This is a genomic window from Kitasatospora sp. NPDC002543 (assembly GCF_053594915.1).
This window is the reverse complement of sequence record NZ_JBSFWR010000018.1, coordinates 1-56,593: the sequence shown is the minus strand read 5'-3', so window position 1 is coordinate 56,593 and position 56,593 is coordinate 1. Positions and strand designations below refer to the sequence as shown.

Annotated in this window: 45 protein-coding genes, 1 tRNA gene, 1 other RNA gene, 1 pseudogene and 1 riboswitch (1 of these 49 cut by a window edge); of the genes and pseudogenes, 12 read left to right on the top strand and 36 right to left on the bottom strand. The window is 73.7% G+C overall.

Annotation, left to right across the window (positions count from 1 at the left end; translation table 11 throughout):
* On the bottom strand, window positions 1–523 hold the 5' portion of the coding sequence (locus tag ACWD4P_RS10980; RefSeq protein WP_449779378.1) for a DinB family protein. The gene continues 92 nt to the left of window position 1, outside the view; only the first 523 of its 615 coding nucleotides appear in the window; it begins with the start codon at window positions 521–523; its stop codon lies beyond the left edge, outside the window.
* 206 nt (window positions 524–729) lie between these two features.
* Here ACWD4P_RS10980 and ACWD4P_RS10975 point away from each other — a divergent pair, with 206 nt between their 5' ends.
* Window positions 730–1,302 carry a GNAT family N-acetyltransferase gene (locus ACWD4P_RS10975; protein WP_449779377.1) on the top strand — a complete coding sequence of 191 codons (573 nt, stop codon included), beginning with the start codon at window positions 730–732 and terminating at the stop codon, window positions 1,300–1,302.
* On the opposite strand, the gene mycP is transcribed toward ACWD4P_RS10975, so the two are convergent.
* The 4 genes from mycP to ACWD4P_RS10955 form a co-directional block, all read right to left on the bottom strand.
* Window positions 1,296–2,426, bottom strand: a complete 1,131-nt coding sequence (mycP, locus tag ACWD4P_RS10970; protein ID WP_449779376.1) for a type VII secretion-associated serine protease mycosin — start codon at window positions 2,424–2,426, stop codon at window positions 1,296–1,298. The genes ACWD4P_RS10975 and mycP overlap by 7 nt on opposite strands.
* Window positions 2,427–2,586: 160 nt before the next feature.
* Entirely contained in the window at window positions 2,587–3,990 is a 1,404-nt protein-coding gene (locus ACWD4P_RS10965; protein WP_449779375.1) for a hypothetical protein, read from the bottom strand.
* A gap of 38 nt (window positions 3,991–4,028) precedes the next feature.
* Window positions 4,029–4,415, bottom strand: a complete 387-nt coding sequence (locus tag ACWD4P_RS10960) for a hypothetical protein (RefSeq protein ID WP_359829568.1) — start codon at window positions 4,413–4,415, stop codon at window positions 4,029–4,031.
* A 158-nt stretch (window positions 4,416–4,573) separates the two neighbouring features.
* Window positions 4,574–5,302 (bottom strand): endonuclease V, encoded by a 729-nt coding sequence (locus ACWD4P_RS10955; protein WP_449779374.1) that lies wholly within the window; start codon window positions 5,300–5,302, stop codon window positions 4,574–4,576.
* Window positions 5,303–5,534: 232 nt separating this feature from the next.
* On the opposite strand from ACWD4P_RS10955, the gene ACWD4P_RS10950 reads away from it, so the two are divergent.
* A complete protein-coding gene (locus tag ACWD4P_RS10950) occupies window positions 5,535–5,861 on the top strand; it encodes a hypothetical protein (RefSeq protein WP_449779373.1) in 327 nt (108 codons plus the stop codon).
* Between the two features lie 40 nt (window positions 5,862–5,901).
* On the opposite strand, the gene ACWD4P_RS10945 is transcribed toward ACWD4P_RS10950, so the two are convergent.
* Both ACWD4P_RS10945 and ACWD4P_RS10940 read right to left on the bottom strand, forming a co-directional pair.
* Complete coding sequence (locus ACWD4P_RS10945; protein ID WP_449779372.1) at window positions 5,902–6,630, bottom strand: RDD family protein; 729 nt, start codon at window positions 6,628–6,630, stop codon at window positions 5,902–5,904.
* A 73-nt stretch (window positions 6,631–6,703) separates the two neighbouring features.
* Window positions 6,704–8,536 carry an RDD family protein gene (locus ACWD4P_RS10940; RefSeq protein ID WP_449779371.1) on the bottom strand — a complete coding sequence of 611 codons (1,833 nt, stop codon included), beginning with the start codon at window positions 8,534–8,536 and terminating at the stop codon, window positions 6,704–6,706.
* Window positions 8,537–8,938: 402 nt separating this feature from the next.
* Here ACWD4P_RS10940 and ACWD4P_RS10935 point away from each other — a divergent pair, with 402 nt between their 5' ends.
* Complete coding sequence (locus ACWD4P_RS10935; RefSeq protein ID WP_097237712.1) at window positions 8,939–9,355, top strand: SsgA family sporulation/cell division regulator; 417 nt, start codon at window positions 8,939–8,941, stop codon at window positions 9,353–9,355.
* A gap of 255 nt (window positions 9,356–9,610) precedes the next feature.
* On the opposite strand, the gene ACWD4P_RS10930 is transcribed toward ACWD4P_RS10935, so the two are convergent.
* The 3 genes from ACWD4P_RS10930 to ACWD4P_RS10920 all read right to left on the bottom strand — a co-directional run bounded on the left by ACWD4P_RS10930 (window position 9,611) and on the right by ACWD4P_RS10920 (window position 13,370).
* A complete protein-coding gene (locus tag ACWD4P_RS10930) occupies window positions 9,611–11,011 on the bottom strand; it encodes a glycosyltransferase 87 family protein (RefSeq protein ID WP_449779370.1) in 1,401 nt (466 codons plus the stop codon).
* Between the two features lie 110 nt (window positions 11,012–11,121).
* Window positions 11,122–12,669: a sensor histidine kinase gene (locus tag ACWD4P_RS10925; RefSeq protein ID WP_449779369.1), complete on the bottom strand. Its 1,548-nt coding sequence runs from the start codon at window positions 12,667–12,669 to the stop codon at window positions 11,122–11,124.
* A complete protein-coding gene (locus tag ACWD4P_RS10920; protein ID WP_359826239.1) occupies window positions 12,666–13,370 on the bottom strand; it encodes a response regulator transcription factor in 705 nt (234 codons plus the stop codon). The genes ACWD4P_RS10925 and ACWD4P_RS10920 overlap by 4 nt, the downstream gene beginning before the upstream one ends.
* Window positions 13,371–13,504: 134 nt before the next feature.
* On the opposite strand from ACWD4P_RS10920, the gene ACWD4P_RS10915 reads away from it, so the two are divergent.
* The gene (locus ACWD4P_RS10915; RefSeq protein ID WP_449779368.1) at window positions 13,505–14,107 is read left to right on the top strand and encodes a hypothetical protein; all 603 of its coding nucleotides are present in this window, start codon (window positions 13,505–13,507) and stop codon (window positions 14,105–14,107) included.
* A 62-nt stretch (window positions 14,108–14,169) separates the two neighbouring features.
* Here the strand turns inward: ACWD4P_RS10915 and ACWD4P_RS10910 are convergent, their stop codons facing one another.
* A complete protein-coding gene (locus ACWD4P_RS10910; protein ID WP_449779367.1) occupies window positions 14,170–14,712 on the bottom strand; it encodes a VOC family protein in 543 nt (180 codons plus the stop codon).
* Window positions 14,713–14,916: 204 nt separating this feature from the next.
* Between ACWD4P_RS10910 and ACWD4P_RS10905 the strand changes: the two genes are divergently transcribed.
* Entirely contained in the window at window positions 14,917–15,483 is a 567-nt protein-coding gene (locus tag ACWD4P_RS10905; protein ID WP_359826231.1) for an Lrp/AsnC family transcriptional regulator, read from the top strand.
* A 152-nt stretch (window positions 15,484–15,635) separates the two neighbouring features.
* Window positions 15,636–16,406 (top strand): helix-turn-helix domain-containing protein, encoded by a 771-nt coding sequence (locus tag ACWD4P_RS10900; RefSeq protein ID WP_359826228.1) that lies wholly within the window; start codon window positions 15,636–15,638, stop codon window positions 16,404–16,406.
* 115 nt (window positions 16,407–16,521) lie between these two features.
* Here the strand turns inward: ACWD4P_RS10900 and ACWD4P_RS10895 are convergent, their stop codons facing one another.
* From ACWD4P_RS10895 to ACWD4P_RS10885, 3 genes are all read right to left on the bottom strand, one after another.
* The gene (locus ACWD4P_RS10895; RefSeq protein ID WP_359826224.1) at window positions 16,522–17,328 is read right to left on the bottom strand and encodes a S16 family serine protease; all 807 of its coding nucleotides are present in this window, start codon (window positions 17,326–17,328) and stop codon (window positions 16,522–16,524) included.
* Window positions 17,329–17,366: 38 nt separating this feature from the next.
* A complete protein-coding gene (locus ACWD4P_RS10890; RefSeq protein WP_049654777.1) occupies window positions 17,367–18,017 on the bottom strand; it encodes an IclR family transcriptional regulator in 651 nt (216 codons plus the stop codon).
* A gap of 391 nt (window positions 18,018–18,408) precedes the next feature.
* Window positions 18,409–20,241, bottom strand: coding sequence for a DEAD/DEAH box helicase (locus ACWD4P_RS10885; RefSeq protein WP_449779399.1), 1,833 nt, complete (start codon window positions 20,239–20,241; stop codon window positions 18,409–18,411).
* Between the two features lie 309 nt (window positions 20,242–20,550).
* On the opposite strand from ACWD4P_RS10885, the gene ACWD4P_RS10880 reads away from it, so the two are divergent.
* Entirely contained in the window at window positions 20,551–20,976 is a 426-nt protein-coding gene (locus ACWD4P_RS10880; protein WP_359826217.1) for an SsgA family sporulation/cell division regulator, read from the top strand.
* A gap of 138 nt (window positions 20,977–21,114) precedes the next feature.
* Here ACWD4P_RS10880 and ACWD4P_RS10875 read toward each other — a convergent pair whose 3' ends face one another.
* From ACWD4P_RS10875 to ACWD4P_RS10865, 3 genes are read right to left on the bottom strand one after another with little or no spacing between them, the layout of a single operon-like run.
* Window positions 21,115–23,688, bottom strand: a complete 2,574-nt coding sequence (locus tag ACWD4P_RS10875; RefSeq protein WP_449779366.1) for a phosphatidylglycerol lysyltransferase domain-containing protein — start codon at window positions 23,686–23,688, stop codon at window positions 21,115–21,117.
* Window positions 23,685–25,007, bottom strand: a complete 1,323-nt coding sequence (locus ACWD4P_RS10870) for an alpha/beta hydrolase (protein ID WP_359826211.1) — start codon at window positions 25,005–25,007, stop codon at window positions 23,685–23,687. The genes ACWD4P_RS10875 and ACWD4P_RS10870 overlap by 4 nt, the downstream gene beginning before the upstream one ends.
* On the bottom strand, window positions 25,004–25,645 hold the full coding sequence (locus ACWD4P_RS10865) for a class F sortase (protein WP_359826208.1): 642 nt from the start codon (window positions 25,643–25,645) through the stop codon (window positions 25,004–25,006). Before ACWD4P_RS10865 ends, ACWD4P_RS10870 begins: the two co-directional genes overlap by 4 nt.
* 404 nt (window positions 25,646–26,049) lie before the next feature.
* Between ACWD4P_RS10865 and ACWD4P_RS10860 the strand changes: the two genes are divergently transcribed.
* Window positions 26,050–27,345: a hypothetical protein gene (locus ACWD4P_RS10860; protein ID WP_449779365.1), complete on the top strand. Its 1,296-nt coding sequence runs from the start codon at window positions 26,050–26,052 to the stop codon at window positions 27,343–27,345.
* 3 nt (window positions 27,346–27,348) lie between these two features.
* On the opposite strand, the gene ACWD4P_RS10855 is transcribed toward ACWD4P_RS10860, so the two are convergent.
* Both ACWD4P_RS10855 and ACWD4P_RS10850 read right to left on the bottom strand, forming a co-directional pair.
* Window positions 27,349–28,788 (bottom strand): MFS transporter, encoded by a 1,440-nt coding sequence (locus ACWD4P_RS10855; RefSeq protein ID WP_359826203.1) that lies wholly within the window; start codon window positions 28,786–28,788, stop codon window positions 27,349–27,351.
* 94 nt (window positions 28,789–28,882) lie between these two features.
* Entirely contained in the window at window positions 28,883–29,197 is a 315-nt protein-coding gene (locus ACWD4P_RS10850) for a DMT family transporter (protein ID WP_449779364.1), read from the bottom strand.
* A 44-nt stretch (window positions 29,198–29,241) separates the two neighbouring features.
* Window positions 29,242–29,307, bottom strand: a riboswitch (guanidine-III (ykkC-III) riboswitch).
* A gap of 84 nt (window positions 29,308–29,391) precedes the next feature.
* Between ACWD4P_RS10850 and ACWD4P_RS10845 the strand changes: the two genes are divergently transcribed.
* A tRNA-Cys gene (locus tag ACWD4P_RS10845) sits at window positions 29,392–29,463 on the top strand.
* 78 nt (window positions 29,464–29,541) lie between these two features.
* Here ACWD4P_RS10845 and ACWD4P_RS10840 read toward each other — a convergent pair.
* The 6 genes and pseudogenes from ACWD4P_RS10840 to ACWD4P_RS10815 form a co-directional block, all read right to left on the bottom strand.
* A complete protein-coding gene (locus tag ACWD4P_RS10840; protein ID WP_449779363.1) occupies window positions 29,542–31,869 on the bottom strand; it encodes a xanthine dehydrogenase family protein molybdopterin-binding subunit in 2,328 nt (775 codons plus the stop codon).
* Between the two features lie 626 nt (window positions 31,870–32,495).
* Window positions 32,496–33,098: pseudogene (locus ACWD4P_RS10835) on the bottom strand ((2Fe-2S)-binding protein); the annotation flags it as partial.
* Window positions 33,099–33,169: 71 nt separating this feature from the next.
* On the bottom strand, window positions 33,170–34,036 hold the full coding sequence (locus tag ACWD4P_RS10830) for an FAD binding domain-containing protein (RefSeq protein WP_359825737.1): 867 nt from the start codon (window positions 34,034–34,036) through the stop codon (window positions 33,170–33,172).
* Between the two features lie 302 nt (window positions 34,037–34,338).
* Window positions 34,339–35,949 (bottom strand): beta-N-acetylhexosaminidase, encoded by a 1,611-nt coding sequence (locus tag ACWD4P_RS10825; protein WP_359825732.1) that lies wholly within the window; start codon window positions 35,947–35,949, stop codon window positions 34,339–34,341.
* A 92-nt stretch (window positions 35,950–36,041) separates the two neighbouring features.
* Window positions 36,042–36,320, bottom strand: a complete 279-nt coding sequence (locus tag ACWD4P_RS10820) for a DUF3039 domain-containing protein (protein ID WP_359825729.1) — start codon at window positions 36,318–36,320, stop codon at window positions 36,042–36,044.
* 64 nt (window positions 36,321–36,384) lie between these two features.
* Complete coding sequence (locus ACWD4P_RS10815) at window positions 36,385–36,969, bottom strand: YqgE/AlgH family protein (RefSeq protein WP_359825727.1); 585 nt, start codon at window positions 36,967–36,969, stop codon at window positions 36,385–36,387.
* A gap of 305 nt (window positions 36,970–37,274) precedes the next feature.
* Between ACWD4P_RS10815 and murA the strand changes: the two genes are divergently transcribed.
* Window positions 37,275–38,615: a UDP-N-acetylglucosamine 1-carboxyvinyltransferase gene (gene murA / locus ACWD4P_RS10810; protein WP_359825725.1), complete on the top strand. Its 1,341-nt coding sequence runs from the start codon at window positions 37,275–37,277 to the stop codon at window positions 38,613–38,615.
* Window positions 38,616–38,691: 76 nt separating this feature from the next.
* Here the strand turns inward: murA and ACWD4P_RS10805 are convergent, their stop codons facing one another.
* The 8 genes from ACWD4P_RS10805 to ftsE all read right to left on the bottom strand — a co-directional run bounded on the left by ACWD4P_RS10805 (window position 38,692) and on the right by ftsE (window position 47,679).
* Entirely contained in the window at window positions 38,692–38,976 is a 285-nt protein-coding gene (locus ACWD4P_RS10805; RefSeq protein WP_030242980.1) for an HU family DNA-binding protein, read from the bottom strand.
* 508 nt (window positions 38,977–39,484) lie between these two features.
* A complete protein-coding gene (locus ACWD4P_RS10800) occupies window positions 39,485–40,957 on the bottom strand; it encodes an NAD-dependent malic enzyme (RefSeq protein ID WP_359825722.1) in 1,473 nt (490 codons plus the stop codon).
* Window positions 40,958–41,304: 347 nt separating this feature from the next.
* On the bottom strand, window positions 41,305–43,608 hold the full coding sequence (locus ACWD4P_RS10795) for a HelD family protein (protein WP_359825720.1): 2,304 nt from the start codon (window positions 43,606–43,608) through the stop codon (window positions 41,305–41,307).
* Window positions 43,609–43,760: 152 nt separating this feature from the next.
* Window positions 43,761–44,142, bottom strand: a transfer-messenger RNA (tmRNA) gene (gene ssrA / locus ACWD4P_RS10790).
* An 86-nt stretch (window positions 44,143–44,228) separates the two neighbouring features.
* Window positions 44,229–44,705, bottom strand: a complete 477-nt coding sequence (smpB, locus tag ACWD4P_RS10785; RefSeq protein ID WP_449779362.1) for an SsrA-binding protein SmpB — start codon at window positions 44,703–44,705, stop codon at window positions 44,229–44,231.
* A 44-nt stretch (window positions 44,706–44,749) separates the two neighbouring features.
* Window positions 44,750–45,886, bottom strand: coding sequence for a S41 family peptidase (locus tag ACWD4P_RS10780; RefSeq protein ID WP_449779361.1), 1,137 nt, complete (start codon window positions 45,884–45,886; stop codon window positions 44,750–44,752).
* A gap of 113 nt (window positions 45,887–45,999) precedes the next feature.
* On the bottom strand, window positions 46,000–46,911 hold the full coding sequence (gene ftsX, locus ACWD4P_RS10775) for a permease-like cell division protein FtsX (RefSeq protein ID WP_359825716.1): 912 nt from the start codon (window positions 46,909–46,911) through the stop codon (window positions 46,000–46,002).
* Between the two features lie 78 nt (window positions 46,912–46,989).
* Window positions 46,990–47,679, bottom strand: coding sequence for a cell division ATP-binding protein FtsE (gene ftsE, locus ACWD4P_RS10770; RefSeq protein ID WP_030059730.1), 690 nt, complete (start codon window positions 47,677–47,679; stop codon window positions 46,990–46,992).
* Between the two features lie 347 nt (window positions 47,680–48,026).
* Here ftsE and ACWD4P_RS10765 point away from each other — a divergent pair, with 347 nt between their 5' ends.
* Window positions 48,027–48,221 (top strand): hypothetical protein, encoded by a 195-nt coding sequence (locus tag ACWD4P_RS10765; RefSeq protein ID WP_049653432.1) that lies wholly within the window; start codon window positions 48,027–48,029, stop codon window positions 48,219–48,221.
* 153 nt (window positions 48,222–48,374) lie between these two features.
* Here the strand turns inward: ACWD4P_RS10765 and prfB are convergent, their stop codons facing one another.
* The 3 genes from prfB to ACWD4P_RS10750 all read right to left on the bottom strand — a co-directional run bounded on the left by prfB (window position 48,375) and on the right by ACWD4P_RS10750 (window position 53,096).
* A complete protein-coding gene (gene prfB, locus ACWD4P_RS10760) occupies window positions 48,375–49,487 on the bottom strand; it encodes a peptide chain release factor 2 (protein WP_359825713.1) in 1,113 nt (370 codons plus the stop codon).
* Window positions 49,488–49,591: 104 nt separating this feature from the next.
* Entirely contained in the window at window positions 49,592–50,845 is a 1,254-nt protein-coding gene (locus tag ACWD4P_RS10755) for a serine/threonine-protein kinase (protein ID WP_359825710.1), read from the bottom strand.
* 310 nt (window positions 50,846–51,155) lie between these two features.
* On the bottom strand, window positions 51,156–53,096 hold the full coding sequence (locus ACWD4P_RS10750; RefSeq protein WP_449779360.1) for a protein kinase domain-containing protein: 1,941 nt from the start codon (window positions 53,094–53,096) through the stop codon (window positions 51,156–51,158).
* A 380-nt stretch (window positions 53,097–53,476) separates the two neighbouring features.
* Here ACWD4P_RS10750 and ACWD4P_RS10745 point away from each other — a divergent pair, with 380 nt between their 5' ends.
* Complete coding sequence (locus ACWD4P_RS10745; RefSeq protein WP_359829117.1) at window positions 53,477–56,302, top strand: FtsK/SpoIIIE domain-containing protein; 2,826 nt, start codon at window positions 53,477–53,479, stop codon at window positions 56,300–56,302.
* Window positions 56,303–56,593: the final 291 nt, after the last annotated feature.

The window sequence follows — 56,593 nt, the reverse complement described above, 5'->3', positions numbered from 1 at the left end:
CACTGCGGTTCCCGGTCCGACCCCACTGCGCGCCGGCCACCCGCTCGAAGGCCACGGCGAGCCTCTCCGCGGCCTCCGCCAACTCCCCGGCCACCACCGGGTCCTGCTCCCCGTAGCGCTCGGCGACAGCCGTCCCGTCCTGGTCCCAGTTGGGGAACAGCGGGTCCTCCCGGTCGAGCATCAGGCCCAACCGGACGTCGAACAGCCGGAAGACGTCCCGGACGTGGCACGCGTACTCCAGGTCCGACCACACCCCCGGCGCCGGCCGCCGACGCAGCCCGTCCACGTCCCCCGCCAGCACCGCCAGCCAGCCCTCCGCGTTCGCCCGGACCATCCCGGCGACCTCCTCCCGCACCACCCCCGGGGTGTCCAACCCGCAGTCCGGGCAAGGGCGTTCCAGCACCCAGGTCCAGTCCTTGGTGTCGGGGACGATCCCGCCGTCGGTGGCGGCGGGAGTAGCGGCGGCCGCGGTGGCGGTGCCGATCGGCGCGTTCTCGGCCCGGGTGCTCTCAGGAGTGCTCATGGGCCCAGCATCCCCGCCACCCGGGAAGCCCCACCAGCGGCAATGACGCCATCGGCCGCCGAAATGCCGCCACCCCGGCCACCTCGGTCACCTCGCCGACCCAGCGCATCATCCGGCGCACGCCGCCAACACACGCCCCCGCCCGCCGGTGCACCCCAGGACAAATGCGTGGACGAACCGGAAACCGGCCGACCATCCTGAACACCATGGCCACCGACCACCCCGACCTCGCCGCCCTCGCCGTCAAACCCACCCTGCACGGCCCCACCATCCGCCTCGTCCCCCTCGACGAACGGCACACCCACCCCATGTGGGAACTCTGCACCGACGCAACGACCAACCGGCTCACCGGCACCCGCACCGCCTTCACCCACCACCAGATCCACCAGTGGTGCGCCACCCGCGCCGCCCAGCCCGACCGCCTCGACCTCGCCGTCGAAGACCCCGCCACCGGCCGCTTCCTCGGCGAAACCGCCCTCACCGACGTCGACCCCGACAACTCCTCCGCCAGCTACCGCATCGCCCTCACCCCGGACAGCACCGGCCGCGGCATCGGCACCGAAACCACCATCCTGGTCCTGCGCCACGCCTTCACGACCATCCGCCTCAACCGCGTCCACCTCGAAGTCTTCGAGTACAACGAACGCGCCGCCCACGCCTACCGCAAGTCCGGCTTCACCCTCGAAGGCCGCTCCCGCCAAGCCCACCACTGGGACGACCGCTACTGGGACGTCCTCCAGATGGCCGCCCTACGCGACGAATGGCTCGCCACTCACTGATACGACCCCCGCCCCCGCCGCCGCACCACCAACGCCACGACCACACCGACGACCAACACCAACCCGCCGACCCCCGCCCCCAACACCGACCAGACCCCGCTGTCACTGCTGCCCCTGTCCCCCTCGGGGACCATGGGCTCCACGGCGGGGTCGTCGGTCTCCTCGTCCACCGGCGGAGGAGTGCCCTTCGCTTCCATCCGCCCGACCAGCGGATTCTCCCGAGGCCCGTTGTCCACGACGGGATTCGCTTCCAGAGCCTTCGCCGGCGCGACGAGACCGTAGCCGTACTGGTTGTTGGGCACCACCGTCCCGTTGGCCGGCGGGGTGGCCGACTTGATCATGCGGTTGATCACCTGTCCGGCCGACAGGTCGGGATACTTGGACCGGATGAGCGCCGCGGTGGCGGATACGTAGGCGGTGGAGTCAGAGGTGCCGTTCGCGGTCACATAGCTTGTCGGTGACTTCGCCGAGGCGTGGTAGATCCCGACACCAGGCGCAGTGAGGGTGGTCTCGGGCCCTGAGGTGGAATCGCCCCACACGGTTCCATTGGAGTCTGTCGCCCCCACGGCCACCACGCCCGGGAAGGCGGCCGGATACTCCACGCCGCTACTGGATCCGTCGTTGCCCGTCCCCGCGACCAGCACGACGTCCTTCGACACCCCGTACGCGACTGCCTTGCGTGTCTGCGAGTCGAATCGCGAATTCCCGGCAAGCGAAATGTTGATGACCTTCGCGCCCTTGTCCACTGCAAAGCGGATAGCCGCAGCCAGGTCGTTCTGCTCCGGGATGGGACCGTTTTCGTCCGTCCTCACCTTTACCGGAAGAATCCTCGTCTTCGGAGCAAGACCCATCACGCCGGCCTTGGTCCCGTGCCCGTGCCCTGCGATAAGACTCGCCATCCCGGTGCCGTGGCCGTCCGTGTCGACTCGACCGTCGGATTGCGTGCCGGAGAAATCAGCCCCGGGAAGAACCTGCCCGGTCAGATCCTGATGGTCCGCGTTTACTCCGGTGTCGATCACTGCGACGATGACGCCATCGCCCTGACTGACCGGCCAGACCTTCGTCTCGGCCTCGAAGGTCTGCAGCGCCCACTGCTGGTCCCTGATCTGATCGGCCGATGCCACCGGTACGACAACACCGCAGATCACTGTCCCGACAGCCAGGACTGCCGTACCACGCGCCAACCGGCGGCTCGTCAAATCCGGTCACCCCAATCAAGAGGCATCCCGCAGGTCACCGACCTGCGGGATGCGATCAGATCACCCGTCCGGCTACGGACCAGCCTCATTCCACCACGTTCGGGTTGGTCGGCTTGTCCGACGCCCAGGTCTCCTCGTCCTCGACGAGGTAGTCCGGCCTCCTGCCGCCCTTCGTGCGCTCCTTCTTGCGCCCTTGAGGCCCGGTCAGCGGAACACCAGGAGACATGCCGTTCGCACCTACGGCTCCCGCCTCACTCCTGAGGCGATTCCGCGCCCCCAGCCCGGACCCGCCTTCCGTGAATGCCTGCTTGTTGTGCGCTCCGGCATCGGGGGGCATGGTCCCCCGACCCGCACCTGTCCGGCCCTGCGGCGCACCGGATTGCTTGGCCCCTGGCACTTCACGGCCTCCGGCTCCGGTGCCGGGACTCACCTCGGCGCCACCACCTGTGACAGCTCGCTCCATCGGCCTGTCACTGCCAGGGAATCCGCTGCCTCCGAATCCGCTCTTGACCTGCCCGAATCCGGGCAAGGTCGCTGAATTCTGCGCGGCCGGGCCAGTGGGGCCGACAACCGTCTGTCCGCCCCCGGGCATGGCCAGTCCGGTGGCAGGGCTCATGCCCGGTACACCGCTCAGGCCAGAAGTCTGGGTACCGGAGGTGGGGGTAATCGGCACGTTACCGCTTGGACGCGATACCGGAGTACCGGAAATGCCCGCTTCGGGGCCACGGCTCGCCGTGCTCGGCGGCTTCGACAGGGCTTGCGCCGTACCTCCCTTGATTCCGGAATCGGTCGGGGCAGCCGCGCCCTTGGATGTGGACCCGGCCACCATCGGCTGTTGGGAAGACTTCGGGCGCTGCACCGCAGGGGATGATGCCGTCCGTGCCGTTCCCCCGGCCCCGATCGAGGTTCCCGACATGACAGCCGCTGCAACCGCCACCGCGTTGCCGGGATCGTCCTGCGATTCCGTATCACCGGGCTTGTCGGCACGCGTCTTCGGCAACGGCGGGGGCTTCAGGGCTGGGGTGGCGACGCGGTAGTGCATGGCGAGGGTCTGCATGATGGCGGCTGCTTCGGCCTTCTTGCGGTCGGCGATGGGGAGGTGTTCGTCCTCGTCGCCGAAGAGGGCGTCGCCGACGGTGTCCTTGACCTTGTCCCAGTTGCCGGGTTCCTCGGGCATGTCGCGTTTGGCCTTGGCCATGGCCTCGGAGGTGTTGTGGAGGGTGTTGGCCGCGTCGTTGGCGTAGGCGGCGGCGTTGTTGATGCTGGCGGCCAGGGTGAGCATGCGGGTGTGGAAGGCGTCGCTGGTGGTGCCTTCCCAGGAGGTGGCGGCTTCGGTGCTGGCCTTGGTGAGGGTCTGGCGGATCTGTTTGAGGGTGTCGGCGGCCTTGCGCCAGGGGTCGCCGGCGGCCATGACCGCGCCGGGGTCGAGGGCCTGTGCCATGGTGCGGAGTTGGGCGTGGCTGTACTTGGTGAAGTCGGTGTAGACCACGGGCGGTCGGCCTCCGTTCGGGTCCGGGCGGGCGGCGGTCAGGCGGTGGCGTTGCCTCGGGTGGCGGGGGTGCGGTTCTGCTGGGCGGTGGTCAGGCTGCTCGGGGAGGGCTGGGCGACGGACCAGCCGTCGTCGCCGAGTTTGAGCCCGGTGGCGGTGTGCCGGTCCTGTTCCTCGTAGTTGGCGGCGGTGAGGTCGGCTTTCTGCTGGGCCTCGTCCACGGCTTCCTGGAGTTGGTTGAGGACGTCGCGCAGTGCGTCGCGCATGGTGCCGTAGCGGCCGTGGATCTCGGTGGCTTCGGCGAAGGTCCCGAAGGCGTTCTTGCCGATGGCGCTGCGGCCGTGGGTGTCGGTGCCGTCGGCGTGTTTCTGGAAGTCGGCGAGCAGGAGCCGTACTTGGCCGGCGAAGGTGCGGAGTTGTTCCACTTCGACGCGGTAGCCCTGTCCGGCTCCGCCAGTCGATCCGGTACCGGTGGTCCCTGATCCCATTTCGGCGCCCCCCGTGCGTCCGTCCCTGGCGGTCGGGGCCGGGCCCCGGTGTCTCATGTCTAACACACCGGGCCCGAACCCCGCCCTGGCCGTGGTCAGTTCGCGTTCGTCCGGGCGTGCTGGGCGTCGGCGAGGGCGCGGCGGCAGAGCGAGTCGGCGTGCCGGGTGGTTTCGGGGAGGCGGTAGTGGCGGGCGAGGTGGAGGGTGGTGCGGACGGCGGTGTCGAGGCCGGTGCGGTGGCCGACGGAGACGAAGACGGGTTTGACGCCGGCCCTGGTGCGTACGGCGCGGCCGACCTCTTCGCCGGTGGCGGGGTCGGTGAGGGGGGTCCAGGAGCCGCGGGGTGCGTCGGGTTGGTGGTGGTCGAAGGTGAAGGGGGTCTTGGCGACGCCGAGGGTGCGCAGTCCGGTGAGGACGCCGAGGTGGCTGGCGAGGCCGAGGCGGCGGGGGTGGGCGAGGCCGTAGCCGTCGCAGACGACGGTGTCGGGGGTGCGGGTGAGGGCGGCCAGCGCGTCGAGGACGGCGGGGAGTTCGCGGAAGGCGAGGAGTCCGGGGACGTACGGGAAGGCGATCCGGCCGACGGCGGTGGCTTGTTCGACCACGTCCAGGGTGTCCCGGTCGAGCAGGACGGCGGCGGCGGCGACGAGGTCGTGGTCGTCGTCGTAGGCGACGTCGACGCCGGCGATGAGCGTGCCGGGGCCGGCGGGGTCGCGGTCCGGGTCGTCGTGGTCCGGGTCGTCGTGGGCCTGGACGAGCGGGCGCAGCCGCTCCTGTTCGGCGAGTGCCTGGGCCTCGGTGGTGGGCCAGTCGGCGGGGATGGGCATGGTCGGTTCCCCCGGGTGTGGTGGTGCGCGGTGTCGATGGTTCCGGTTCACCGTACCGACCGGGTGCGGGCCGTCGGCCGGGCCGGACGACCCCGGGGTGAGTCCGTGCGCCCCCTGTGCTCCCGCCTCCGGGGACTAGCCTGGACGTGCCCCTCTCCCCCGCGGGGTAGGACCACGGGACCGGCTCCACTCCCGCCCGCCCGTTTCCCCCGACGTGCGAAGGATTCCCGCCATGCCGCGTCCCTCCGTCGCCCAGGCCTGCCTCGGCTCGTTCACCGTCGTCGCCACCACGGTGGCACTGCTGGCCGTCTCGGGCGCCTCGGGCGTGCCGGCGGTCGTGGTGCTGGTGGGGTTCGCGCTGGTGCTCGGCACCGTGGTGACGGTGCTGTCGATGTCCGCCGCCGCGGCCAGGGCCGTCGCCCCGGCACCGGGCTCGGCGGGTCCGGCGGGCTCGGCGGGTCCGGCGGGTCCGGCGGGTCCGGCGGGCTCCGCCGACGCGGCGGGAGCGCCCCGCCCCACCGCGGCCGCCGCCGGACACGGGTACGCCCGGCAGCGCTGAATCCGCCGCCGGGCGCGGGGCGTGTGCCGCGTCGCCGTGGTCAGATCTCCGTGGTGACCACCACGGTCTTCGCGGCCTTGTCGTGCAGGCACTGCCGGTAGGGCCGGTCGAAGACGCCGAAGATCCCGTCGACGACCCACCAGAGCGCGGCGCAGCAGATGACGGCCGGGAGGATGAAGACGGCGGCACGGGTCCAGGCCGCGGACGGGGTGGGCTTGTTGCCGTCGACGAGCATCGCGACGCGGATCTTCATCGCCTTCTTGCCGAGGGTCTGGCCGTCCCGGCCGAGCATCAGGGCTTCGTAGACGAGGTAGAGGGCGCAGCCGAGCCAGAACGCCTCGGTGGAGCCGTTGCGCGTGCTGAGGTCGGTGAAGGGCCCCACGACGATCACACCGATGACCTGCATCAGGATGTAGTCGATCAGGCGGGCGAGGATCCGCTTGGGCCAGGTGCCGATCGGCGGCATGCCGGGGACGGGGCCGGCGCCGGGGGTGCCGTGGGCGCCGGGGCCGTAGCCGGTGCCGTGGCCGGGTGGCGGCTGGCCGTACGGGCTCTCGCCGTACGGGTTCTGACCGGGTGTCGGCTCGCCGTAGGGGCTCCCGCCGTAGGTGCCCTGGTAGGCGCCGGGGCCGTCGGACGGTTCGTGGGACGGGGTCGGGCCCGACGGCTCGCCTTCCGGCGTGCCGCCGCCCGGCTGCGGGGGCTGCTTGTCGAAGGAGGGCTTGCCGCCCCCCTCCGGCTGGGGGCCTGAGGGGTCGTGGGTGCTCATGACCCCGAGTAGAACATCGCACATTCTCGATGTTCGGGACATTTTGTCCGTTTTGCACGGGCCCGGTCGGGCCTCAGTCGCGCACCACCCGGGTACGGGCCGCGCGGTCCTGCCAGCCCCGCCGCGCCGCACGGTCGAACACCGGCCAGACCAGGCCGAGCAGCAGCAGCGCGCCCAGCTGCCGCACGGCCCACCGGAGCAGCGAACGGCCGAGGCTCAGCCTGGTCCGGGCGGCCGGGGCCGCGGCGTCGACCACCCGGATCCGGGCGAGCCGCTTGCCGAAGGTCTGGCCGGTGCGGGCGACCGGCAGCACCTCGTAGAGCAGGCTGACGAACAGCAGGATGCCGATCAGCACGGCGATCTTGCCCAGCACCACGTCGTCCACCAGCCAGACCTGGACCTGGCGCCGGGCGAGGACGCTGGCCATCCGGGCCTGGTCGACCTTCTGCCGGAGGTGGTCGGAGACCGAGTTGCCGAGCGGGATCCCGGCGGCGACCGCGACCACCAGGAGCACCCCGGTGTCCACCGCCCGCGCGGCGAGCCGGCGTCCGAGGCCGGCCGGCCCGGCGGCGATCCGGGTCGTCCGGGCGGTGCGGGCCGCCCGGGCGGGCACGGGGACGGTGGCGGCGGACGGGCGGGGCTGGACCGCGGTCTGCCGGACCGTCCGCACGGCGGGCAGCGGCGCGGCGTGGACGGCGGCGGGAGCGGAGGCGGTCGCCGCGGCCACGGGCTTCGAGGCGGCGGCGGCCCCGGCCGGGATCTGCGCCACTCCCTCGCCGACCACGGGCACCGGCCCCGAGGCCAGGACGGCCGGCACCGGCACCTCCCGCACGGCCGCCGCCACGGCCGCGACCATGGCGGGAGCGCCGACAGGGGCACCGGCGGGAGCGGCAAGGGGAACAGCAACCGGGGCAGCGCCGGCGGCCGGGCCTGCGGCAATCGGAGCGCGCTCGGGCTCCGCACGCCCCTGTTCTGCATCGGACGCCTCCGGGAGCACCCCCCAGGAGACCCACCGCGGTGCGTCACCCGTCTCCATCAGGCCCCGCTGGGTCCGCGGATCGGCCTGCCACCCGGACTCCTCGGCCGACGGGTCCGGAGCCTCGGCCGGAGCCGCGACCACAGCCGGGTCCGGCGCCCGGACCGCGCCCCGGACCACCCCGGGCAGCGAGCCGGCGGCCCCCGGCGGCCCGGCAGCGGCGAAGCCCGACACCGGCCCCGCCGAGACCCCCGCAGCCGTCCCCGGCCCGTCGACCGTCCGGAACACCGGCCCGCCGATCACCTCCGCCACCCTCGGCCCGAGCACGAAGGACGCGCCTCCCGAGGTCTGGTCGAAGTACACCGGCCCGGTGTCACCCCCGCCCGCCGGCAGCCCGACCCGCCCCTCCGCCACCGGGGCCGAGGAGACCGGCGCCGAGGACACCGGGGCCGAGGGCACCGGGGCCGAGGACACCGACTGCGCGAAGACCGGCTGCGAGAGCATCGGCCCCGAGGCCGCCGGATCCGGGCAGACAGCCTCCGGACACACCGGCTCCGGGTACATCGCGTCCGGGTACATCGTCTCCGCACGCACCGCCCCGGGACGCACCGGTTCCACGGCCCCCGGCCGCGCGTGAACCGGCTCCGCGGCCACCGGCACCGGAGCCCCCGCATCCGGCCCCGCCGCCTCCGGCGGCACCGCGGGCGGCGGCACCGCCGACGCCGCCGCGCCGTCCGGGGCGGGCCGCCGGGTCGCGTACCGGGGCGGCTCCAGCACCTCGCCCTCGACGGGTGCGTGCCGGCTGGTACCGGGCACCCAGGCCGAGCCGCCCCAGTACCGGACGAAGCCGGGGATGGAGGGGTCCGGGTAGTAACCGGGCTCGGGCGAGACGGCCGGGTCGCCGGCGGCGGCGAAGGGGCGGTCCGTCATGGGGGTCTTCTTTCCTGGCAGGTCCTGACGAGGACGGCCGGCCCGACCGGGCCCGACCGCCGCAGAGGCGGCCACCCGCGCGCACGACCCGGCGCACGCCCGGAACTCGGCGCGTGTGGGGGCATCGCCGGTGGGCGGACAGTCGCCGGGCAGTCACAAAGGGTAGTACCTCACCGGGACCACCAGGGAAAGTTCGCGATTCTCCGGACAACGGGGGGTCGCTCAAGGTAGAGAACCGGCGCGTGGCGGTGATCACGCGCCGTCCGCTCACTGTTCACCACTCCTCACCGAACTTCCCGAAGAAATCCCGGAAACGTGTGTAAGAGCCGGTGCGGACCGCCCTCTCAAAGGTCAAAGGCGCCCGGAACCGGGCACCGCCCGAGGCAGAGAGGAAAGACGATCATGGAGCGTCCCGTCAGCGTCGTCGAACACGAGCTGGAGCTCAACCTGGTGCTCTCCCCGGAGCACAGCGTCCCGGTCCCGGCCCGGCTGTCCTACGGCAGCCACGACCCGTACGCGGTGTACATCACCTTCCACCTGGACACCGGTTCCCCGGTGACCTGGGTGTTCGCCCGCGAGCTGCTGGTCGAGGGCACCTTCCGCCCGTGCGGCCAGGGCGACGTGCGGATCTGGCCGACCCGCTCGGGCCGGCGCAGCGTGCTCTGTCTGGCACTGAGCTCGCCCGCCGGGGACGCTCTGCTGGAGGCCCCGCTGCCCGCCGTCGCGGCCTGGCTGGAGCGCGCGCACCGGCTGGTCCCGCCGGGCAGCGAGCTGGCCGCGCTCGACATGGACGGCTCGCTCGCCGAGCTGCTCGCCTAGGGCGTGCGCCGCAGCGTGCACTGGCACGTACATCAGCACGGGCACGTACACCAGCACGGGCTCGAACATCCGCGGGAACGCGGAGCGGAGGACGAGCAGCGGGCACGGCGGGAGCGGGCCCGGTCGGGAGAACCCCTGCCGGAAGAACCCCTGCCGGAAGGACCCGGACCGGAGGAGTCCCGGCCGGAGCCCCGGAGGAGAGGACCCCGCGGGAAGAAGCGGGGACGAGGGAACGGGAGCGGCGCCCCCGCCGGCTCAGCGGGCCGCGGGGGCCTGCTGACGGCCGCGGGCGGCGTCCGGGCCACCGGCGTCCCGCTGTCCGGGCAGCCGGACCAGCGGCGCGCCGGCCGAGAGCCGTCGGGCCCTTATCCGGACGGCGGCGGCGAGCAGGAAGCAGAGGCCGACCCACGGATAGACCGAGGTCGGCAGCTGTCGCCACGGCGCCATGTCGAGGACGGCCAGGCCGACCGGCTTCGCCGCCCACATCGCGAAGGACAGGAAGGCGACCAGCGTGGCCCAGAAGACGGCCCGCCAGCGCAGCCGGCGGACGCCGACCGGGCGGGCGTGCTCGACCGAGGCCTCGGCGGCGAGCAGGACCAGCATCGGCACGCACCAGACCCAGTGGTGGGTCCAGCTGATCGGTGAGATCAGTACGGCGGTGACGGCCGCGCAGCAGACGCCCCAGGCCTCGGCCCGCGGCAGCCAGCGGCCGCTGCGCGCGGCCCAGGCGGCGACGCCGAGCCCGGCCAGCGCGACCAGACCGGCGCCCGCGGTGGCGGCGATGCCGGGGTCGGCGGTGTGCAGCAGGCGGGCGAAGGCGCCGCGCAGCGACTGGTTGTCGACGATCCAGGTCTTGCCGACCCGGGAGGAGTCGTAGAGGTACTCGGTCCAGAAGCCCCGGGTGGCGTCGGGCAGGACCAGGGCGCCGAGCAGGAAGGTGCCGACGAAGGTGAGGCCCGCCACGAAGGCGGCCCGGATCCGGCCGGTGATCAGCAGGTAGACCGCGAACAGGCCGGGGGTGAGCTTGATGCCGGCCGCGATGCCGATCGCCACGCCCTTGCTCCGCCGCCCGTCCGCGCGGGTGAGGTCCCAGAGGACCAGGCAGGCCAGCGCGAGGTTGATCTGGCCGTAGCGCAGCGTGGTGAACACCGGTTCGAGCCAGACCCCGAGGCCGGTCACCAGGACCACGCCGATCGGCCGCAGCTCGCGGCGCGGCCAGCCGGCCAGCTTGAAGGACAGGTGGGTCAGCAGGGCGAGCAGCCCGAGGTTGCCGAGAGTGATCGCCACCCGGAGGAAGGGGATCGGGAACCAGGTGGTCGGGACGAACAGCATCGCCGCGAACGGCGGGTACGTCGCGGGCAGGTTCCACTCGGTGACGCGCAGCGCGTACAGGTCGGTGCCGTTGGCCACGGCGGCGCCCTCGGCCCGGTAGACGATCATGTCCACCATCGAGGTGTGGACGAAGTGGCGGACCACCGCGTACACCAGCAGGGAGAACAGCGCCACGGCCGAGGCCGCCAGCAGCGGACGGCGGGGGGCCTCGCGCAGGGCCCGGACGGGGGCGCCGACGGCCCGGCGGAGCCGGTCCGACAGGGGGGCGGGCGAGGGGGCGGGTGCGGTCCGCACCGGGCTGCGCTCGTCTTGCACCGCTGTCACTGTCCACTCCGTCCACGGCTCGGCCAACCAGCGACGATACCGGATGCCGTCCGGGCGGGACCGGACACGATCGACTACACGGTGTGACGGAGGGCGGTCCGGGGCCGCTCTCACTTCTGGAAGAGCGCGCCCCGCGTCCGCCGTCGCCCGGTCCGGGCGGGCGCCGCCTCCTGCGGTCCGGTGCGCAGCCGCAGCCGGGTCTCGGCGCCACCGAGCACCGCGGAGCGGCCGAGCGCGAGGTCCCCGCCGGTGGACTCGGCAAGCTTGCGGACGATGTCCAGGCCGAGGCCGGTGGAGCCCTCGCCGCCGTGCCCCTCGCCGCGCTTGAGGGCGGCGGCCGGGTCGCTGTAGCCCGGTCCGGCGTCGCCGATCAGCACGATCACGGAGCTGCCGGTGGCCAGGACGTCCACCGAGAAGGCGGTGCCGACGGCGGTGTGCCGGAAGACGTTGCCGAGCAGCGCGTCGACGGCGGCGGCCAGGTCCCCGCGCTGGACGGGCACCGGCGCCGGCCGTTCGGCGCCGGCCAGCTGCCAGCGGCGCCCCTCGTCCTCGGCCAGTGCCGACCAGAAGGCGACGCGCTCCCGGATCACCTCGGCGGCGTCGCAGCCGACCGCGACGGCGGGGGCGTCCTCGGGGGCGCGGCGGGCCGAGCGGATGATCTGGTCGACCTCGCGCTCCAGCTGGGCGACCGCGTGCCGGGTGGCGTCGGCCGCGTCGCCCTCGCCGAGGGAGGCGGCGTTGAGCCGCAGCACGGTCAGCGGGGTGCGCAGCCGGTGCGACAGGTCGGCGGCCATCTCCCGTTCGGCGGCGAGGAGTTGGACCACCCGGTCGGCCATGGTGTTGAACGCCTGGCCGGCCTCGCGCAGTTCCTCGGGGCTGCCCTCGACCTCCTTGCCCTCGGTCGGGACGCGCACCGAGAGGTTCCCGGCGCCGAGCGAGCGGGCGGCGGCGGCGAGCTTCCGGGCGGAGCGGACGATGCGGCTGCCCATCCGGTCGGCGACCAGCACCGAGATGGCGACCAGGCCGAGCGCCACGGCGGAGAGCACCTGCCAGGCCGTGGCGACGCCCCGGGTGAGGTCGCTCTCGGCGACGAAGACCTCGACCACCGCGGTCCGCCCGGTGTCCACCGCGACGGGCTGGAGCAGGGCGTAGCCGCCGGCCACCTTCACCGTGAAGGAGCGGCCCTGCCCGCCGGCCGTGGCCACGTCGGCCACGGCGGCGCGGCCCTCTCCCAGCAGCGGGCCCCCGGGCTCGCCGCCCGAGCCCGGACCGACGCCCGGACCGACGCCCGATCCGACGCCGACGCCGGCACCCGGACCGGCACCGGCGGCCGCCCCCGCCCCCTCCCCCGCATCAGCACCGGCACCAGCACCGGCCCCGGCGGGCTGCCCGGCCGCCGGAAGGTGCACCGCCATGCGCCCCTGCCCGCCGGCGTCCGTACTCGCCAGGGCCCGGTTGATCGCGTCCTCGTCGGTGGTGATCGCCAGGGCCGGTCCGAGCGCCGCGGCCTGCCGTTCGGCGGCGGTGAAGGCCCGGTCCCGCGCGGTCTGTTGGACCATCATCCCGAGCGGGATCAGGAACGCCAGCGCGACCATGGTGGTCCCGGCCACGGCGGCCTTGATCAGGGCCCAGCGCAGTGAACGTCCGAACCGCCTCATGTCCGGTGCTCCGCCAGGCCTCCGGCGGCCTCCAGCCGGACCCCGACGCCCCGGACGGTGTGCAGGTAGCGGGGGTTGGAGGCGGTCTCGCCGAGCTTGCGGCGCAGCCAGGAGAGGTGGACGTCGATGGTCTGGTCGCCGCCGTAGGTCTGCTGCCAGACCTCGGCGAGGATCTCCTTGCGCGGCACCACCACGCCGGGGCGGGCGGCCAGGAAGGCGAGCAGGTCGAACTCACGGCGGGTCAGGTCGAGCAGCCGCCCGTCGAGCGCGGCCTCCCGCCGCTGGAGGTCGATGGCCAGTCCGCCGACCCGCAGCACCTGGGCGACGGGGGCCGCGCCGCCGCCGAACCGGCGCAGCACGGCGGTCATCCGGGCGCTCAGGTGCTCCCCGGAGAAAGGTTTCACCAGGTAGTCGTCGGCGCCGTCGTTGAGCAGCCGGATGATCTCGGCCTCGTCGTCCCGGGCGGTGGAGATGATCACCGGAACGTTCGTCAGGCCCCGGATCATCTTGAGCGCCTCACTGCCGTCCAGGTCGGGCAGGCCGAGGTCGAGGATCACCAGGTCGCAGCCGACCTGGGCGACCTCCCGCAGCGCCTCCAGGGCCGTGCCCACGCTGCGGACCGCGTGACCGGTGTCGGTCAGGTGGCGGATGAGGGCGGAACGTACGAAGGGGTCGTCCTCGACCACGAGCACTGTTGCCATGGGCCTGCACGGTACGCCATCGCCGTTCAATGGTCTGTACCTCGGGGGTGGGTCCGGACATTGTGCAACTCCCCTGCTGAATACCGGGGGTGCCGGTCTCCTTCCGTATGGAAATACGGCAGGATGTGCGGACGATGCGGAACGGACTGGTACAGCTCGGCGCCTGGGCGGCGGCCACCGGGGCGGCGGTGGCGCTGTCCTGGCTCGGCGTGCACGCGGTGCTGACCGGCGCCGCGTTCGAGCAGCCCACGGCGCTGCCGCTGCCCTCCCCGAAGGCCGACGGCACGCCGCACTCCCCGTCCGCCACCCCGGAGCAGCCGCGCTCCACGCCACCGACCGGGCCCCCTTCCCCGGCGGCCTCCCCGACCACCGGCACCGCCACCGGCACCTCCGGCACCTCCGGCTCCTCCTCCGCCACCGCCGCCACGGCCCCGCACGGCCAGGCGCCCACCGCCGCCACCGGTGCCGCCGCACCGCCGCCCACCCGCCGGCCCGCCCCCACCTCCACCGCGACGTCCACGGTGAAGAGCTACCCGATCCCGGGCGGCAAGGTCGCGCTGGACCTGAAGCCGGACCGGGCCACCCTGGTCTCCGCCACCCCGGACCCGGGCTGGCAGATGCAGGTGTGGACCGACGGCCAGTGGCTGCGGGTCGACTTCACCCGGGGCGACGAGGCCAACTCGGTCTTCGCCTCCTGGAACGGCCACCCGCCGATCGTGGAGACGGCGATCCGCTGAGACGCTCCGGCCGGACGGCCCGCCCCGGCGCGGGAGCGGACGCCGCGTCAGCCGCCGGCCCGTCAGAAGCCCTCGCACGGCACGTACCCCGGCAGGTACGGCCCCACGTACCCCGCCCGGTCCACCAGCGTGTGCCTGGTCCCGCCCGGCACCCCGATGGTGGCCAGCACCACCGCACCGTAGTCGTCCCGCGCCTCGTAGGGCTCGGCCAGCGACAGCGCGCCCCGGTCCACCGCGTAGTCGTAGGCGTAGTACACGTCCGCGACGCTCACCGCGAGGTCCAGCACCCCGTCCCCGTGCCGGTCCAGGTACGCCGCCAGCTCCCGGCCGCGCGGGCCGGTGTCCCGCACCGGGGAGGTGAGCACGATCCGCGTCCCCGGCGCGGTGAGCACGTACGAGAGCGTCTCCGGCTCGCCGGTCTCCGGCCCCGCGTACGCGGTACAGCGCAGGCCGAGCGCGGCGCAGTAGCGGCGGGCCGCCCGCTCGGCGTCGGCGACCGCGAAGACCACCGCGTCGGCGCGGCCCGCCGGCAGCGGCCCCGCCTCGGCCGGGTCCGGGGGGAGGCCGGCCCCGAACAGTGCGAGTTCGGCGGCGGTGTCGGTCATGACTGCCCTCCCGGTAGGCGTACGGACCATCGTGGCCGTCCCCCGGCACCGGGGCGGGGCCCTGCGCACGGGGGTGTGGCTGGAGGGTGGCGCCGGTCCGACCTGCGCGCAACTGTTCCGTTTCCTCCTGGTCAAGCTGCGCCCCGGAGCGGGAGAATCGGCCGCGCCGCTGTACAGAATGCCCACCACAGGACGGTGCCGCGAATGCCCCCCGCCCACGCCCCGAGCTCCCCCGGCTCTCCCGGATCGCCCAACTCCGCTTCCCCGCAAGGCGCTTCCGCCGCTCCGACGGCCGGCACCAACGACTCCATCGACGCGCTGGACGGCCGGTTGATCCGGCTGCTCGCCGAGGAGCCCCGGATCGGGGTGCTGGAGTGCTCGCGCCGGCTGCAGGTCGCCCGGGGCACCGTGCAGGCCCGGCTGGACCGGCTGCAGGCCAAGGGCGTGATCGGCGGCTTCGGCCCGGAGGTGGACCCGGCGGCGATCGGCTACCCGGTGACGGCCTTCGCCACCCTGGAGATCTCCCAGGGCCAGGGCGCGGACGTGCGGGCGCACCTGGCGAGCGTGCCGGAGGTGCTGGAGCTGCACACCATCACGGGGATCGGCGACATGCTGGTGCGGATCGTGGCCCGGTCCAACGCCGATCTGCAGCGGGTGATCGACCGGGTGCTGGGCTTCGACGGGATCGTCCGTTCGTCCACCGCGATCGTGCTGGAGAACCCGGTACCGTACCGGATCCTGCCGCTGGTCGACCAGGCCGCCGCCGAGTAGGAGGAACCGGACGCCCGGACGCGCCGATTTGGCGTATTCATGAGGCGTCGACGGCCGCAAGATCTATATATGAACGTTCTACCAACCCTCGCGCCGCCCTCGGATCCGCCGGTACCCCCGGCGGCCGCGCCCTCCCCCGGGTCGGCCCCGGCATGACGAACGCGGTCGCGGCCAACGGCTCCGCCCCCACCCTCATCGCCTCCGCCCAGCGAGCCCTGCGCCTGCTGGAGGCGGCCGCCCGCTACCCCAAGGGCGCCACGGCCAAGCAGCTCGCCCGGGACACCGACCTCGCCCTGGGCACCGCCTACCACCTGCTGCGCACCCTGGTGCACGACCAGTACCTGGAACGCCGCAGCGGCCTCTACCTCACCGGGCCGGCGGTCGCCGGGCTGATCAGGTACGACGTCCCCGCGACCGGCCGGGCCCGGCTCAGGGCACTGCTGGGCATGCTCGCCGACGAGCTGTCCGCCGCCGTCTACTTCTCCTGGTACCGGCACGGCGAGGTGGAGCTGGTCGAGGCCGCCGAGGCCCCCGGCGCGCCGCTGATCGACCGGCACTGCTGGCGGGCCGGCGCGCACGCCCACGCGGCCGGCAAGACCCTGCTGGCCCTGATGACCGCCGAGGAGCGCCGGGACCACCTGGCCCGCTACCCGATGGTGCCGCTCACCCCGTACACCCTGCGGGACCCGGCCTGCCTGCCGCTGCTGCCGCGCCAGGGCCCGCGGCGGGCCGTCCCGATCACCCAGTTCCAGGAGTACGCGATCGGCTCGGCGGGTGCGGCGGTGCCGGTCGTCGCGGGCAACGGCATCGGCGCGATCTCCGTCTCCCTGCCGATGGCCCAGGCCCACCGGCTGCCCGGGATCGCCGCCCAGCTGCGCACCCGGCTCGGCGACGACTTCGCCTCGATGGCCTTCGGGATCTGACGGGCCCCGCCGGGGCCGGGGGGCAGCCCCGGCACCCCGGCCGGCGGGAGCCGGACGGCGGGAGCCGGACGGCGGGAGCCGGACGGCGGGGGGCAGCCCGCCGGAGGCGTCCCGGTCAGCAGGAGGGGACGGCCCCGCCGTTCCTGAGCGCCTCCAGGGCGGAGACCGACTCGGCGAGGGTCCCGACCGGCACCAGGCGCAGCGACTTCGGGGTGTTCACCTTGGCGTCCGCGCACTCGTCCTTGGGCAGCAGGAACACCGTCGCGCCGTCCCGGGCGGCCGCCTGCGTCTTCAGGGGGACGCCGCCGACCGGGCCGACGGTGCCGTCCTTCTCGATGGTGCCGGTGCCGGCGACGGTGAGCCCGCCGGTGAGGTCGCCGCCCTTGCCGTCCCCGGCCAGCTTGTCGATGATGCCCAGCGCCAGCATCTGGCCGGCGCTCGGGCCGCCCACCGCGCCCAGGTCGACCTTGACCTTCACCTGGTCCGGCGACAGGTGGAGGTGGTTCAGCGCGGCCGCGGTGGCCGCGTCCTGGGACTCGGTCATCTGCTGGGCGGTCGCCTCGTCGGCCTTCACCGGGTTGCTCTCCGGGTAGACCGTCTCGGTCGGGCGCACCGCCTCCTTCGGGTCGAACCAGGCCTGCAGCGAGCGCCAGAAGGTGTTCTTCTGCCCCGCGTTGGTCGCCGTGATGGTGACCATCCGCAGCTCGCCCTCGGTGGTGCGCAGCGGCGCCCCGGTGATCGTGAGCACCGGCTTGCCCTCGTACGAGCCCAGGGTGTCCGCGGTCAGGCCCGGCCAGGTGATGGTGTACGGCAGCGGGACGAAGGCGGCCACGCCGAAGAGCGCGGCGACCAGCACGCCGCAGAGCGTGAGCGCGCGGGTCCGCGGGGAGGTGAGGGCCTTGGGGAGCTTGGTGTCGGACACAAGGGGAATCCAAACACACCCGACGCCCCCGGCGGGCGCTACCTCAGGGCGTCGGCCACCTCGGTCGCCGCCTCCACCACCCGGGGGCCGACCCGCTCGGGCACCATGCCGTTCAGCATCACCACGCCGACGCTGCCCTCGATGCCGCTGAGCCCGACCAGCGCGGCGGCGGCCCCGCTCGCTCCGGACTGCTCCTCCGCACGGGTGATGACGAAGCCCTGCTCGGGGCGGCGCTGGCTGGGGAAGGTGCGCGCCTCCAGGATGGCCCGGCCGGCCGCGCTCTCGGTGAGCGGGTGGCGCAGTCCGGTCCGGTAGGCGACGTGGAAGTCGGTCCAGCTGGGCTCGACCACGGCCACGGCCAGTGCCTCGTTGCCGTCCACCAGGGTGAGGTGGGCGGTGGCGCCGAGGTCCTCGGCGAGGCTGCGCAGGGCCGGCAGCGCGGCCTCCCGCAGCAGCGGGTGCACCCGGTGGGCGAGGCGCAGCACGCCGAGGCCCACCCTGGCGCGTCCGCCGATGTCCCGGCGGACGAGGCCGTGCTGTTCCAGGGTGGCCAGCAGCCGGTAGACCACCGTCCGGTTGACGGCGAGCCGGGCGGCCAGTTCGGTCACGGTGAGCCCGCGCTCGGAGTCGGCGAGGAGCTTGAGGACCCGGACGCCGCGGTCCAGGGTCTGGGAGGTCTCGGCAGTCACGGCGGGCAATCCTTTCCGCGGCGCTCGCGGGGCGGGCGGCGCCGTTCCAAGGTCGGTGTCGCGCGCGGGTGGGGGGTGGCCGCGCTCGGGCCGCACGGCGTCGTCCTTGACGCGCACGGCCCCGCGACGCCGTCCCGCGGGGGTCGCCCGGCGGAAGAGCGTGGGGGAAAGGTAGTGAAGGAAATGACGCGGCGGAAGTGGTTGTCCAAAATTCGGGCGTGATCGACTCCAACGCCGTGTCGAATTCCGGACGAACCACCGCGAATCGCGGGGTGCGTCGAGGGCCGGGCGCGCCCCCGGTCCGGTGACCGGACGCGCCGGGCGAACGGGGCCCGGGAACCACCGGGTGCGCGCCGTCCGCCGAACCGTTCCTCCGCGCGCGGCGGCCCTCCTACTGGGCCCACTCCCGGATCTTGGCGATCCGCGCCTTGAGCTGGTTGGCGGTGGCCTGCGCGGTGAGCGGCCCGCCGCACTGGCGGCGCAGCTCGTTGTGGATGGTGCCGTGCGGCTGGCTGGTGCGGTGGTGCCAGGCGGCCACCAGCGCGTTCAGCTCCTTGCGCAGCTCCCGCAGCTCCTGGTGGGTGACCACCGGCCGCTGCTCGGCCGGCAGCTCCAGCAGGTCGGCCTCCTCGGCGGGCTTGGTCTTGCTGCGCTGGATCTGCCGGTGCTGGCGCTTCTGGAGCAGCATCTGCACCTGGTCCGGCTCCAGCAGGCCCGGGATGCCGAGGTAGTCCTCCTCCTCCTCGCTCCCCGGGTGGGCCTGCATGCCGAACTCCATGGCGTTGTACAGCACCCGGTCGAAGACCGCTTCGGAGCCCAGCGCCTCGTAGGAGAACTCGTCGCCGCCGGCGCCGTCCGGCCCGTCGTTGGCCCGCTCGGCCTCGGCGAGCAGCCGGTCCTCCTCGTCGAAGAGGCCCTCGCCCTCCTTCTTCGGCCGGTCCAGCACGTGGTCGCGCTGGAGCTCCATCTCGTTGGCGAAGCCCAGCAGCAGCGGGATGGTCGGCAGGAACACCGAGGCGGTCTCGCCGCGCTTGCGGGCGCGCACGAAGCGGCCGACGGCCTGGGCGAAGAACAGCGGGGTGGAGATCGAGGTCGCGTACACCCCGACGCACAGCCGGGGCACGTCGACGCCCTCGGACACCATGCGGACGGCGACCATCCAGCGCGAGGTCCCCTCCGCGTAGTCGGAGATCCGCTTGGACGCCTCGGCCTCGTCCGAGAGCACCAGGGTGACCTTCTCGCCGCTGATCTCGCGCAGCATCTTGGCGTACGCCCGGGCCACGTTCTGGTCGGTGGCGATGACCAGCCCGCCGGCGTCCGGGATGGCCTTGCGGACCTCGGTCAGGCGCCGGTCGGCGGCCTGGAGCACGGCCGGGATCCACTCGCCCTGCGGGGACAGCGCGGTGCGCCAGGCCTGGGCGATCAGGTCCTTGGTCATCGGCTCGCCGAGCCGGGCCTCCAGCTCGTCGCCGGACTTGGTGCGCCAGCGCATGTTGCCGCTGTAGCTGAGGAAGATCACCGGACGGACGACGTGGTCGCCCAGCGCGTGCCCGTAGCCGTAGGTGTAGTCGGCGACGGACTTGCGGATGCCGTCGCTTCCGGCCTCGTAGGACACGAAGGGGATCGGGTTGGTGTCCGAGCGGAACGGCGTACCGGTGAGCGCCAGCCGGCGGGTGGCCGGCTCGAAGGCCTCGAAGCAGGCCTCGCCCCAGGACTTGGAGTCACCGGCGTGGTGGATCTCGTCCATGATCACGAGGGTCTTGCGGGCCTCGGTGCGGTTGCGGTGCAGCATCGGGTTGACCCCGACGCCCGCGTAGGTGACCACGATGCCGTGGTACTCGCGGGACAGCGGACCGGAGGAGTACGCCGGGTCCAGCTTGATGCCTATCCGCGCGGCGGCCTCGGCCCACTGCTTCTTCAGGTGCTCGGTCGGCGCGACGACGGTCACCTGCTGCACCAGGTGGTTGTGCAGCAGGTACGAGGCGAGGGTGAGGGCGAAGGTGGTCTTTCCCGCGCCCGGGGTGGCGACCGCGAGGAAGTCGCGCGGCTGCGTCTCGATGTACTTGTCCAGCGCGCCCTGCTGCCAGGCCCGCAGCTTGCCGGCGGTACCCCAGGGGGCGCGGCCGGGGAAGGCCGGGGAGAGGTGGTGCGAACCGGCGGGCGCGGCATGGCCGACGGATCGGGCGGGCGCCGACGGCTCCGGTGCGTCGGAGAACAGCGGCATCGAGGAGGCGGCGGCAGTACTCACGGTCTCCGAGGGGGATCATCGCAGGTCAGAGGCGGTTTTGCGGCCTCGCCCCGCGGTCGGGCGGCGATCGGACAACCCGCCCAGCGTACCGGTCCGGCGCCGTTCGGGCCTCCAGGCGAGGCTCCGCGCCGGGGTCGCGCGGCCGGAAATCGATGTGACCCGGATCACGTCGAATGTCTCGTGGAACCCGGTAATCACCACGGGTCCCGGGACTCTCACCAGGGTGAGGCCGCACCTACCCCACCTGCCGAAGCGCGGCCTCGCACCGAACCGAAGGGACCACCCGTGCGCACCGTCGAAGAGACCGTCCAGGCCCGCCTGATCCTCTCCCTCCACCGCTCCGTCCGGCTGCGGGTGGTGCTCTCCTACCTGCCCGAGGACCCGCTGGCCGTCCGGATGGCCTTCCCCGCCGAGTTCTCGCTGGACGAGCCCGCCGAGCGCCCGGACTCCGAGGACATCGTCTGGATCTTCGCGCGCCAGCTGCTCTCGGCCGGCATCGAGCTGCCGGCCGGCGTCGGCGACGTCCACGTCCGGCCCGCGGTCGGCCGGCGCACCATGGTCGAGCTGCGGGCCCCCGAGGGCACCGCGCTGCTCCAGTTCGACACCGCCGACCTGCGCCGCTTCCTGTGGCGCAGCCGGCTGGTCGTCCCCGAGGGCGAGGAGCACCTGCACCTGGACGCCGACCGCGCGCTCGCCCAGCTGCTCGGCTGACGGGCGCCGGCGTCCGGGAGCGCGCCCGCGTTTCCGGACCGCCTCTCGCCCGCCCGCGTGGTGAGCCGTTCGCCGGCGGCCGCCGGCGGCAACCCGGGTCCGGGGCCCGGGATGCCCGTACGGCCGTCCCCGGGCGGGTCAGCCCGACAGCTTGCGCATCAGCCGGACGCCCTGGGCGGCCGTCAGGTGCGGCAGGTACGCCTTGCCGATCGCCCTGGTGATGCCGGGCAGCGCGGCCGGGTCGGGATACGCCATGTACATCGGCCGGTACTCCGGCTGGAACTTCGCCTTGAACGCCAGCAGCGAGCGGAAGCCGTACACCGGCTCCAGCACCTTGCCCATCCAGTCCAGCATCCGCTGCAGCCCGGTGGGCTCCTCGTCCTGCCCGTTTCTGGCCAGCGGCGCGCCCGACAGGGACAGGAAGCGCGCGCCCTCCTCCTTGAAGCCCAGCGCGGCCGAGGCGATCAGGAACTCGCTGACGCCGCGGAAGCCGTCCGAGCGCCGGCGCATGAAGTCCAGCGTCCAGCCGACCGGCACGCCGTCCTCGTACACCGGCATCCAGCTGGTCAGCCCGTGCACCACCCGCTGCTCGTCCACCGCGATCAGCACCCGCACGTCCGGGTCGTCCAGCTCCTCCAGCCCGCCGAGCGTGAAGCCCATCTCCGGCAGGCCCTTCTCGGAGACCCACTCCTCGGAGATCGCCCGGATCTGCTCCCGCAGCGCGAGCGGCGCCTCGTGGTACGCCCACCACTCCGCGGAGATGCCCTGCTTGCCGGCCTTGTTGAGGGCGGTGCGGATGTCCTGCCACTTGCGGCCGGTGAAGGCCAGCTCGGGCAGCGGCACCACGGTGTCCTCGGCGACCTGCACCGAGCGCCAGCCGAGCTGCGCGGCGGCGGCCCTGGTCCCGCCGTCGACGCTGTAGAAGCACGGCGTCCAGCCGCGCGCGTCGCAGTACCGGGCGAAGCCGGCCACCGCCCGCTCCCGGTCCTCCGGCGCGCCGAACGGGTCGCCGGTGGTCAGCGCGACGGTGCCCACCACCCGGTAGGCGACGGCCGCCCGGCCGCCCTCGTCGAACCAGTAGTGGTTGCCGTCCCAGGTGGCGATGAACGAGAGCGTCCCGCCGCCGTGCTCGGTCAGCAGCGCCCGCGCCCGCGCGGCGGCCGCCGCGTCGGTGTGCAGCACCGGACGGCGGAAGACCGACAGCAGCACGGCCAGCGCGACCGCCCAGAACGCCAGCCCGCAGTACGTCTCCAGGAAGCGCGCCACCGGCCCGACCGCGATCGGGTAGTCCGGCAGCAGGTCGTTGTACGCGGGCGGCAGGAACTGGGCCGGCAGCCCGGCGACCAGCCGGCGGGCGCTCGCCCCCGGCTCGAACTCCCCGGCCACCAGGCGCCCGACCCCCACGTAGGTGGCCGCGGAGGCGAGCGCCGCGCCGCCGAGCACCAGGGCCAGCCGGCGCGTCGAGCGGCCGGACAGCCGCAGCGGGAACCGCTTGCGGGTGGCCAGCAGCAGGCCCGTGGTCAGCAGCGGCAGCAGCAGCGCCTCCACGAAGTACTGCACGACGTCCCGGCTGATCGGCCCGGCGTCCAGGTACAGCCAGCACAGCAGCGCCGCCCAGAGCAGTTCGGTGGCCACGGTGACCAGCCAGGCGAACCGCAGCCCCCGGCGCAGCCCCTCGGCGAGCACCAGCAGCAGCGCCGGGAACAGCGCGGCCATCATCCGGCCCGGGGTGTCGAAGATCCGGACGACGGCGTGCGCCCGGGCGCAGTCGTGCGCCGACAGCGCGCAGAGGTCGGCCACCTCGTCCGGGCTGAGCCGGTGCGAGAAGTACAGCTCGGAGAAGGTGTTGAACGGCCCGCTGGCGTTGTCGTACAGCGAGGCGAGCAGCGGCCCGAAGGCCGCGGCGACCAAGCAGAGCGCGACCAGCACCCGGGTCTCGGAGTGCGAGGAGCGGTGGGTGCGCAGGTGCGGACGGCCCCGGCTGACCAGCGCGCCCAGGCCCAGCCCGGCCAGCGCGGCGGCGCACCGCTGGACGCTCTGCAGGTGGCCCACGTACAGCGTCATCACCAGCGGGACGAGCAGCACCAGCAGGTGCAGCCGGCGGCGCCAGAGCACGGTGAGCCGGTACCCGAGGAACCCGGCCAGGGCGAACAGGCCGACGCCGGGGCCGACCGAGATCTGGTCGGCCACCGAGACGGTCCACTGCTCCCCCGCCGAGGAGCCGAACGCGACCAGCGCGGTGCCCAGCAGGGTGCCGACGACCTGCCCGCCGACCAGCACCGCGAGGGTGCGCGGCCGTCCGAGCCGGTGCTCGGCGGCCGGGCCGACCAGGAGCAGCAGCAGGCTGGTGAACACGTACGAGCCGCGGCCCGAGCACCAGAGCATCGAGGTGACCGGCGCCCACCAGTGGCCCTCGGACAGCGTGGACACGCTGGTCCCGAACCGCTCCAGCAGGCGCTCCGAGGGGCCGTGGCCGAGGCTGCCGGTGGCCGCGCCGAGCAGCCAGAGCCCGGCCAGCAGGATCAGCGTCAGCGGCGCCGAGCGCAGCCAGGAGCCGACCGCCCTGGCCGCCCGGCGGACCCGCTGCGGGCGCGGCTCCGGCGTCCGGGTGACCGGGGCCCGGTCGGTGCCGCGCTCGGCCGGGCGCGGCGCGTCGGGCCCGGGCCCGCGCTGCTCGCCGACGGTGGCCAGTGCCGTCCCCGCCCCGGTCACCGGGTCAGCCCGGTCTGCTGGGCGAGCCACGGGAGCTGCGCGGCGATGCCGGGCCGGAAGACGACCCAGCCGTGGCCGCCCGGCATCAAGTCGAACTTGGCCTTCATGCCGGCCGCCTGCGCGGCCTTGTAGACCTTCTCCATCTGCGGTCTGAACTCCTCGTCGGTCTCGCCGACGACCAACGCGACGTTGGTGTCCGGGAACTTCTTTCGGGCCATCACCTGAAGCGGGTCGACCGCGTCGAACTTCTTCTCGTCACCACCGAACGCGGCCTTGACGGTCTGTTCCCGGCTGCCCAGGGTCGGTTCCTCCTGCCCGGACATGTCGAGGACGGTGCCGTAGACGTCGGGCGCGTTGACGCCGAGCTGGAGCGCGCAGGTGCCGCCCATCGAGGCGCCCCCGATCGCCCAGGACGTCCGGCCGGCGGCGACCTGGAGGTTCTGGTGGACCCACTCGGGGACGTCCACCGACAGGTAGGTCTGGGTCTTGGCGATCTTGGAGTCGAGGCAGAGCGTGTTGTTCCAGGTGGAGCCGAGCTGGTCGGGCATCACCACGATCGGCGCGAGGCCGCCGTGGTCCGCCGCGTAGGCGTCCAGAGCCTCGTTGATCTGCGCCGAGAGCACCCAGTCCCCCGGAATGCCGGGCTGACCGGTGATCATCACCACCACCGGCAGCAGCGGCCGCGGGGTGGCCTGGTAGGCGGGCGGGAGGTAGACGTACGCGTCGCGGGCCTTGAAGCCCGACTTGGTGCCGGGGATCGGCACCACCGAGACGGTGCCCTTCGCGGGCAGGTCCGCCGGGGGGCGCCAGACCTCCTCCAGCGTCTTTCCCGGCGGGGCGGCCATGGTCTGGCCCGACTTGGCGACCAGCCCGTCGGTCTTGGTCAGCCACGGCGCCAGCATCACGCGCCCGCTCGGGAACTGGCCGAAGCCGATGTTGACCTCGGAGGAGGCCATCAGCAGCACCAGGCCGCTCAGGCCCAGCGCGACCCCCCGTCGGCGCCAGGTGAGCCGGCGCATCCGGTAGCCGGCCAGGCAGAGCCCGAGCAGGGCGATGGCTATCCACCAGGTGACGTACCGGGGCGTGCCCTCCGGGAAGGGGTGCCACCAGCCGTCGACCACGGCGTCCAGCAGCCAACTGAGGGCCGCCGCCGTGACCAGCGCGGCGGGCAGTCGGACCCGCCACCAGCTCCGGCCGCGGGCGACGGCGAGCGCGAACAGCGCCGCCCAGCCGGCCGCCAGCACGGCGTGCGGAATCAGGCCCTCGGTGAGGGGCCAGTCGATCGGGTTCCAGCGGGAGGCTAGGGTCAGCGTGCTCATGCGGCTTTGCCCGGCGGGGTGGTGTCGGCCAGGAAGCCGTAGGCGACGACGTTGCCGTCGTACCCGTGCTCCTCGCTGTACGAGCCGCCGCAGGTGATCACCCGCAGCTGCGCGTCAGTGGCCTGACGGTAGACCCGATCGTCCGGGAAGTCCTTTCGGTCGTGCACTTCGATGGCGTAAAGCTGGTAGACGGCGGTGGCGCCGTCCGCCCGGGCGATCTCGATGCGATCCCCCCGACGGAGCGCGCCCAGATGATAGAAGACCGCGGGGCCGGCCTTGTTGTCGACGTGCCCTGCCAGGATCGCGGTGCCGCGCTGGCCGGGGCTGGCCCCGCCGCGGTACCAGCCCGCCAGGTTGCGGTCGGCCTCGGGCGGGGTCTGGAGGTGGCCGTCGGCGTCCAGTCCGAGCGCGGTGACCGGCGCGTCCAGCCGCACGGCCGGGATGCGGATCCGGGTCGGCGCGGACGGGCCCAGCGGCGGGACGATCGAGACCGGCGCGATCCCGGCCTGGACCTGACCGACCCCCGGCGCGGGCGGCAGGGACGCGCCCCCGTCGTGCAGCAGCCAGGCACCGAGCACCAGCGCGGCACCGGCCGCGAGGGTGCCCGGCCAGGGCCCCTTGCCCCGCTGGACGCCCATGGGCGCTCCCCTCTGCCGACGGAACCCAGCTTCCTGGGAGTTTCCTGTGAACAATTCAACCGGAACGGACTGTAAGGCACGTCCGTACGACGGTCGTATCGGCACCCGCCAATCGGCAGGGAAGACGGCCATTCCCCCGCTTTCCGTGGGCGTCCGACAGCGGAGCGCGACGGACGCCCCCCACGGGCCATCGCCGCGGGAACACGCCCGACACGACCTACCGACGGTTAAACGGACCCGATGGTTGCGGCGTTCGGGCGATCGCTCACAACCGCGCGCTGCGCCTCTTCGACCGGCACCACCCGCGTGCCATGCTGACCCGGTTACGGGTTGTATCACCCACTTGTCCGACCGGACTCCCGCACTCCCCCACGCCGCCCACCGCCCCCACGAACGGAGTGACCATGGAAGCCCTCTCACGCCGCACCCTGCTGTCGGCCGGCGCCGCCACCGCCGCCGCCCTGGCGGCCGGCTGCGGCAGCAACCACGCCACCGGCGGGGAGCGGGTGGACGGCGCCGCCGTCCCGGCCACCGGCGCGGCCGACGAGCAGGGCAGCAGCTCCGTCCCGGCCCCCGCCCCGGCGCCCAGGCAGGAGGCCGTCCTGATCGGCGACGGCTCCACCTCGGACACCGGCGCCCAGCCGCACCAGCCCGTCCCCGACCGGCTGCAGCCCGGTCAGCGCCCGCCGCAGTTCGTGGTCTTCTCCTGGGACGGCGCCGGCGAGCTCGACAACGGCCTGTTCGCCCGCTTCCGCCGGCTGGCCCAGGAGCACGACGCGAAGATGACCTTCTTCCTCAGCGGCCTCTACCTGCTGCCCGAGTCCAAGAAGGACCTCTACCGCCCGCCGCAGCACAAGGCCGGCGCCTCCGACATCGGCTACCTGAGCGACCAGCACATCCGCGACACCCTGGAGAACGTGCACGCGGCCTGGCTGGAGGGCCACGAGATCGGCACCCACTTCAACGGCCACTTCTGCGGCTCCACCGGCGTCGGCAAGTGGTCCCCGGAGGAGTGGGACAGCGAGATCCAGCAGGCGATGGACTTCGTCACGAACTGGCGCACCAACACCGGCTTCACCGACCTGCCGGCGCTGCCCTTCGACTACCGCAAGGAGCTCATCGGCAGCCGCACCCCCTGCCTGGAGGGCCAGCGCAACCTGCTGCCCACCGCGGTCAAGCGCGGCTGGCGCTACGACAGCAGCGGCAACGGCACCCAGGTGTGGCCGCAGAAGATCCAGGGCGGCGCGCTGTGGGACCTCCCGCTGCAGTCCATCCCGTTCCCCGGGCACACCTTCCAGGTGCTCTCGATGGACTACAACATCATGTACAACCAGTGCGGCCCCAACACCAAGGCCGACCCGGCGCTCTACCCGGGCTTCCAGAGCCAGGCCCGCGACGCGTACATGATGGGCTTCGACCGCACCTACAACGGCAACCGGGCGCCGTACGTCATCGGCAACCACTTCGAGGAGTGGAACGGCGGCATCTACATGAACGCCGTCGAGGACGTCCTCAGGGCGATCGCGGGCAGGCCGGAGGTCCGGCTGGTCTCCTTCCGGCAGCTGGTCGACTGGCTGGACGCCCAGGACCCGGCGGTGCTGCGCAAGCTCCAGACCCTCGCCCCGGGCCAGGCCCCGGCCGGCGGCTGGGAGGCCTTCCTGGGAGCCCCGGCGGGGGCCGGAGCCCCCGCCGCCGGCTGACCGTCAGCTCCGGGCGCGGACCCGCCCGGAGAGCAGCGCCCCCAGCAGGGTCACCCCGATGCTGGTCAGGAGCACCACCGCGAAGGCGCCGGGCGACCCGGCGCCTTCCGCCGTGTCGTGGAGGGCGGCCACCGAGCCGCCGCCCAGCGCCGCGAACAGCACCCCGGCCAGGCCGGTGAGCAGCACGTTGCCCAGCGCGTCGCTCATCTGGAGCGCGGCCGAGTTGGCGCCGGCGTCCTCCGGCGCGGAGAGCTTCATCATCAGCACGCTCACCGAGGCGATGGTCAGGCCCATCCCGAGGCCGCCGACGCCCCAGGCCACCGCGGCCACCCAGGCCGGCACCGCCGGGACGAGCACCAGCGCGGCGGCCCCGATCGCCACCGCGGTCAGCACGAAGCCGACCCTGATCAGCGCCTCGCGGTGCCGCTCGGCCCGCGGCCGCCCCTGGAGCCAGGAGCCCAGCGCCCAGGTGAGGCCGCCGCTGGTCAGGGTGAGTCCGGCCATCGTCGGCGAGAGGCCGCGCTGGGTGCGCATCATCAGCGGGATGAACGCCTCGGCGGCGAAGAAGGCCCCGGCCGACACCCCGCGCAGCAGGATCACCGCCGGCAGTCCGCGCGCCGCCCGCAGCGTCCCGGCGGGCAGCAGCCCCAGCACGGCCGGCACCAGCAGCGCCGCCCCGGCCGCCCCGGGGATCAGCCCGATCAGGTCGAGGCGCTGCCCCGCGTACTGCACGAGGCCGGCGCCGAGCGCGGCCATCGCGGCGAGCCGGGTGCGGCGGCGGTCGAACTCCCCGCCCCTGGACACCGGGTGCTCGCGCTCGGAGCGGGCCAGCGCCGGGCCCATCACGGCCAGCGGCAGCAGGATCAGCACCGGCACGGCGAGGAAGACCCAGCGCCAGCCCAGGTGCTGGGTGACGGCCCCGGCGACCAGCGGGCCGACGATCGAGGGCAGCACCCAGGCCGAGGAGAAGGCCGCGAACACGGCCGGCCGCAGCCGCTCCGGGTAGGCCCGGCCGACCACCACGTACAGCGCGACGATCACCAGCCCGCCGCCCAGGCCCTGGATCGCCCGCCCGCCCACGAACACCCACATGCCGGGCGCCGTGCCGGCCACCACCAGACCGGCGCCGAACACCGCGATGCCGGTGAACAGCGGCTGCATCGGGCCGCGCCGGTCGCACCACTGGCCGGAGACGACCAGGGCGAACAGGGTGGTGGTGAAGTAGCCGGAGAAGGCGAAGGCGTACAGCGAGAGGCCGTGCAGCTGGTCGGCCGCGTCCGGCATCGCGGTGTTGACGGCGGTCGCCTCGAAGGCGATCACCAGGACCACCGAGACGATGCCCAGGGTCAGGGCCCGGTAGCGACCGCCGAGCACCCCGCCACCGGGGTCGTCGTCGAGGGGTATCGGTACGGCATCGACCGAGGTGGGGGAGGCAGTGGTCATACCTGACATCGTAAGAGCCGTCCGCCTCGGTGACCCCTGACCCCGGTCGGTGAACGACTCGGTCCCGAGGCGTAGGCCAAGGGTCCGGCGGAGGTCAGTGGAGCACCTTGAGGCCCACCACGCCGGAGACGATCAGCAGCAGGCAGGCGATCCGGGCCATGGTCACCGCGTCCCCCAGGACGGCCATGCCGTAGACCGCGGTGCCGACCGCGCCGATGCCGACCCAGACCGCGTAGCCGGTGCCGATCGGAATGGTGCGCATCGCGTACGCCAGACCGCCCATGCTGAACAGCAGTGCGATGCCGAAGACGAGGCTGGGAACGAGGCGGGTGAAGCCCTTGGACGATTCCAGGGCGACCGCCCACACCGTCTCCAGGAAACCCGAGAGGATCAGAACGAGCCAGGCCATGACGGTGGTACCTCCGCAGTCCACAGCGGCCGGATTGCCGCTGAACTGCGCCGTCTTGTCGTGACCGGGTACGACGCGCTCGTCCGGGGCGGCGGAAATTCCACCACCTGGATCCGACGGTAGCACACTTGCCATACAGAATTTACAAAGGAGCGTTGACCGCACTCCCCCGGGTCCGCCACTATGAATTCACTGGCCGTGTGCCCGAGTGGCTTAGGGAACCGTCTGCAAAGCGGTGCACGCGGGTTCGATTCCCGCCATGGCCTCATGGGAAAAGGAATTGCCGGCCGACTCGGAAAAGTCGGCCGGCAATTCCTTTTCGCCGTTCCCCCGGGAAATCCCGGTCAGGCGGTGACGGCGTCCTCCGCCCGGATCGGCAGCCGGCCGACCGGCAGGCCGGTGGCGGCGCGCACGGCCGCGGCGACGGCCGCCGGGGCGACCACCGCGGGGACGGCGCCGACCGCCTTGGCACCGAACGGGGCCACCACGTCGCGCTCCTCCAGCAGCGCGGCGATCCGCACCTCCGGGGTGTCCAGCGCGGTGGGCAGCCGGTAGCCGGTCAGCGAGGGGTTGCGCAGCACCCCGCCCTCCGTGTGCAGGTCCTCCAGCAGCGCCAGGCCCACGCCCTGCGCCACCCCCGCCTCGATCCGGTCCTCGATCTGGCGCGGGTTCAGCGCCCGGCCGACGTCCTGGGCGACCGTCATCTCGACCACCCGCACGGCGCCCAGCTCGATGTCCACGTCCACCACCGCGCGCATCGCGCAGAACGAGATGGAGACGAAGGCGTCGCCCTGACCGGCCTCGTCCAGCGGCTCGGTGGGGTGCGGGCGGCACTGCGCGGTGGCCCACAGCTCCTTGCCCTCCAGCGCCTCGGCGACGGGCATGCCGAGCACCCCGTCGTACGAGGTGATCTTGCCGTCGGCGATCTGGAGCAGCTCCGCCGACATCCCGAAGTTCGCCGCGATCGGCTGCAGCAGCTGGTGGCGGACCATCAGCGCGGCCCGCTCGACGGCGCCGCCGGAGACCCAGGTGTGCCGGCCGCGGGCGGACGGCCCGGCGATCGACTGGTCGCTGTCGGCCGGCGCGATGTAGACCTCGCTGACGCCCAGCACGGTCTGCACGATCTGCCGGGCCAGCGTGGCGAAGCCGTGGCCGGCGTCGACCGCCGCGCAGATCACCGTGGCGTGGTCACCGCTGACCCGCACGGTCGCGGTGGAGACCTCGTCCTCGCCCTCGGCGCCCAGCATGTGCACCATGCCGACGGCGTAGCCGATGCCGCGCCGCACCGCCGCCGGGTCGCCGGCGCCGCCGGGCCCGCCGGGCAGCAGCCACTCGGCGTCCGGCTCGTCCACCGGCAGGGCCGGCAGCGGCTCGGCCGCCACCGCGTCCAGCAGGGCGCGCACCGGCGCCGGGCAGGTGACGGCCTGTCCGGTGGGCAGCGGGTCGCCGGTGGACATCGCGTTGCGGCGGCGGATCTCCACCGGGTCGACGCCGATCCGGGCGGCCAGCTGGTCCAGCTGGGACTCGTACGCGAAGCAGGCCTGCAGGGCGCCCTCGCCGCGCATCCGGCCGGCCGGCGGGTTGTTGGTGCGCACCGCCCAGGCGTCCACGAAGACGTTCGGGCAGACGTACGGGCCGGCCGAGAAGGCCGTCGCGGCGGCCAGCGCCTCGGCGGAGACGTCCGCGTAGGCGCCGCCGTCCAGCAGGATCTGCGCCTCGACCTTCACCAGCGTGCCCTCGGCGTCCGCGTGGTGGCGGTAGCGCAGGAGCGCGGGGTGGCGGGAGGCGTGGGTGTGGAAGGACTCCTCGCGGGTGAGCGTCATCTTCACCGGCCGGCCGGTGCGCAGCGCGAGCAGGGCCAGGGTGACCTGGAACGAGAGGTCCTCGCGGTCGGTGGTGGCGCCGGGCACACCGGTGACCACCAGCCGGACCCGGTCCGGCTCCAGGCCGAGGCAGGCGGCGGTGCGGTCGCGGTCGCCGTGGGGGTCGGTGGAGGACAGGTGCAGCTCGACGCCGCCGTCCGGGCGCGGCACGGCCAGTCCCGCCTCGGCACCGAGCGGGGCCGGGTCCTGCCGGCCCACCTGGTAGAGGCCCTCGACGACGATCTCGCCGACCGCGTCCGGGTCCCCGGTGCGCAGCGGCAGGTGGCGGAACAGGTTGCCGTCCGGGTGCAGCGGCGGCGCGGTGAAGGCCTGCTCGGGGTCGGTGACGGCCTCCAGCGGCTCGTAGTCGACCGCGATCAGGCCGACCGCCAGCCGGGCGGTGTCCGGGTGGTCGGCGGCCACCGCGGCGATCGGCTCGCCGTGGTGGCGCACCACACCGGCGGCCAGCACCGGCCGGTCGGCGACGATCGGCCCGGCCGGGGCGCCGTCGGGGGTGCCGTCCGGGCCGGGCGGCAGGTCGGCGGCGGTGACCACGGCGTGCACGCCGGGCAGTGCCAGGGCGGCCGAGGTGTCGATGCCGCGGATCCGGGCGTGCGGGTGCGGCGAGCGCAGCACCGCGCCCCACAGCAGCCCCTCGGCCCACAGGTCGGCCGCGTACGGGTAGATGCCGAGCGCCTTGGGCAGGGCGTCGCTGCGCAGCGGGGAGCTGCCCAGGCCGATCGGCTCCGGTGCGCCGCCCTCGCCGCCGTCCTGCTGGAGTGCTGCGCCGATGTCGGTAGGCGACGTCATGATGCGTGGTCGTCCTCGGGGAGCCGGATGCCGTGGGCGGGGGTGGCGCCGTACGGGACTCCGGCCGGGGCGCCGCCCTCGGCCGGGGCACCGTGCGGGTGGTGCGGGGCGGCGTACGGGGTGCCGTCGTAGCCGGTGCCGGGCAGCGGGGTGCCGTGCGGCGGGGTGCCGTCGTAGCCGGTGCCGGGCAGCGGGGTGCCGTGCGGCGGGGTGGGTTCGTAGACCGGTGCGTCGTACCCGGTGTCGTAGCCGTTCTGCTGCTGGTGGCCGTCCGGGTGGGGCAGGTAGGTGCCGTGCGCGGGGGTGGCCTGGTAGGGCTGCCCCGGGTAGCCCTGCGGCGGGTAGTACACCTGGTCGTCGGCGGCCTGGGCGGGGATGGTGTCCCGGATCGGCGCCAGCACCGTGGTGTCGTACACGCCGGTGTCGTAGCCGCCCCGGGGGTCGCCGTACGGCATCCCGGCCGGGGCCTGCTCGCCGACCGGCTGTCCGGGCTGCCCGACGGCGGGGTGTCCGCCGACGGCGTGTCCCTCCGCCGGGTGGGCGCCCGGGTGGGGCTCGGCGGGCTGCTGGGGGACGTGCTCGATCCAGGCCTCGGCGTCGGTGTAGACCGGCGGCTCGACGGCGTGCCCGGGTTCGAGCGGCTCGGCGGCCGGCTCGGCCGGCGCCTCCGGAGCGGGCCCGGCGGTCTGCCCTGCGGCCTGCTCGGCGGTGGCCTCGGCCTCGGCGAGCGCCGCGGCCTCCTCCGCATGCTCGGCCTCCAGCGTGCGGGCGTCCGCGACGCTCTGGACGGCGGCCAGCACGCCCCGGTAGCCGGTGCAGCGGCAGAGGTTGCCGCACAGGGCCTGACGGGCCTCCACCTCGGTGGGCCGGTGGTTGCGCTGGAGCAGGTCGTGGACCGCCATCGCCATGCCGGGGGTGCAGTAGCCGCACTGGACGGCGCCGGAGGCGGCCAGCGCCTGCTGGACGTCGCTCGCCCCGCCGGCGGCCGACAGGCCCTCGACGGTGTTGATCTCGCTGTCGGCGGCCAGGGCCGCGGGCACCAGGCAGCCGGCCACCAGCTGGCCGTCCACCTGCACCGAGCAGGCCCCGCACTCGCCCTGCTCGCAGCCGTCCTTGGCGCCGGCCAGGCCGAGCCGCTCGCGCAGCACGTAGAGCAGGCTCTCGCCGATCCAGGCGTCGGTGACGGGCCGTTCGAAACCGTTGACCCGCAGCGTGTACGAGGCGCACGGGCGCAGCTCGCGGCTGACCTGAGGGGAGAGGCCGAGCGGGTCGGCGTCGAGGGTCTCGATGGGGTCTGTGGTCACTTCAGCACCCTTCCCAGTGCCCGTCGGGCCAGCACCGATACGGTACGCCGCAGCCGAACCGCGGCCGCGGTCGGCCCCTCGGTCACGGCCTCCCAGGCGCCCTCGGCGCCGTAGTCGTCGGGGACGCAGGCGGTGGCCACGTACTCGCCGAAGGCGGCGGTCGCGGCCGGGTCGATCTCCCGGCTGCCGTCCCAGTCGATGCAGCCGGCCACCCAGGCCTCGGCCTCCAGCGGGCGCAGCGGCACCGGCGCGACGGCCCCGACGGCGCAGCGCACCGAGCGCCGGGCCGGGTCGAGGACGAGGGCGACGGAGGCGGTGGCGCGGGCGGGGCCGCTGCGGCCGGTGGCCTTGAGGAAGACCTGCGGGGCGTGCAGCAGCGGGACGCGCACCCAGGTGAGCAGTTCGCCGGGGCGCACTGGGTCGAGTCCGGTGAGCAGGTGACTGACCGGCACCTCGCGGGTGCCGCCGGCCCGGGCCAGGGTGACGCCGGCCTCCAGCGCGGTGAGCACCGGGAGGGTGTCGCCGGCCGACGCGGCGGTGACGATGTTCCCGCCGAGGGTGCCGACGTTGCGGACCTGCGGCGGTCCGGCGGTGCGAGCGGCGTCCGCGAGCGCGGGGATGAGCGCGGCGAAGTCGGGGCGGTCCATCCGGGCGTGGGTGAGTCCGGCGCCGAGGACGGCGGTGCCGCCGTCCTCGTAGCGCCAGCCGCGCAGTTCGGTGATCCGGCCGAGGCCGACCAGCGCGGCGGGGCGGAGCCGGCCGGCGTTGACGGCCTCCATCAGGTCGGTGGCCCCGGCCACCGGTACCGCGGCCGGAGCGGCGGCCAGCGCGTCGACGGCCTCGTCGAGGGAGGCCGGCAGCATGATCGTCCGGTTCACCTGGGTCCCACCGTGCTCCACTTGCTCATCGATCGCCTGCCGCCCGCCGGCCCTGCGGCCGTGCTGTCCTGCGTCAGCAGCCCGGCCTGGCCCGTAGGGTACGGGCGATCGGGCCGGGTTGGGCAACTCTGGCACACAATGCTCGATGATCATTTCGGGGCCGTGAACGGGGCTGCCCGATTGGGACTGATACCGGGCGGTATCTGCCCCGACCCGCTCCGGGCCAGGGCAGATGTTCATCAGTTCTTGACGTCGGATGACCGCTCAGAAGTTCCCGGTGAGTAGGACTAGCGCACGGGCGGCGGTCCGTCGAGCGGCCGGCCGACCACTCCGGGCCAGCGCTGCCACGGGTGCGGGCCGTCGGCGGGGCGGTACTCGACGCCGAGCGCGTCCAACACCTTCAGGTGGGTCGTCAACCGCTGCTCGAAACCGGTGAAGTCCCGCTCGGCCGGGTCGGCGGGCAGCGCGGACCAGGCGACCTCGGCGAAGGCGACCAGCCGGGGGAAGGCCCGGTAGTCGATGTCCCGGGCGCTGTCCATGAACTCGCTCCACAGGTTCGCCTGGGTGCCGATCACGTGCCGGGCGGCGGCCTCGTCCAGCTGCGCGGGGACCGGCTCGAACCGGTAGACGTCCTCCAGCGTGCGCACGAAGCCGACCGGGATCGGCTCGTCCGGCCCGTCCGCCTGCCGGTGGTCGAAGTAGACGTGTTGCTCGGGGCACATCACCACGTCGTGCCCGGCCTTCGCGGCGGCGATCCCGCCGCCGAAGCCCCGCCAGGAGGAGACGGCGGCGCCCGGCGCGAGGCCGCCCTCCAGGATCTCGTCCCAGCCGATCAGCCGGCGGCCGCGCTCGGCCAGCCAGCGGTCGAAGTGCCGGATGAGGTGGCTCTGCAGCTCGTCCTCGTTGGCCAGGCCCAGCTCGCGGATCCGCGCCTGCGCGGCGGCGCTGTCCTTCCACTGCTCCTTGGGGCACTCGTCGCCGCCGAGGTGGACGAACTCGGACGGGAAGAGCTCCAGGACCTCCTCCAGCACCCCCTCGAAGAAGCGCAGGGTCTCCTCGGAGGCGTTGAGCACGTTGTGGCTCACCCCCCAGTCGGTCCAGACCCCGAGCGCGGCGGTGTCCACCACGTCGGTGTTGCCCAGCTCGGGGTAGGCGGAGACGGCGGCCTGGGTGTGGCCGGGCAAGTCGATCTCCGGGACGACGGTGATCCCGCGGGCGGCCGCGTAGGCGACGATCTCGCGCAGGTCGTCCTGGGTGTAGTAGCCGCCGTGCGGACGGTCGTCACGGCGCTGTCCGGCCCGGTAGCCGACCATCGAGCGCTCCCGCCAGGAGCCCTGCTCGGTCAGCCTCGGGTAGCGCTTGATCTCGACCCGCCACCCCTGGTCGTCGGTCAGGTGCAGGTGCAGCACGTTGAGCTTGTGCGCGGCCAGCAGGTCGACGAAGCGCAGCACGTCCGCCTTGGGCAGGAAGTGCCGGGCGACGTCGAGCAGCGCGCCGCGCCAGCCGAACCGGGGGGCGTCCTCGATGTCGGCGCCGGGCAGCACCCAGCCCTCGCGGCGCACCGGCGAGCGGCGGTAGGCGTCCGGCCCGAGCAGCCGGCGCAGGGTCTGCGCTCCCCACAGGGCTCCGGCCGGGCCGCCCGCGGCGAGCAGGGCGTGGCCGGGGCGCACCGTGATCCGGTACGCCTCGGCGGCGAGCGCCCCGTCCTGGACCAGCTCGATGCCCGCACCCGGCCGGCCCGGGCCGAGCGGCAGCCCGGTCGCGGCGGACAGGGTCGCCCGCAGCCAGCGCTCGGCGTCGGCCAGCGCGGGGGGTGCGGTCAGCGTGGTGGCGGCGTCGAGCGGGAAGTCCTCGTCCGGGCGGTGGACGGCACTCGAAGGTGCGGGAATGAGGTCCATTCCGACATCCTGCCCACGCCCCGGACGATTGGCATAGACCACAGCGGAAACCCTGGTGCTATGCAAAACGGCGTTGTGCGGAGCGCCCCGGACTACTTCTTGTCGCCGTCGCCGCCCTGCGGCTTGCCGATGCCGTCGTAGATCTCCTTGCACATCGGGCAGACCGGGTACTTCTTCGGGTCACGCCCGGGCACCCACACCTTGCCGCAGAGCGCCACCACGGGAGACCCGGAGAGCGCGCTCTCCATGATCTTGTCCTTCTGGACGTAGTGCGCGAAGCGCTCGTGGTCGCCGTCCCCGTTGGACACCTGCGGGACGGGCTCGACCAGGGTGCCGGTGCCGAGGCCGCGCTCGGGCTCAAGAGTGCTCATGGGTGCCAAGTCTATGGGCGCCTCCGGAAACCCGGCCAGTGTCGCGGCGCGGGGCCCGGTCCGCTCAGTTCATCGTCGGGTCGTCCGGGTACGTCGCCAGCAGCGCGAGCGGGCCGCGCTGGCGGCGCAGCACCGCGCGCCACAGCCGCTCCGGCTCGGGGCTGGAGACGTCCCCGGGCTCGCACTCCACGAGGTACCAGGCGCCGCTCTCCAGCTCCGACTCCAGCTGGCCCGGCGACCAGCCGGCGTACCCGGCGAAGATCCGCAGGCTGCCCAGCTCGCCGGCCATCACCTCGGGCGGCGCCTCCAGGTCCACCAGGCCGATCGCGCCGTGCACCCGGCGCCAGCCGAGCGGCTCGCCGGTGCCCGGCTCCCCGGGCGCCACCGCGAGGCCGAGCGCCGAGTCCAGCGCCACCGGGCCGCCCTGGAACACCACGGGGGGCTGTCCGACGAGTCTGTTCCAGCCGTCCAGCACACTGCCCACCTCGACCGGCGTCGGCCGGTTGAGGACCACGCCGAGCGCCCCCTCGGCGTCGTGGTCGAGGAGCAGCACCACCGCCCGCGCGAAGTTCGGGTCGGTGAGCAGGGGCGTCGCGACGAGCAGACGGCCGGTCTCGGACCGGCCTCCGTGCGAATGGGCCGCCGTCATGCCCACATGATCCCGCAGAACGGCACCGCTCGGACACCGCAACGCCCGGAAACCCGCCACGCCGACGAACACCCGTACGGCCGTACCGGGGAGCGGGCGCGGGCCCGGAGAGAGCACCATCACGGGAGAGGCTCACGGGAACCAACGGCGCGCCTACTACCATCTACGTCTGGTGGACGCCCTTATACGGTGCCGACTCGGTTTCGCCGGGGGCCCGAACGCGCCCGTTTATCGACCGGTCCACCACCGGCTCTCTCCCGGAGCCCCCTTCCCCGACCCCTCTGGCACCCCGGATTGCGAGAACGATGACCGACGACGTCCTGCTGGTCCACGGCGGAAACCCGCTCGAAGGCGAGATCCGCGTCCGCGGAGCGAAGAACCTGGTGCCCAAGGCCATGGTCGCCGCCCTCCTCGGGCAGGGCCCCAGCAGACTGCGCAACGTCCCGGACATCCGCGACGTCAAGGTGGTCCGCGGCCTGCTGCAGCTGCACGGCGTGACCGTGCGCACCGGCGACGAGGACGGCGAGCTGATCCTCGACCCCTCGCACGTCGAGAGCGCCAACGTCGCCGACATCGACGCGCACGCCGGCTCCTCGCGGATCCCGATCCTGTTCTGCGGCCCGCTGCTGCACCGCCTCGGCCACGCCTTCATCCCCGGCCTCGGCGGCTGCGACATCGGCGGCCGCCCGGTCGACTTCCACTTCGAGGTGCTGCGCCAGTTCGGCGCCACCATCGAGAAGCACCCGCAGGGCACCTACCTGGTCGCCCCGCAGCGGCTGCGCGGCACCAAGATCGAGCTGCCCTACCCCTCGGTCGGCGCGACCGAGCAGGTGCTGCTCACCGCCGTCCTCGCCGAGGGCGTCACCGAGCTGCGCAACGCGGCCATCGAGCCGGAGATCGTCGACCTGATCTGCGTGCTGCAGAAGATGGGCGCGATCATCACCCTGGGCACCGACCGGACGATCCTGATCACCGGTGTGGACGAGCTGAACGGCTACAACCACCGCGCGCTGCCGGACCGCCTGGAGGCCGCCTCCTGGGCCTGCGCGGCGCTGGCCACCAAGGGCGACATCTACGTCCGCGGCGCCCGCCAGCTGGAGATGATGACCTTCCTGAACACCTTCCGGAAGGTCGGCGGCGCCTTCGAGGTGGACGACGAGGGCATCCGCTTCTGGCACCCCGGCGGCGAGCTCAAGGCGATCGCCCTGGAGACCGACGTCCACCCGGGCTTCCAGACCGACTGGCAGCAGCCGCTGGTCGTCGCGCTGACCCAGGCCACGGGCCTGTCCATCGTCCACGAGACGGTGTACGAGTCGCGGCTCGGCTTCACCGGCGCGCTGAACCAGATGGGCGCGCACATCCAGCTCTACCGCGAGTGCCTGGGCGGCACCCCGTGCCGCTTCGGCGCCCGCAACTTCCTGCACTCCGCGGTCGTCTCCGGCCCGTCCAAGCTGATCGGCTCCGAGCTGGTCATCCCGGACCTGCGCGGCGGCTTCTCGTACCTGATCGCGGCGCTGGCGGCCGAGGGCACCTCGACCGTGCACGGCATCGACCTGATCAACCGCGGCTACGAGAACTTCATGGACAAGCTGCGGGACCTGGGCGCCCACGTCGAGCTGCCCAGCGAGCAGCTGGTCGACGCCTGACGGCCCGGTCACGGCAACGGCGAGAGGCCGGGCTCCCCAGGGGGGAGCCCGGCCTCTCGGGCGTTCAAGGGGTGGCTCAGGCAGCGCCCTTGGCGGCTTCCTTCAGCTTGGAGCCGGCGCTCACCTTGGCGCTGTAGCCCGCGGCGATCTGGATCGGCTCGCCGGTCTGCGGGTTGCGGGCGGTGCGGGCAGCGCGGTGGGTGCGCTCGAAGGTCAGGAAACCGGGGATGGTGACCTTCTCGTCGCCCTTGGCGACGACCTCGCCGACGATCTCGGCGAAGGCGGCCAGAACGGCGTCGGCGTCCTTGCGGGTCACCTCGGCGCGCTCGGACAGCGCGGCCACCAGCTCACTGCGGTTCATGTGTACTCCTGTGGTCTGTTCGCTTGCGGTGCGCGGGGGCCCATCGGTGCTCCCACCGGGGGGCACCCGGATGGGCCGCAGGTCCGCACACTGTGCTCATGCAGGCAATGCGTGGTCGCAGGCCGGGTCCGTACCCGATGCCGCGCGCCGGAGCCGTCGAAGGCCCGCCCGCCCGCCTGGATACGAATCCTGCCCCGACCGGCCCCGAGAAAGCCAATCGGGCCCCGGCCGAGCCACCCGAACATCGCCCGCCCGTTGGAGGTGTGACGCTCCGTCGGCTCCGGCGGACCGGGCGCGGGCGGCGGTCGGGACGACACGCCGGAAGACCAGGGGGACGTTCCGTACTTGTCGGACACGCCTGCCCCGTGCAGGGCTACGGTACGCCCTACGACTGACAAGCCCAAACACGCCCCTCGCCCTTGTGTCGCAAGGGTTCGGGGCGAGCTCGGCGGGTATGACCACTATTCGCACATTTGAGCGATCTACGACACGTCGCCCGATCCGCCCGTCAGAGCTTGACGGTGGGGAACGCGGACGTGTCGAGGGTGCCCACGATGCCGGGGGTCGGACGGGCCGGTGCGGGGGCCTCCTGGGCCCCTGCCAGGGCCGCCTCGCGCACCGCGGAGGCGACGGTCTTGGCGACGTCCTTGTGGAACACGCTCGGGATGATGTAGTTCGCGTTCAGCTCGTCGTCGGCCACGGTGGTGGCCAGCGCCCGGGCGGCGGCGATCATCATCTCGGTGTTGACGGTGCGGCTCTGGGCGTCCAGCAGGCCGCGGAAGACACCCGGGAAGACCAGCACGTTGTTGATCTGGTTCGGGAAGTCGCTGCGGCCGGTGGCGACCACGGCGGCGGTCTGCCGGGCGATGGCCGGGTCGACCTCCGGGTCCGGGTTGGCCAGCGCGAAGACGATCGAGTCCTCGGCCATGGTGGCCAGGTCGTCGCCGTCCAGGACGTTCGGGGCCGACACGCCGATGAAGACGTCGGCGCCCGCCACGGCCTCCTTGAGGGTGCCGGTACGGCCCGAGCGGTTGGTGTGCTCGGCGATCCAGCGCAGGCTCTCGGTGAGGTCCTCGCGGCCCAGGTGGACCACGCCGCGCACGTCCGCCACGGTGGCGTGCTCGACGCCGGCCGCCATCAGCAGCTTGAGGATCGCGGTGCCGGCGGCACCGGCGCCCGACATCACCACGCGGATGTCGCCGATCCGCTTGCCGACGACCTTCAGCGCGTTGGTGAGGGCGGCCAGCACCACGATCGCGGTGCCGTGCTGGTCGTCGTGGAAGACCGGGATGTCCAGGGCCTCGCGCAGCCGGGCCTCGATCTCGAAGCAGCGCGGCGCGGAGATGTCCTCCAGGTTGATCCCGGCGAAGCCCGGGGCGATCGCCTTGACGATGGCGACGATCTCGTCGGTGTCCTGGGTGTCCAGGCAGATCGGCCAGGCGTCGATCCCGGCGAAGCGCTTGAACAGGGCCGCCTTGCCCTCCATGACCGGCAGCGCGGCCTCCGGGCCGATGTTGCCCAGGCCCAGCACGGCCGAGCCGTCGGTGACCACGGCGACGCTGTTGCGCTTGATGGTCAGGCGGCGGGCGTCCTCGGGGTTCTCCGCGATCGCCATGCAGACCCGGGCGACACCCGGGGTGTAGATCATGCTGAGGTCGTCACGGTTGCGGATCGGCAGCTTGGAGGACATCTCGATCTTGCCGCCGAGGTGCATCAGGAAGGTCCGGTCCGAGACCTTGCCGATCGACACGCCGTCGATCGCGCGCAGCTTCTCGACGATCTCCTCGCCGTGCGCGACCGAGGAGGCCGCCACCGTGACGTCGATCCGCAGCGCCTCCAGGCCGGAGGCGGTGACGTCGAGACCGGTCACCGAGCCGCCGGAGGACTCCACGGCCGTGGTGATAGCACTGACGGCGTTGCCCCGGGCCGGGACCTCCAGCCGTACCGTGATCGAGTTGGAGACACTGGGCACCGTCGCCATCGACGCTTCCTTCTTCCGTCTGTCCCGCAGGCTCAACATTTTGTTGAAGGCATCGCCTGCGCATGCTAGACCTCGATCGTCGCACCTTCCAAGGGATAGCCAGAAATAACGTTCATTGAGTGTGCGGACCCGACAATCCCACCCGATGGCCGCCGCCTCCGCCGCTCACTCCTTGCCTCTCACGGCCGATGCGTTACATTGGACAGGCACCGGCTCGATCCAAGCCCCCGGGCCCAACCTTCGTCCCTTCGAGGGACCACTTGCCGCGAGGCGAGCATGGCGGGTCGGTGTTCAAACGTCTGAAGGCCCCTCACCAGCCGGTGAGGGGCCTTCTTCCGTAGGGGCCGTCAGCCGTGCAGCAGCGCGGGCACGCCGGCCGCGTCCGGCAGGTCGTCCGGGCCGGAGAGCACGGTCAGCCGCTGGGTCGCGCGGGTCAGCGCCACGTACAGCACCCGCAGGCCCGCCTCCGACTCGCCGGCGATGCCGGTCGGGTCGGCCACCACGGTCGCGTCGTACTCCAGGCCCTTGGCCTCCAGGCTGCCCAGCACCACCGCGCGAGCCCCCAGGCCCTCGGCCCAGCCGGCCGCCTCCTCCCGGCGGTCCATCGGCACCACGATCGCCACGGTGCCGTCCACCTCGGACAGCAGCCGCTCCAGCTCGGCCCGGGCGGCCTTGCCGAAGGCCTCCGGCGAGGGGTCCGTGACGGCCGCGAAGCGCGGTTCCACGCCGACGTGGCGCACCGCGCTCGGCGACGGCGTGCCCGGCGCGGCCAGCGCCAGCACCTTGGCCGCGACCTCGGCGATCTCGGCGGGGTTGCGGTAGTTCACGGTCAGCGTGAACCGGCGGCGCGGCTTGCCGGACAGCACCTCGTCCATGGCGGCCTGGGCCTCCTGCGGGAACGGCCAGGAGGACTGCGCCGGATCCCCGACGATCGTCCAGGTGGCCATCCGGGCCCGGCGGCCGATCATCCGCCACTGCATCGGGGTGAGGTCCTGCGCCTCGTCCACGATGACGTGGGCGTACTCCTTGCGCTCGACCGGCACGCGGTCGCGCTGACGGGCGCTGCGGTCGGCGAAGGTGGTGACCTCGTCCAGGCCGCTCAGCAGGTCCACCGCGTCCACCTCGCGGACCTTCGGGCGGGCCGGCTCGCCGAGCAGCACCTGGAGCTCGTCGATCAGCGCGACGTCGTGCGCCGACAGCGCGCCCTCGCCCTCCGCGGACAGGTGGCGCCAGGAGGCGGCCAGCAGCCTGGCCTCGTCCGGGGTCACGGCGCGACGGGCGATCCGGTTGGTGTGCCGGTGCCGGCACAGCGTGCCGAGCACCCGGCGTGGGGTCAGCGCCGGCCACCACGCGTCCAGGAAGTCCAGGAACGACGCCTCGTCCGAGACGTACTCGTCGAAGGACTCCTTCTCCTCCTGGCGCTGCTCGCGGGCGTAGTGGTCGGCCGGCTTCGGCAGGTCCCTGGTGGCCTGCTGCCACAGGGCGTCCAGCAGCAGCCGGCGGGCGCGCGGGCGCAGCAGGTTCAGCGGGGTGCCACCGGAGCCCACCACGTTGCCCCGCACGGCCTTCAGGCGGGAGGCGTCCAGCTTCAGCACCTCGCCGCGGGCGACCACCTTCAGCTCCTGCGGCGCGCCCAGCTCCAGCGCGGCGCGGGCGGCCCGGCGCAGCAGCTGGACCATCCGGGCCGAGCCCTTGACGCGGGCCGCCTCGGGCGAGTCGTAGGTGCCCGCCTCGATGCCGTCCACCAGCGAGCCGACCGCCCGGATGGCGACCTGGCCCTCCTCCCCCAGCGCGGGCAGCACGCCCTCGGTGTAGGAGACCAGCAGCGGGGTCGGCGAGACCACCAGGATGCCCCCCGCGTAGCGGCGGCGGTCCTGGTAGAGCAGGTAGGCGGCGCGGTGCAGGGCGACGGCGGTCTTGCCGGTGCCGGGACCGCCGGTGACGAGGGTGGCGCCCGCGGCGGCGGCGCGGATCACCTCGTCCTGCTCCTTCTGGATGGAGGAGACGATGTCGCGCATCGAGTGGCTGCGGGCGCGGCCCAGCGAGGCCATCAGCGCGCCGTCGCCGACCACCGCCAGCTCCTCGCCGCCCAGGGTCGGGGTGAGGTCGGGGCGCAGCAGGTCGTCCTCGACGCCGATCACCCGGCGGCCCTTGGAGCGGATCACCCGGCGGCGGATCACCCGGCCCGGTTCGACCGGGGTGGCGCGGTAGAAGGGGGCGGCGGCGGGCGCGCGCCAGTCGATCACCAGCGGGCCGTACTCGGCGTCCAGTACGCCGAGGCGGCCGATGTGGAGGGTCTCCGCGACGACCGGGTCGGCCGGGTCGAGCGGGGTGTCGGACGGAATGCCGTGCTCCTCCGGGGCGTCCGCCCGCTGGAGGTCGATCCGGCCGAACAGGAAGTCCTCGAACTCGTTGTTCAGACGCTGGAGGTGGGCGCCGGCCCGGTAGACCTGGGCGTCGCGTTCGGCGAGCGCGCCGGGGGTGCCGACCTGGACCCGCTTGGCGGCGTCCTCCAGGATGTACTCGGCCTCGGCGAGCTTCTCCTCCAACCGGTGGTAGACGGTGTCGAGGTGCTGCTGCTCACCGGCGATCTCGCGCGTGCGGACGGTCTCGTGGTCGGTGGCGGGGGTGGTGGGCGTGTTGCTCTGCATGGCCTCGGTGTTAGCGGCGGGAATCCCGCTCCGGAAAACGAGCGGACGGATGATCCTACGCCGCGACCCCCCGGCCGCGCTGCTCCGGAACGTACAAAAATCGAAGGCCGCCCTCCGCGGAGCGGAGGACGGCCTTCGGTGTCAACATGGGGTGGTGGAGATGCCGGGAATCGAACCCGGGTCCAGTGGAGTTAATTCAGGGCTTCTCCGAGCGCAGTCCGCTGTGCTTTTCTCGGCCCTGGCGGTCACGCGGACAAGCCGCCAACAGGCCCAGCTGCTGTTTGATTTCCCATCCGCCCTCGCAGCCCGGGCGGACGGTTGAGTTCCCTAGATTATGCCAGGGTCCGGGTCGGGAACTCCCCGGTCTGACACCCAAGCGCTATCGGTGCTTATTAGGCAGCGAGAGCGAACTGCTGGGAATCGCGCTTAGTGTTGGCGATTATTTTTTTGCGACACGTGGTTTACGAGATCATTGCCGCGTTCCTCGGCTCGCTTCCCCTGTTTCAACATCCCCTGTCGAAACCGATCATCCCCATGTTTTGTTGAGAAACAGCTCGGACGGTCATCGTCCGTGTTGCTTGCGCCATAGTACGCGAGGCGACGGGCGAGGGTCCAGCGGATTAACCCTGGCGTCGGCGGGCCGCCGCCACCGCGCGGGCCGTCTCGCGGGTGTCCTGCTTCTCGCGCAGCGTCTGGCGCTTGTCGTAGAGCTTCTTGCCGACCGCGAGCGCCAGTTCGAGCTTCACCCGGCCGTCCTTGAAGTACAGCGAGAGCGGGACCAGGGTGTGGCCCGCGTCGCGGACCTTGGTCTCGATCTTGCGGATCTCCAGCTTGTGCAGCAGCAGCTTGCGCTTGCGCCGGGCCGCGTGGTTGGTCCACGTCCCCTGGGCGTACTCGGGGATGAAGACGTTGTCGATCCACGCCTCGTGGTTCTGGATGTAGGCGTAGCCGTCGACCAGGTTGGCCCTCCCCTCGCGCAGCGACTTGACCTCGGTGCCGGTGAGGACGAGGCCGCACTCGTAGGTGTCGAGGATCGTGTACTCGTGTCGCGCCTTCTTGTTCTGCGCGATCAGCTTCTGTCCGGTTTCCTTTGCCATAACGCGGTCATTCTCGCACTTCGACGCCGGATCGGGCAGCTGCTTTAGGCCCGGGTGCCCAGCCCCGCGAAGACCCGCAGGGCGAGCTGGTCGGCCTCCTCGCCCGAACCCGCCGGGACGTCCGGGGTCAGGCCGGTGCCGTCCAGGGAGCGGCCGGCCGGGGTGTGGTAGCGGCCGACGGTCAGCTCCAGCACCGCGCCGTCGGCGAGCCGGCTGGGCTGCTGGACGGTGCCCTTGCCGAAGGTCCGCGAGCCCACCACCACGGCGCGGCTGCGGTCCTGGAGCGTGCCGGCCAGCAGTTCGGCCGCGCTCATCGTGCCGCCGTCCACCAGCAGCACCAGCGGGGTGCGCGTGTCGCCGCCGGGCGGGGCGGTCAACTCCCTGGTCTCGCCGCGCTCCTCGTACGAGCCGACCGCGCCGCCGTCCAGGAAGATCCCGGCGGTGTCGGCGGCCTCGTCGACCAACCCGCCGGAGTTGCCGCGCAGATCGAGCACCACGCCGGTGTGCGGGGCGCGCAGCGCGGCGCGCACCTGGTCGGCCACGCCGCTGGTGAAGGCGCGCACGGTCACCCGCAGCACGCCCTTGCCCAGTTGTTCGGCGGTGACCTGGCGGCTGTCCAGCAGCACGCGCCGCAGCCGCAGTTCGCGCTCCTGCCCCTCGCCGCGCCGGACGGCCAGGGTGACCTCGGAGCCGGCCCGGCGCTCGTCGCCCTGACCGCGCAGCCGCGCCACCACCTCGGTGACCGGAAGGTGGTCGGCCTGGTCCTGGCCGACCCGGACGAGCCGGTCGCCGGGGGCGATCCCGGCGACCGCGGCCGGGCCGCCCGGCGCGACCTGGGAGACCTCGGTGACGCCGTCCTGGCCGCGGCCGACCGAGAGGCCCACGCCCGGGTACCGGCCGTCCAGGCCCTGGCTGAACTCCGCGTACTCCTGGGCGCTGTAGTACGCGCCCCAGCGGTCCCCGCCGGCCGCCAGCAGGTGCTCGGCCTGCTGCTCGGACAGCGCGGCGCCGGCCGGGTCCGCCGGGAGCCCGCCGAAGGCCCCGGCGGTGTCGGCGGAGAGCCGGCGCGGCGGGTCGGTCTGGTCCCCCCAGGCGCCGGTGGCCGCACCGGCCAGCAGCACGGCGCCGAACACCAGGCTGAGCGCGGCCACCTGGCGGGTCCTGCGCGGAGTTTGCAGCATGGCACCGGAGTGTAGACACGACTCCGCGCGGGACGAACCGGAACGGCGGGCCCCGGAACGCCGACGGCCCCGTACGGCGCAGTGCCGTACGGGGCCGCCGGGGCGGTCCGGGATCAGACCTTGAGGTACTTGCGCAGGGTGAAGAACGCCGCGACGCCGGCCATGCCCATACCCACCACGATCAGCAGCGGTATCACCGCCAGCACCGAGCCGAGGCCGATGAAGTGGATGAACTGCACCCGGTCGGCCAGCCAGTTCTGGACGAAGAAGTGCCCGCCGATGAGCAGCCCGGAGGCCATCGCCGCGCCCAGCAGCGCCGAGAACGCCGCCTCGGCGATGAACGGCATCTGGACGTAGAAGTTCGAGGCGCCGACCAGGCGCATGATCCCGGTTTCGCGCCGTCGGCTGTACGCCGACACCCGGACGGTGTTGACGATCAGCAGCAGGGCGACGAACAGCATCAGCACCATGATCACGAAGGCCGCCGTCTGGAGGCCGTTGAGCAGGCCGAACAGGTTCTCCAGGATCTTCCGCTGGTCCTCGACAGACTTGACGCCGGGCTTGCCGGCGAAGGCGCTCTGGATCACGTCGTACTTGGTCGGGTCGTTGAGCTTGACCCGCCAGGACTGCGGCATGGCGTCCGCGCCCAGGACGGAGATGAGCGGGTTGTCCGGGTTCATCTCCTTCCAGTGCTTGTACGCGTCGGCGGAGCTCTCGTAGGTGGACGACTGGACCACCGAGGTCATCTTGTCCAGCTGGTCCTTGATGTCCTGGACCTGCTGGTCGGTGGCGGCGCCCTTGTCGCACTGCGGCGAGTTCCGGGCGTCGGCCTTGGTGCAGAAGTAGATGCTCACCTCGACCTTGTCGTACCAGTACCCCTTCATGGAGTTCACCTGGTCGCGGACCAGGAGCGAGGAACCGGCGAGGGCGAGGGAGAGCGCGACGCTGACCACGACCGCGATGGTCATGGTCAGGTTGCGTCGGAGACCCACACCGATCTCCGACAGGACGAACTGGGCACGCATGCGGGAAACACTCCAGGGTTGGTACTGCTCCGGGTCTGGCGGTTCGGGCCGACGGCCCCACGGGTCAGCGCTGGTCGGTCAGTGCTGGTACCCGTAGACGCCGCGGGCCTGGTCGCGGACGAGCAACCCCTTGTCGAGCTCGATGACGCGCTTGCGCATCTGGTCGACGATGGCCTGGTCGTGGGTGGCCATCAGCACCGTGGTGCCGGTGCGGTTGATGCGGTCGAGCAGCTTCATGATGCCGACCGAGTTCTGCGGGTCGAGGTTGCCCGTGGGCTCGTCCGCGATGAGCAGCATCGGACGGTTCACGAAGGCGCGGGCGATCGCCACGCGCTGCTGCTCACCACCGGACAGCTCGCCCGGCATGCGGTCCTCCTTGCCGCCGAGGCCGACCAGCTCCAGCACCTCGGGCACCACCTTGTTGATGGCGCTCTTGGGCTTGCCGATCACCTCCAGGGCGAAGGCGACGTTCTGCGCGACCGTCTTGTTCGGCAGCAGACGGAAGTCCTGGAAGACGGTGCCCAGCTGGCGGCGCATGTGCGGCACCTTCCAGTTGGACAGCTTGCCGAGGTCCTTGCCCAGCACGTGCACCGCCCCCGTGCTGGGGCGCTCCTCGCGCAGGCACAGGCGCAGGAAGGTGGACTTCCCCGAGCCGGACGAGCCGACCAGGAAGACGAACTCACCCTTCTCGATCTCCAGCGAGACGTTGTCCAGGGCGGGACGGTTCTGCTTGGGATAGGTCTTGGAGACGTTGTCGAATCTGATCACGGCTGCATCACGGAGGCCATCCTAGGCGGCGCCAGTCCTCGGTCGGTCCGCCCCGGAGGCCCGGTCCGCGGGCGGCGAAAGGAGCCGCAGAGGCCGCTCCCGGACTCGGACCATACGCGAATCGGCAACCGGCCCGCAGGGACCGCCCGTGACAACGACCGATCCCTGGGGGAGAATGTCCACTTATGCCCAGAATATTGGGAGGCATCTCACAGCCCGGGAGCCGGAACCGCCGGAACCTGGCAGAGTGGAGGGGGCGACCGTGTCACGGCCGCTCCCCCGTACAGGGCAGCGCGTGGAACCAAAGCCCCGTCCGGTGCGTTGGCTGTAGGCAAGGAGGAGATCGCATGACCTGCGACCATCTGGTGTGCGCCAACTGCAACGGCCGCGTCAGCGACGGGCGTTGCCCGGTGTGCCGGGCCAACCGGGCCCGGATCCAGGAGCAGCAGAGCCCGTTCGCCGCGCTCTCCCCCGCGATGCTGCTGGCCCTGCTGGCCGGGCTGCTCGCAGTGGCGCTGATCGCGCGGCAGGCACTGGCCTGAGTCCACGGACGTACGGGATTCCGGGCGCACGGGCTCCGGAGCCGTCGGCCCGAACACGCGAGGAGGCCCCCGACCACTGCGGTCGGGGGCCTCCTGCGTCGTTCACGGCTGCGCGGACCGTGCGCCGGCTGCTCGGCACCGGCCCGCGGCCGACTACTCGGCGCTGGTCTCGCGCTGCTTGCGCCAGCGGATCCCGGCCTCGATGAACCCGTCGATGTCGCCGTCCAGCACGGCCTGCGGGTTGCCGGCCTCGTACGCGGTGCGGACGTCCTTCACCATCTGGTACGGGTGCAGCACGTAGGAGCGCATCTGGTTGCCCCAGGAGCTGCCGCTGTCCTTGAGCGCGTCCATCGCCGCCTTCTCCTCCTGGCGGCGCCGCTCCAGCAGCTTGGCCTGGAGGACGTTCATCGCGGACGCCTTGTTCTGGATCTGCGAGCGCTCGTTCTGGCAGGAGACCACGATGCCGGTCGGGATGTGCGTGATGCGCACCGCCGAGTCGGTGGTGTTGACGCCCTGGCCGCCGGGGCCGGAGGCGCGGTACACGTCCACCCGCAGCTCGCCCTCGTCGATGTCGACGTGGTCGGACTGCTCGACGACCGGGAGGACCTCGACACCGGCGAAGGAGGTCTGCCGGCGGCCCTGGTTGTCGAACGGCGAGATGCGCACCAGGCGGTGGGTGCCCTGCTCGACCGAGAGGGTGCCGTAGGCGTACGGGGCCTTCACGGTGAAGGTCGCGGACTTGATGCCGGCCTCTTCGGCGTACGAGGTGTCGTACACCTCGGTGGGGTACCCGTGCCGCTCGGCCCAGCGCAGGTACATGCGCATGAGCTGCTCGGCGAAGTCGGCGGCGTCCACGCCACCGGCCTCGGCACGGATGTTGATCAGCGCCTCGCGGGCGTCGTACTCGCCGGACAGGAGGGTGCGGACCTCCAGCTCCTCGACCGCCTTCTGGAGGGAGACGAGCTCGGCCTCGGCTTCGGTACGGGTGTCCGCGTCGTCCTCGGCCTCGGCGAGCTCGAAGAGCACGCCCAGGTCGTCGATGCGGCTGCGCAGGCTCTCGACCCGACGCAGTTCACCCTGGAGGAAGGAGAGCCGGCTGGTCACCTTCTGCGCGTTCGCGACGTCGTCCCACAGGGTGGGGGCGGCTGCCTCCTCCTCCAGGACCGCGATGTCGGCCCGGATCTTGTCCAGGTCGAGGACGGCCTCGATCGACCCCATGGTCGTATCGAGGTTCTTGAGCTCTTCGGAAGGATCGACGGCTGCCACGCCCCCAGGGTAATGGTTCCGGGAGTGGTCATGACGACACCCCCGGTTCCCCCGGAGTCGGCGGCCCGGTCACGGCGTCCGCCGCGGCCGCCGGACGGCTCCGGCTACGGCGCCCGCGGGGCCGTGCCCGACACCGCCGGACGGGTCGGGTGGCCGTCGTCCGGCACGGTGGCCGCGAAGGCCGTCCAGGCCGCGGCGGCGCCCGCCAGCAGCAGCACGGTGGCGATCAGCACGGCCAGCAGCCGGCGGCGGCGCAGCAGGGCCTGGCGGTCCCGGCGGTGGCCCGGGGCGACCCGCTGGGCACGGGACTCCACCGCGTACGCGGCCAGCTCGTCGGCGGACGGGCGGCGCAGGCTGGTGTGGGTGTCCCGGGTGGAGTCCGGGGCGGCGCCCGGCACCAGCGGGACGGCCGGGCCGCGGCGGCGCTTGTGGACGCCCGGGCCGGCGTCGACCTCGGCGTAGACGGCCTCGCCGGGGGTCAGCTGCTCCTCGGCCGGGGCGCGGCCCTGGCCGGGCACGGCGAGCACCGGCAGGCCCGCCAGCGAGGGCAGCTGCTCGCGCAGCCGGGAGGCCAGCTCGGCGGCGCGCAGCCGGGAGGCGGGAGCCTTGGCCAGGCACTCGGAGATGATCCGCCACAGCCCGTCCGGCAGGCCGGGGATCGGCGGCACCTGCTCGGTGACGTGCCGGCGCAGCACCGCGCCGGTGTGGCCGCCGCCGAACGGCGTGAAGCCGGCCAGCAGCTCGTACAGCACGGTGGCGAGGGCGTAGATGTCGACGGCGGCGCGCGGCTCCAGGCCCTCGATGATCTCGGGGGCGAGGTAGTCGGGGGTGCCGATGATCCGGGTGGCCCGGGTGCGGCGCGGGGCGTCGACCAGGCGGGCCACGCCGAAGTCGGTGAGCTTGGCGCGCGGGGCGCCGCCCGGGCCGGGGGCGGCGGCGAGGTCGAGCAGGACGTTCTCCGGCTTGACGTCGCGGTGGACGATCCCGGCCGCGTGCGCGGCGGCCAGGCCGTCGGCGACGTCGGCGATGATCGAGGCGGCGGTCTGCGGCGGCAGCGCGCCGTCCCGCTCCAGCCGGGAGCGCAGGTCGGTGCCCTGGACCAGCTCCATCACCAGGGCGAGGTCGCTGCCGTCCACCACCATGTCGCGCACGCCGACCACCCGGGGGTGGTCGAGGCTGGTCAGCGCGGTGCGCTCCTGGACGAAGCGGCCGACCAGCACCTGGTCGGCGGCGAGGTCCTCGCGCAGCAGCTTGACGGCCACCGGGCCGTCGGGCCCCTCACCGAGCCAGACCGTCCCGGCCGAACCCCGGCCGATGACCTGGTGGACGGTGTACCGGCTGCCGATCTTGCGTGCCAATGCTGCTCCGTGGGCGGCGCGGGAGCGCTCCGGGGGTCCGGGGCGCTCGGTGGGGCGGGACAACAGCGACCAACCTACGCGCCCGGAGGCCCCGCGGGGGCCGCCCGAGCGGCCCGGAGCGGGAGTCTCGGCCGAGAAATCTCGCCAATTGTCGACATAGCGTCAATCTTGCCGCCCCGGCGGGCCGGAGACCGGACCGGCTCCGGGCCGGGCCCGGGGACGGCCCGGACGAGGCGCGGCCCGGGCGCGGATCCGAGCCGGGACGGGCACGGATCCGATCGGGACGGGCACGGATCCGATCGGGACGGCGCTACTTGCCGAAGATGGCGTCCACCCAGCCGCGCACCGAGTCGAACCAGCCCACCACGTTGTCCCAGTAGTGCGGCAGCGGCGTGAAGTTCCACAGCGCCACCCCGGCCACGGCCAGCACCAGCAGCACCACCAGACAGCCCTTGAGGCAGCCGAGCCCCGGGATGTACATCCGGTTGCGGCTGCGCGGACGCGGCTCCCGCGCCGGCCCGGACTCACGGCGGCCCGGTGCCGACGGCTCCTCGCGGCGCTGCGGCGGAGCCTCCCGGTACTGCGGGGCCGGCGGCTCGGCCCGGCGCGGCACCGGGGTGGGCGCGGGCGGCGGCGGGTAGCCGCCCTGCGACTGCCCGTACCCGGCCGGGGCCTGCCGGTAGCCGCCGGGCGGCTGCGGACGGCCGCCCTGGCCGCGCTGGCCCCCCTGGCCGCCCTGACCGCGCGGACCGACGCCCTGACCGCCCTGGCCCTGCGCCTGGTAGGGCGGCGGGGCCACCGGCGGACGCTGGGCGTAGCCGGGCGGGGGCGGCGGCTGGCGGTAGCCGCCGGGCTGCTGCGGCCCCGGGCGCCCGCCCGGGGCGCCCTGGCCCTGGCCCGGCCCCGGCCGGTGCCCCTGACCGGGGTGGCCCCCCGGACCGGCCTGGAAGGGCGGCGGGGCGACCTGCGGCTCCGGGTAGTCCGCGAAGTCCTCCGGGCCGAAGTAGCCGACCTGGGTCTGCTGGTTGCGGTCCCGCGCCGCGCGCAGCTGGGTCTGCCACGGGTGCGGCGCCTCCTCCTGCGGCGGCGCGGCGGGCGGGGGCGGCGGCACGGCCGCGGGCGGCATCACCCGGGTGCGGTCCGGGGCGCCCTGCGGGGGCGGCGGCTGGGTGCCCATCACCCGGGTCGCCGCGGCCGGGTCGTAGTGCGGCCCGCCCGGGGCCGGCGGCAGCACCTGGGTGCGGTCCTCGGTGCCCGGCGCCGCGCCACCCGCGGCCACGGCGCCCGGCAGCGTCGCGGACGGCATCGGCGGCAGGTTGGAGGGGACGGCCGTCGGCTGCGGGTCCGGCAGCAGCAGGGCGCCGACCGCCAGCGCCTCGTCCACCGCCGCCGGGGAGGCGTGCACCCCGACACCCGCCGCGACCACCCGCAGCGCGTGGGCCAGCGAGGTGGCGCCGGGCCGCTGGGCCGGGTCCTTGCGCAGGCAGCGCTCGATCACCGTCCAGAGCGGCTCCGGCATGGTGCTGGGCCGCTGCGGCTCCTGGGCCAGGTGGGCCTGGAGCACGGCGAGCGCGCTGTCCCCCTGGAACGGCTGGCGGCCGGTGACCAGCTCGTACAGCATGATCCCGGCGCCGTACACGTCCACCGCGGAGGTCTGCGGACGGCCCTCGGCGGACTCCGGCGCCACGTAGGCGGGGGTACCGACGAACTCGTGGGTGCGGGTGACGCCCGGGGAGTCGGCGAGCCGGGCGATCCCGAAGTCGGTCAGCAGCGGGTGCATCCGCTCGGCGCCGTCCACCACCGTGGAGGCGAGCAGCACGTTGGCCGGCTTGAGGTCGCGGTGGACGATCCCGTCCGCGTGGCTGGCCGCCAGCGCGTCCGCGACCTGGGCCATCAGCAGGGAACCCGCGATCGGGCTGAACGGGCCGTTGGCACGCAGGTAGCGGGCCAGGTCGGGGCCCTCCACCAGGTCCATCACCAGGGCCAGCAGCTCGCCCTCGACCACCAGGTCGCGGACCCGGACGATGTTGGGGTGGGTCAGCCGCAGGAGCAGCGAGCGCTCGCGCAGGAAGCGCATCACCACGTCGGGGTCGGCGGCCAGCTCCTCGCGCAGCACCTTGATCGCCACCCGCTGCCCGGGCGCGCAGCCCGGCACCTGGACGTCCTCGCGCACCGCGCCGCGCCAGACGGTGCCGGTCGCACCCCGTCCGAGGGTCTCCTCCAGCAGATATTTGCTGCCGACTGGCCGCACCTGTCGCACTCCTCGCCGTGCCGCCCGCGCGGGGCGCTCCTCCGCCGGTGCGGTGAGCCTGCCGGGCCCGTGTCTGCGGCCACTCTAACGGTGTCCGTTCGGGATTTTGAGGTCGTCGGTAGGCCATCCGCACGGTCCGGGGAAGGGTTGGGGGACATCCCCTAGGGAAGGTCCCGGGGACCCCGTGCGAGGACGGTCGACCTGACCCTCCGTCGCCCCCCGCGCAGCGGCGATCGCAAGATCGTCAAATCCGGTACGGTGCGCGGACCGTCCTCGACGGATGGCAGGATGGACACTCGCCACTCGTGTGGCCCAACGGTGCCCGGGGCACCGGGGAGCGGTACCAGGCTTCACATCAGCAGAAGGGACCCGCGGGCGAGATGCAGATCCGGCTGACCGTCCTCCGACCGCGCAGCGGCCCGTCCGCCGCCGGCTCCGCCATTCCCTACGTGGACGTGCTGGTCACCGCGCCCGTCGGCACCGCACTCGGCGCCATCGCGGGCGCGCTCGCGGGCGCCGTGGGCGTACGCGGGCCGCGGGCCGCCACCCACGTACACCTGTACGCCGGGGCGCACCGCGTCGACGAGCACACCCTGCTCGGCCACCCCCCGCTGCTCGACGGCGCCGTCCTCAGCCTGAACGAACCCGACCCCACCGCCGACGACCCCGACGACACCCCCGCCGCCGCCGAACTGCGGGTCGTCGGCGGCCCCGACGCCGGCGGCGTCCACCGGCTGCACGGCCGCGAGATCCGGGTCGGCCGCTCCGCCGAGGCCGACGTCCCGCTCGACGACCCGGACGTCTCCAGGCTGCACCTCTCCCTCCACCTCGCCGACGACGGCCGGATCTCCGTACGCGACCTCGGCTCCACCAACGGCAGCACCCTGGACGGCCGGCTCGTCCCGCCCGTCCCCCCGGAGGCCGCCGTCCCGCTGGAACCCGGCGCGGTCCTGCGGATCGGCGAATCCACCCTCCAGGTGACCGCCCCCGACCCGGCCGAAGCCACCGGGGCCACCCGCGCCGCCCTGCCGGACGGCCACGGCCACCTCCAACTCGCCGCCCCCGGCCCCAGCCGGCCCGCACCCCCCGTGTTCGAGCCGCCCGCCGCCCCCGAACCCGCGCCCGGCCGCAGCCGCGGCCTGTTCTCCCTGCTGCCCGGCCGCGCCGCCGAACCGCCCGGCCAGGAGAACGCCGAACGCCACCACGCCGCGGTACGGCTCCGCCAGACCGCCGCCCAGCGCGAACGCTGGCCCGACCTCGCCACCCTGCTGCTCAACGCCGTCGGCCCCGGCCCCCGGCTCTGGGAACGCGGCCCCGGCCACCCCGACGCCCTCACCCTGCGCCTCGGCACCGCCGACCGCCCCGGCGGCCCCGGCACCACGCCCGGCACCATGCTGCCCGCCGTCCCCGTCACCCTCGACCTCCAGACCGCCGGCAGCCTCGGCCTCAGCGGCCCGCGCGAGCGCCTCGACGCGCTCACCCGCGCCGTCGTCGCCCAGCTCGCCGCCCTCCACCCGCCGACCGGTCTGAGTCTCGTCGTCGTCGACGCCGACCCGGCCCGCGCAGCCGAGGACCGCGCCGACACCTGGGCCTGGGCCCTGTGGCTGCCCCACCTGCGGCCCGTCGACGGCCAGGACTGCCGGCTGCTGATCGGCCTCGACGACGAACAGGCCACCGCCCGGCTCACCGAGCTCACCGCCCGGCTCAGCGGCCCCAGCGGCCTCGGCAGCCACGGCGCCACCGTCGTCGTGGTCGACGGCCGCCCCGCCACCGAGACCGCCCGGCAGGCCCTCGACCTGCTGCTCCGGCAGGGCCCGGCCGTCGGCATCTTCCCGATCTGCCTCGCCGAACAGCCCGAACTGCTCCCCCGCGGCCTCGGCGCCACCGCCCTGATCACCGGCGAGGTCGGCACCCAGCTCTCCCTGGACCGCCCGGTCGCCCGCGGCCGGGAGACCCTGCACGAGGTCTCGCTGGACGCCGTCTCCGACGCCTGGGCCGAACGGCTGGCCCGGGTCCTCGCCCCGCTGCGCGAGGCCGTCCCGGCCGCCCGCGGCCCCCTGCCCGACGCGCTGCGGCTGCTCGACCTGCTCCAGCTCGACACCGTCACCCCGGCCAAGCTCTCCGCCCGCTGGGAGGCCCACGCCGGGGGCATCGGCGCCGCCACCGCCCTGCTCGGCACCACCCGGGACGAGCTCTGCACACTCGACCTGGCCGACCCCGAACTCACCCTCCCCTCCCCCGACCCGGGCGGCCCCCACCTGCTGATCGGCGGCGCCCGCGGCTCCGGCAAGACCGAACTGCTGCGCACCCTCGTCGCCTCGCTCGCCGTCTCCGAGCGGCCCGAACGGCTGACCGTCACGATCATCGAGGGCCGGGCCGTCACCGACGGCCAGGACGGGCTGGACGGCTGCACCGAGCTGCCGCACGTCACCGGGCGGGTCAACGCCGCCGCCGACCCGCGCGCCGCGCTGCTCGCCGCCGAGGCACTGGAGGACGAACTCGCCCTGCGGGAGCGGCTGTTCGACGGACTGGACTTCGCCTCCTGGCACGCCGCGCGCATCCTGGACGCACAGAGCCTGGACGAGCAGGAGGCGGACGCCGTACCGGTGCCCGCCGTCGTCGGCGGCGGAGCGGCCACCACACCCCGGATCATCCCGCCGCGCAGCGCGGAAGCCCCCCGGCCGACCGGGCCCTCGCCCGCCCCCACCCGGCTGGTCGTCGTCGTCGACGACTACGACGCGCTGCTCTCCCCCACCTCCCCCGTCGGCCGCCCGCTCGCCCGCGCGCTGGCCGCCGTCGCCCGCCGCGGCGGGCCGCTCGGCGTCCACCTCGCCGTCGCCACCGGACGGCCGGAGGAGAGCGCCGGCAGCGAGGTCGACGAGGCCGCGCTGCTCCGCATCGCCCTGCGCACCGACGACCCGGCCGACTCCGACCTGCTGATCCACCTCGGCGACGCGGCCGCCCTGCCCGAGGACACCCCCGGCCGCGGCTACCTCCGCCTCCCGGACGGCGGGGTCAGCGCCTTCCAGACCGCCCGGATCAGCGGCCGCATCCCGCGCACCGCCACCCTGCGGCCCACCGTCGTCGCCATAGACCCGCTCCAGCTCGGCGCCCCGCCCGCCCGCCGGCCCGTCCGCGAACTCGGCAACGGCCCCACCGACCTCGCCCTCCTCGCCAGCGCCCTCCAACGCGCCGCCGCCCGCTGACCCGAATTCCCCAGGCCAGGCCACAAGAGGCATGGTGGAATTCTCTGCCCCTGCCGCGATTACCGTCACGGCAGGGGAAGAATTCATACGGGCCAATATGGAACATACAAGAATGGGCGGGCCCGCATCCAAGGACGCGGGCCCGCCCAAAACAAAGCAGAATGTGCTCACCCACCCGCCCACCCCAGGAACCGCAACGTTCGGCGGCCCCGGCCAGCTCTGGCCCGCGCGCCGTCAGCCCATCTGAGCGGAACTTGAGGATCACGAAACGGCCACACGGCGCCCATGCGC

What these genes read in the sequence shown, in the direction of transcription:
- ACWD4P_RS10975 (WP_449779377.1), top strand. Translation starts at nt 730, where the DNA reads ATGGCCACCGACCACCCCGACCTCGCCGCCCTCGCCGTCAAACCCACC.
- ACWD4P_RS10955 (WP_449779374.1), bottom strand. Translation starts at nt 5,302, where the DNA reads ATGCCCATCCCCGCCGACTGGCCCACCACCGAGGCCCAGGCACTCGCC.
- ACWD4P_RS10950 (WP_449779373.1), top strand. Translation starts at nt 5,535, where the DNA reads ATGCCGCGTCCCTCCGTCGCCCAGGCCTGCCTCGGCTCGTTCACCGTC.
- ACWD4P_RS10945 (WP_449779372.1), bottom strand. Translation starts at nt 6,630, where the DNA reads ATGAGCACCCACGACCCCTCAGGCCCCCAGCCGGAGGGGGGCGGCAAG.
- ACWD4P_RS10940 (WP_449779371.1), bottom strand. Translation starts at nt 8,536, where the DNA reads ATGACGGACCGCCCCTTCGCCGCCGCCGGCGACCCGGCCGTCTCGCCC.
- ACWD4P_RS10935 (WP_097237712.1), top strand. Translation starts at nt 8,939, where the DNA reads ATGGAGCGTCCCGTCAGCGTCGTCGAACACGAGCTGGAGCTCAACCTG.
- ACWD4P_RS10925 (WP_449779369.1), bottom strand. Translation starts at nt 12,669, where the DNA reads ATGAGGCGGTTCGGACGTTCACTGCGCTGGGCCCTGATCAAGGCCGCC.
- ACWD4P_RS10920 (WP_359826239.1), bottom strand. Translation starts at nt 13,370, where the DNA reads ATGGCAACAGTGCTCGTGGTCGAGGACGACCCCTTCGTACGTTCCGCC.
- ACWD4P_RS10915 (WP_449779368.1), top strand. Translation starts at nt 13,505, where the DNA reads ATGCGGAACGGACTGGTACAGCTCGGCGCCTGGGCGGCGGCCACCGGG.
- ACWD4P_RS10910 (WP_449779367.1), bottom strand. Translation starts at nt 14,712, where the DNA reads ATGACCGACACCGCCGCCGAACTCGCACTGTTCGGGGCCGGCCTCCCC.
- ACWD4P_RS10905 (WP_359826231.1), top strand. Translation starts at nt 14,917, where the DNA reads ATGCCCCCCGCCCACGCCCCGAGCTCCCCCGGCTCTCCCGGATCGCCC.
- ACWD4P_RS10900 (WP_359826228.1), top strand. Translation starts at nt 15,636, where the DNA reads ATGACGAACGCGGTCGCGGCCAACGGCTCCGCCCCCACCCTCATCGCC.
- ACWD4P_RS10885 (WP_449779399.1), bottom strand. Translation starts at nt 20,241, where the DNA reads ATGCCGCTGTTCTCCGACGCACCGGAGCCGTCGGCGCCCGCCCGATCC.
- ACWD4P_RS10870 (WP_359826211.1), bottom strand. Translation starts at nt 25,007, where the DNA reads ATGAGCACGCTGACCCTAGCCTCCCGCTGGAACCCGATCGACTGGCCC.
- ACWD4P_RS10865 (WP_359826208.1), bottom strand. Translation starts at nt 25,645, where the DNA reads ATGGGCGTCCAGCGGGGCAAGGGGCCCTGGCCGGGCACCCTCGCGGCC.
- ACWD4P_RS10860 (WP_449779365.1), top strand. Translation starts at nt 26,050, where the DNA reads ATGGAAGCCCTCTCACGCCGCACCCTGCTGTCGGCCGGCGCCGCCACC.
- ACWD4P_RS10855 (WP_359826203.1), bottom strand. Translation starts at nt 28,788, where the DNA reads ATGACCACTGCCTCCCCCACCTCGGTCGATGCCGTACCGATACCCCTC.
- ACWD4P_RS10850 (WP_449779364.1), bottom strand. Translation starts at nt 29,197, where the DNA reads ATGGCCTGGCTCGTTCTGATCCTCTCGGGTTTCCTGGAGACGGTGTGG.
- ACWD4P_RS10840 (WP_449779363.1), bottom strand. Translation starts at nt 31,869, where the DNA reads ATGACGTCGCCTACCGACATCGGCGCAGCACTCCAGCAGGACGGCGGC.
- ACWD4P_RS10830 (WP_359825737.1), bottom strand. Translation starts at nt 34,036, where the DNA reads ATGCTGCCGGCCTCCCTCGACGAGGCCGTCGACGCGCTGGCCGCCGCT.
- ACWD4P_RS10825 (WP_359825732.1), bottom strand. Translation starts at nt 35,949, where the DNA reads ATGGACCTCATTCCCGCACCTTCGAGTGCCGTCCACCGCCCGGACGAG.
- ACWD4P_RS10820 (WP_359825729.1), bottom strand. Translation starts at nt 36,320, where the DNA reads ATGAGCACTCTTGAGCCCGAGCGCGGCCTCGGCACCGGCACCCTGGTC.
- ACWD4P_RS10815 (WP_359825727.1), bottom strand. Translation starts at nt 36,969, where the DNA reads ATGACGGCGGCCCATTCGCACGGAGGCCGGTCCGAGACCGGCCGTCTG.
- murA (WP_359825725.1), top strand. Translation starts at nt 37,275, where the DNA reads ATGACCGACGACGTCCTGCTGGTCCACGGCGGAAACCCGCTCGAAGGC.
- ACWD4P_RS10805 (WP_030242980.1), bottom strand. Translation starts at nt 38,976, where the DNA reads ATGAACCGCAGTGAGCTGGTGGCCGCGCTGTCCGAGCGCGCCGAGGTG.
- ACWD4P_RS10800 (WP_359825722.1), bottom strand. Translation starts at nt 40,957, where the DNA reads ATGGCGACGGTGCCCAGTGTCTCCAACTCGATCACGGTACGGCTGGAG.
- ACWD4P_RS10795 (WP_359825720.1), bottom strand. Translation starts at nt 43,608, where the DNA reads ATGCAGAGCAACACGCCCACCACCCCCGCCACCGACCACGAGACCGTC.
- smpB (WP_449779362.1), bottom strand. Translation starts at nt 44,705, where the DNA reads ATGGCAAAGGAAACCGGACAGAAGCTGATCGCGCAGAACAAGAAGGCG.
- ACWD4P_RS10780 (WP_449779361.1), bottom strand. Translation starts at nt 45,886, where the DNA reads ATGCTGCAAACTCCGCGCAGGACCCGCCAGGTGGCCGCGCTCAGCCTG.
- ftsX (WP_359825716.1), bottom strand. Translation starts at nt 46,911, where the DNA reads ATGCGTGCCCAGTTCGTCCTGTCGGAGATCGGTGTGGGTCTCCGACGC.
- ACWD4P_RS10765 (WP_049653432.1), top strand. Translation starts at nt 48,027, where the DNA reads ATGACCTGCGACCATCTGGTGTGCGCCAACTGCAACGGCCGCGTCAGC.
- ACWD4P_RS10745 (WP_359829117.1), top strand. Translation starts at nt 53,477, where the DNA reads ATGCAGATCCGGCTGACCGTCCTCCGACCGCGCAGCGGCCCGTCCGCC.